This is a genomic window from Rugamonas brunnea (genome assembly GCF_014042345.1).
GTDB lineage: Bacteria > Pseudomonadota > Gammaproteobacteria > Burkholderiales > Burkholderiaceae_D > Rugamonas > Rugamonas brunnea.
The window spans coordinates 224,014-281,684 of the sequence record NZ_JACEZT010000004.1; the positions used below are offsets into that span (position 1 = coordinate 224,014).

Here is a 57,671-nt window from a genome sequence, read left to right on the forward strand (position 1 = left end):
CCGCCCATGTCGGCGCAGGCCGCGAGGGTCAGCGCCAGGGTGGCGGCGGCGGCGAGACGGAACGGTTTCATGATGGCGTGCAAGTGTGGGAGGATCGCGGCGATTACTTGGCGTAGTGCTTGCGGGTCTGGGCCACGTCGAAATCGGCTTCCGTTTCAGGAATGGTGCCGTTCTTGCGGGCTTCCAGCAGTTCGGCGATCACCTGGGCGCGGGTCAGGCCGGTGGCGGCGGGGCGGGCGGTGGTGACGGCGGCAGCGGCGGCGGTGTTCGCTTGCGCGGCCGGTGCGGCGGCGACGGCAGCGGCAGCGGTCACTTGCTTGGCGGTGGACGATTCGGCCTGGGCGTAGGCGCCGGTGGCGGCGAAGGCGGCGGCGATGGTAAGGGCGGCAGTGATACGTTGCTTGGCGTTCATGGTAGTTCTCCTGGGTGAGGCAAGCGTCGGCGGCGCCGGCGGGCTTGCGATATGTGGCGGTACTGACATGCAGGCCGGATGCCACTGACCGGTCGTCGAAGCATTACAAGCGGCAGCGGTTTTGCTTTGCTTCGTGTATTTGCTTCATTGAGGTAAATTATAGTCGTGAATATTACATTTGTAAATTAAATGTTCCTATCGATCTCATAGGTATTGCTGATGGGGTAAAAGCGGGGGCGGGTGGGAGGGAGACGCGCGGGCCGGCCGCTCATTGCCGCGATTGTGCAATCTGTCGCCGCTATCGGCGTTTTGTCGCAATCGCGGGGTGCGCCGTAGCCTGCTTTGCCATGATTGCCTTCCTGTTAATGGCGATCAGGCTATGTTCAAACTCTCTCTTTACATGACCCTGCGGGACTGGCGCGCCGGCGAACTGCGCTTCCTGCTGCTGGCGTTGGCGCTGTCGGTGGCGGCGCTGTCGAGCGTGAATTTCTTTGTGGAGCGCATGCGCGTTGGCCTGGCGCGTGACGCGCACCAGATGCTGGCCGCCGACCTGGTACTGGAATCGGACCAGCCACTGGATGGCGCCTGGCTGGCCGAAGCCCAGCGGCGCGGCTTGCGCAGCGCCGACACCGTGTCGCTGTTCACGATGGCCGTGGCGGGCGAAGGCGGGCAAGCCGCGTCCACGCTGGTGGCGCTCAAAAGCGTGAGCGAGGCCTATCCCTTGCGCGGCCGCCTGCGCGTGCAGCTGCAGGACGGCGACGCGGTCAGCGAGACGCCACCCGCGCCGGGTACGGTGTGGGTGGATGCCACGCTGCAGGCGAGCCTGCGCCTGCACATCGGTTCGACGCTGCGCATCGGTGAGCGCAGCCTGACCGTGGCCCAGGTGCTGACGGCTGAACCGGATGCCCGCCCCGCCTTCCTGGCGCTGGCGCCGCGCGTGCTGATGGCCAGCGCCGACCTGGGCGCCACCGGACTGCTGCAAGCGCACGCCATCGCCACCCACCACTTGCTGCTTGCGGGACCGGCGGAGCAAGTGAGCGCCTACGAACGCTGGGCCAGGGACCGCATGGCCGCCGCACCGGTCACGAAAGTTGCGCTGAACAGCTACGCGTCGAAGCGCGGCGACGCCGGCGAGATGCTCGAGCAAACGCAGCAGTTCTTGTCGCTGGCCAGCCTGCTCACGGCACTGCTGGCGGCGCTGGCCGTGGCGCTGGCTGCGCGCCGCTTCGTGCGCCGTCACCTGGACGCCTGCGCCATGTTGCGCTGCCTCGGGCTGACCCAGTCCCGCCTGACGCAGCTGTTTCTGCTGGAATTCCTGCTGGTCGGGTTGGTGGCCGGTATGGCAGGCGTGGCGCTCGGCTACGCCGGCCATTTCGCGCTGGTGGACTGGCTGGGACAACTGGCCCCGGCCGGCTTGCCGGCCCCAGGTTGGGCGCCCGCGCTGCAAGGCATGGCGGCCAGCCTGATCCTGCTGCTGGGCTTTGCGCTGCCGCCCGTGCTCCAGTTGCGCAACGTGCCGCAATTGCGGCTGCTGCGGCGCGAGGCGGCGCCACCCCAGCCCCGCGCGCTGGTTGGCTACGTGCTGGGGCTGGCCATGTTCGGTGGCCTGCTCGCCTGGCAGACCGGCGATCCGATGCTGGGTGCGCTGGTGGGCGGGGCGTTCCTCGTGGGCGGTGCCGCGTTTGGCTTGCTGGCCTGGCTGGGACTGGCTTTGCTTAAGCGCTCGCGCGGCGTGTTCGACCATGCGGCGTGGCGCCTGGCCGTCACCGACATGCTGCGCCAGCCCGGCGCCAGCGCGCTGCAAGTGGTGGCGCTGGCACTGGGCCTGACGGCGCTGCTGCTGTTGACGGTGGTGCGCGCCGACCTGCTGGCGGCGTGGACGAGGGCCACGCCGGCCGGCGCGCCCAACCAGTTCGTCATCAATATCCAGCCCGACCAGCGCGACGCGATCGACGCGCGCCTGCGTGGCTACGGCGCGCCGCAACAGCAGGCGCTCACCCGCGCGCGTCTGCTCAGCATCAATGGACGCGATGCGCTGGAGGTGGTCAGCAATGATGGCAAGGGCAGCCCAGCGCGCGATGTGCGCGAGTTGCTGGAACGCGAACTCGACATTGGCCACGCGGCCACGCTGCCGTCGTCCGACACGCTCACGACCGGCGATTGGTATGGCACCGTCGAGGCGCAAGGCATGCCCGCCATTTCCGTCGAAGAGAAATTCGCCGCCGATCTCAAGCTCAAGCCGGGCGACACCCTGCAGTTCGACGTGGCCGGCCAGCCGCTGCAAGCGCGCGTGGCCAACCTGCGCAAGGTGGACTGGCGCGCGCATCAGATCGGGAACCTGCTGCTGATGCATCCAGCGGCCATGCGCGGCCTGCCCGCCACCTGGGCCGTGGCCGTCCACGTGCCAGCCGACGACCTGATGTTCGGCACCCGCCTCGCGCGTGATTTTCCCAACCTGACCGTGATCGACCTGCGCGCCATCCTCCGCCAGGTGCAGCGCATGCTGGCGCAGGCCGTGGCGGCGGTGCAGTTCCTGTTCGCCTTCACGCTGGCCGCCGGCGTGCTGGTGCTGTACGCCGCGCTGGCCGGCTCGCACGACTTGCGCGCGCGCCAGGCGGCTTTGCTGCGCGCGCTGGGCGCCACGCGTGGGCGGCTGGCCCAGGCGCAGTGGATAGAACATGCGCTCACCGGGGCGCTGGCCGGCCTGCTGGCCGCCGCCGGCGCCACGTTGGCCAGTTGGGTGCTGGCGCGCTACAGCTTCCACCTGGACTGGCACTGGTCGCCCTTGCTGCTGGCCGTGGGCATGGTGGCCGGCGCGGCCTGCGCGATGGCGGGCGGCTGGCTGGGCTTGCGCCACGTATTGAACCAGCCGCCGTTGCTGGGACTTCGGTCAAATTAATTCACAGGAGAGAGTGACGATGACAACCATGGAATTTGCCCGCGCCGCCGCCGCACAGGCGCTGCATCCAGCCATCGCCGTGCGGGGACTGGGCAAGACGGTGACGGATGCGGGCGGCGCGCTCACCATCCTGCACGCGATCGACTTCACCGTGCTGCCGGGCGAAACGGTCGCCATCGTGGGCGCCTCCGGCTCCGGCAAGTCCACCTTGCTGGGATTGCTGGCGGGGCTGGACCTGCCCTCGGAAGGCACGGTCGAACTGCAGCAGACCGACATCTTCGCGCTCGACGAGGATGGCCGCGCCCAGTTCCGCCAGCGGCAGGTGGGTTTCGTGTTCCAGTCCTTCCAGTTGCTGGCCCACCTGACGGCGCTGGAAAATGTGATGCTGCCGCTGGAGTTGCGCGGCGACCGCCAGGCCCGTGCCAAGGCCGAACGCATGCTGGAGCGGGTGGGCTTGGCCGCGCGGCTGGGCCACTATCCGCGCTACCTGTCCGGCGGTGAGCAGCAGCGCGTGGCGCTGGCGCGTGCCTTCGTGTGCGAACCGCCGCTGCTGCTGGCCGACGAGCCGACCGGCAGTCTCGATGCGGCCAGTGGCGAAGCGGTGATGGCGCTGATGTTCGAATTGAACCGCGAGCACGGCTCCACGCTGGTGCTGGTTACGCACGATATGACGATTGCGGCCCGCTGCGGCCGCACCCTGCACATGCGCGCCGGCCGGTTGGCTGGCGCTGCCCAACCATGAAAGGAGCAACGATGCGGTTGATGATGACGGTGCTGGCCGCCGCGCTGGCGCAAGCCTTGTGCTGCCAGGCGGCGCGGGCCGATGGCCTGGCCGACCTGAAGTCGGCCTTGACGCGCCTGCAGGAACAGGCGCCACTAAAGGCCACGCTCGACACGAAGACCTGGCGCCGCCTGGGGGAGGGCAACGATGCGGAGGAAACCCATGGCCAGGCCAGCGTGGCCATCGAGGACGGCGCGCGCGGCATGCATCTGGCCTACGGCAAGGATATCCTGGCGCGCATGGACGCGGAATCGCTGGCGCAGGCGCGCAACCCCAACGCCCGCACGCCGACCCTGAACGCGGCGCGCGAATTCAGTCCGAACGATTTGCGGCCCATGATTTCGGCCGCCAGCAGCCTGTCGCGCGTGCTGGAGAAGGCGGCGTGGAAGGCCGAGCAGGCCGACACATGCCAGGGCAAGCCGGCGCGCCTGCTGACGTTCGATGTGGCGATCGACACGCTGAGCGACCGTGACCGGAAATACGTGAAAGAGTACGAGGGCCACCTGTACGTGTGGATCGCGGACGATGGCACGCCGCTGGCCAGCCGCATGATCCAGAACGAGTCGGGCCGCGCCTTCATTGTGATCCGCTTCGAGGCGCGGCAGGAGGAGCAGCATGTGTATGGCGTGGTGGGCGACCGCCTCGTCACCGTGCGCAAGGAAAGCTACAACCGCGCCTCTGGCGCCGGCGAGCGTGATGAGAGCCGGGTGGTCAAGACCCTGCAACTGCAGTCCTGAAAACAACAAGGGCCGCGTTCCGGAGAACGCGGCCCTTGCTTGCAGTGGGCGGCCGCCCGTGGCGGCCGTCCGCCGCCGTCGCGATTAAGCGAAGTTGGCGGCTGCGAAGTCCCAGTTGGCCAGGGCGAAGAACGTTTCCACGTATTTCGCGCGCAGGTTACGGTAGTCGATGTAGTAGGCGTGTTCCCACAGGTCGCAGGTCAGCAGTGGCTTGTCGGCGGTGGTCAGCGGGGTGGCGGCGTTGGAGGTGTTGACGATGTCGACCGAACCGTCGGCCTTCTTCACCAGCCAGGTCCAGCTCGAACCGAAGTTGCCCACGCAGGACTTGGTGAATTCTTCCTTGAACTTGTCGAACGAGCCCCACTTGGCGTTGATGGCATCGGCCAGCGCGCCGCTCGGTGCGCCTTTGCCGGCCGGGGTCAGGCCGTTCCAGTAGAAGGTGTGGTTCCACACCTGGGCTGCGTTGTTGAACACGCCGCCGGACGATTTCTTGATGATCTCTTCGAGCGACAGGTTTTCGAACTCGGTGCCCTTGATCAGGTTGTTCAGGTTGGTGACATACGCTTGATGGTGCTTACCATAGTGGTATTCCAGCGTTTCTTTGGAAATATGGGGAGCCAGGGCGTCCATAGCATATGGCAGTGCGGGCAGGGTATGTTCCATGTTTTTTATTCCTTGGTGAATTGAGACGGAGGTGATTTTTGCTGAAACGTCCATCATTGTAAAGCGGATGCGCCATCGCTGCAGGACTGCGTGCGATTGCTGCGGCCCAAGATAAACACTACAAAGAGTATGGTTATTCAGGCTGGCGCGGCCCGGAGCATATAATCGCACGTGCCGTGGCGGCCGGATGGCGGGGCGGCGGCGATTTGGAAGGAACCACATGCAACCGGAAGTTTTTTCGCACTTTAGCAACGGTCCACGGCTGCTGGCCGACATCGGCGGCACCAGCGCCAGTTTCGCGCTGGAGACGGCGCCGCGCCGGATCGAGGCCGTGTGGGAGGCGCAGTGCGCCGATTTCCCCACGCTCGGTGCGGCCATCGTGCGCTTCCTGGCGCAGCCGGCCACGGTGGCGGCGGGCGGCTACCAGGCGCGCTACGCCGGCATCGCCATCGCCAACCCGATCGACGGCGACTGGGTCACCATGACCAACCACCACTGGTCGTTCTCGGTGGAGGCGGTCAGTTCCCAGTTTGGTTTGAAATCGCTGGTGGTGGTGAACGACTTCACGGCCCTGGCCAGCGCCTTGCCTTATCTGGCGCCGGACCACAAGCGCCAGATTGGCGGCGGCGTGGCGCGGGCCGGCGCCACCATCGGCCTGGTGGGGCCGGATGCGGGACTGGGCGTCTCTGGCCTGGTGCCCGCGGGCGAGCGCTGGATCGCCATCGACAGTGAAGGCGGCCACGGTACGTTCGCCCCCATGAACGAGCGAGAAATCGACATCCTGCGCTACGCGATGCGCCACCATCATCACGTGTCGAGCGAACGGCTGGTGTCCGGCATCGGCATCGCACTGGCCTATCGCGCCCTGGCCGAGCGGGCCGGCGTGGTGGCCGACGATATCGGCACGGCCGAGATCATGGCGCGCGGCCTGCGCGGCAGCTGCCCCGTATGTGTGGCGACGCTGGAAGCGTTCTGCGAGATGCTGGGCACGGTCGCCGGCAACGTGGCGCTCACGCTGGGCGCCAAAGGCGGTATTTATATAGGCGGGCGTATCGTGCCGCAGATGCGCGCGTTCTTCGAACAATCGGGCTTCCGCGCCCGCTTCGAGGATAAGGGGCGCTTCTCGGACTACCTGTCCCACATCCCCACCTTCATCCTGACGGAAAAGAACCCGGCGCTGATCGGCATGTCGGCCATGTTGTCGGCTGCCTGAGCCGGGGCAGCGCCTTATTCCAGCGTTGGCTGCACCGACGCGATGCCCACCTGCGCGCTGCCCTCGGCCAGCCGCACCGTCACCGTGGCGCGCGGCTGCAGTTGTGCCGGCGAACGCAGCACGGCGCCCTTGGCATCGGCCACGATCGCATAGCCGCGCTCCAGCGTGCGCTGGGGATTGAGCAATTCCAGCTGCGCTGCCAGCGCGCCCAGCGCGTCGCGCCGTTGGCCAAGCTGGGTGGCGATGCCGAGCGCGGCCCGGTGCCGCAGGCTTTCCACTTGCGCGCGCGCGCCCGACACGTCCGGCTTGCGGGCCGCCAGCCGGCCGCCGAGGCGCTCCAGGTTGAAGCGCGCCTGCATCACCGGCGCTCGGGTGGCGTGCGTCATGGCCGTGGACAGGGCCAGCAGCTTCAGGCGCTGCTGGCGGATCTGGGCGGCGGGGCTGAGCAGGCGGCGCGCCTGCTGGTCCAGCGTCTGGGCCGCGTCGCCCAGCGTGCGGCGCATGGCGCGCCGCAAATCGATGGCGTCCGAGCGCAGCGAGGCGATCCAGTCCGCGCGCGGCGTGGCAGCCAGTTCGGCCGCCGCCGTCGGCGTGGCCGCGCGCACGTCGGCGGCGAAGTCGCAGATCGTGAAATCGGTCTCGTGGCCCACGCCGGAAATCACCGGCACGGCGCAATTGGCCACCGCGTAGGCCACCGCTTCCTCGTTGAACGACCACAAATCCTCGATGCTGCCGCCGCCCCGGCACACGATCAGTACATCGCATTCGGCCCGCTGCGAGGCGGTGGCGATGGCGGCGGCGATGCGGTCGCCGGCGCCCTGGCCCTGCACGGGCGTGGGGTAGATCACCACCCGCACGTGGGGCGCGCGGCGGCGCAGGGCGGTAAGCACGTCGCGCAGCGCGGCCGCCTGCGGACTGGTGACGATGCCGATGGTGCGCGCGAACATGGGCACGGCGCGCTTGCGGTCCTGGTCGAACAGACCGGCCGAGGCCAGCTTTTCCTTCAGCCGCAGGAAGGCTTCGAACAGCGAGCCGACGCCGGCGCGCCGGATCGCCTCCACGTTGATCTGGTAATCGCCGCGCGCGCCGTACAGCGTGACGAGGGCGCGCACTTCCACCTTGTCGCCCTCGCGCGGGATGAAGCCGGCGTATTGGGCGCGGCCACGGAACATCACGGCGCGCACCTGGGCCGCGTCGTCCTTGAGCGTGAAATACCAGTGGCCGGAACTGGCGCGCGTGAAATTCGATACTTCGCCGCCTATCCAGGTGAGCGGGAATGACCGTTCCAGCAGGCGCGCGACGGCCTGGTTGAGGGCGGTCACCGTCATCACGGGCTGGGCGGGGGCGTTGGCTGTGCTGTCCTGGGGATTCATGGGGAGTGAGAAAATGAAAACTGTCCACATTGCTGCGCGGAGGTCATGCTTATGTCATATATCACGGTAAACGGCAAGTGTTTTATCTAAATATATGATTTTAAAAGAGAAAGAATACTGCTCCATTTGCGTGCAGGAGGGAAAAAGCCTTATGGATCAAGCACTTTGCCCTTTGCCTGGGTGGTTACGCACAAAGTTATCCACAGAAGATGTGCGGAACTTTGTGTGAGCGATAGTTATTTTCGAATTGCTGATTTTGTAATGCCTAAATTTTGCGCAGCGAGCGTATATTGTGACAAAACAATGACTTAGTATGGAATCCCGGCCTTTGCGCACATTTTTATCCACAGAAGATGTGCAGAACTTGGCGCTGTCCGCCATCGCATCCCGCTGCCTGAATAACTGGCAGCAGCTGGCTGGCCCCGTGACGCCGGTGGAAAACCGCGTGCTCGATTTTTGCGCATGGAAATAAATCTTATATAAATCAAACACTTCTTGCCGCACCCCTGGCCTTGCGCACAATCTTATCCACACAAAATGTGCAGAACTGCGGCATAGCTGGTGATAGCCTGCCAATATCGCCATCACATGCGATGGTGGCGGTGGATAAAGCGGCTTGGGATGGCAAAAGTCGCCAGATTGCCGGCTGTGCCATCTTTTTGAGCACGCGAAAAAACTCCTTGTAAATCAACGACATTTCCCACAGTCACATTCCTTGCTCACAATCTTATCCACATTAAATGTGTAGAAGTGCACAGGCTGCCTGGGGGAGGATGGGGGTAAGTAAAGTACTTATGCACCGGCGATGTCATGCGTGTTTTTTGCGCAGGATAAAAATATCGTTATGAATCAAAGACTTGGGTAATTGGCATGGCCCTTGCTAACAATCTTATCCACAATTTGTGTGCAGAACTGGCGAAAGCGCTGTGATTAACGCTGAAAATTGTCAAAAAATCATATCCCAAGCCCCATAAGCCCACCGTTGCCGGGCAGATGCTCGTTTTTTGCTCAGGGAAATATTGTTCTTTCAAATCAAGGACTTTGCAACGCATGGCCTGCCTTGCGCACAATCTTATCAACAGAATATGTGTAGAAGTCGGCACAAACTTTGCAGGTGTTTGTTTGAATTTATCGGCCTGGGGTAATCGATAGCTGCGACATTTTTGAGCTTGAAAAATAAATGTTTAAAAATCAAATACTTAGATTATATCGCTGGCCATTGCTCACACTTTTGTCCACAGAATTTGTGCAGAACTCCCCGGTTTTGGGTGAGCTGCGCCCACTTGCCGAGCGCGGCCCAACAAGATACATTGCGCCTTCGGGCGGTCATGGGGCCATGGACGCCCGCCACATTCATCGGTTGTCAGGTTTTCTACAGGAGTTCGTTTTGCTCGCCATCTTACAAGCTGCAGGTTGGCCTATCTGGCTGTTGTTGGTCGCTTCCATCGTGGCCATGGCCCTGATCGTCGAGCGCTTGCTGTACCTGCGCCGCGCCCGCATCCTGCCGCGCCAGTTGCTCGACGAGGTGGTGCGGGTCTACCGCAGCGGCAACGTCACGCCCGACATCATCGACAAGCTGGAGAACAATTCGCCGTTGGGCGTGGTGCTGGCCGCCGCGCTGCGCAATATCGAGGCGCCGCGCGAGGTGATGAAGGAGTCCATCGAGGAGGCCGGCAGCGGCGTGGCCCACACGCTGGAACGCTTCCTGACCACGCTGGGCACCATCGCCAGCCTCGCTCCGCTGATGGGCCTGTTCGGCACGGTGGTCGGCATGATCGAGATTTTCGGCTCGCAAACGAGCAGCGGCGCCAATCCGGCCCAGCTGGCGCACGGCATTTCCGTGGCCCTGTATAACACCGGCTTCGGCCTGGCCATCGCCATGCCCACGCTGGTGTTTTACCGCCACTTCCGCGCGCTGGTGGACAGCTTCGTGATCGAGATGGAGCAGCAGGCCGTCAAGTTCGTCGACGTCGTGCACAGCAAGCGCAAGTAAGCGGAGCCTCGCATGAATTTTCGTAAAGGGCGCGGGCGCGACGATCCCGAAATCAACCTGATCCCGTTCATCGACGTGCTGCTGGTGATCCTGATCTTCCTGATGGTGACCACCACCTACAGTAAGTTCACGGAACTGCAGATCACGCTGCCGACGGCGGATGCGGAAAAGCAGCTGGAGCGGCCGTTCGAACTCAATATCACGGTCGACGCCAAGGGCAACTACACGATCAACAAGCAGCCGGTGTCGTTCCATGACGTGGCCGGTTTCGCCGCCGCCATGAAGTCGGCCGCCGCCGAAGGGCAGGGCGCGCAGGCCGGCAAGACCCCCGTGGTCATCATCAACGCCGACCAGTTCGCGATGCACCAGATGGTGGTCAACGTGATGGAGGCGGCCCGCATCGCCGGCTATGACAAGCTGACCTTCGCCGCGCAGACCGGTGGCGCCAAATAAACCGGGCGCCGCGCCCATGACGCACAAGGGCGGCGCGACCCCGGTCCGGCCCCCGGCGCAACCATCCACGCTGGAGGCTACCCTGACGCGCGCCTGGCAGCGGCGCGGTGCGCTGGCCTGCGCATTGTGGCCGCTGTCGCTGGTGTTCCGCGCGCTCAGTGCATTGCGCCGCCTGCTGTTCCGGGCCGGCTGGCTGGCTTCGCACCGGCTGCCCGTGCCGGTGGTGGTGGTGGGGAACATCTTCATCGGCGGCACTGGCAAGACCCCGCTCACCATCTGGCTGGTGCAGGCCTTGCAGCAGGCGGGCATGCGGCCCGGCGTGATCTCGCGCGGCCATGGCGGCGATGGCGCCACCGTGCGCGCCGTCACGGCTGCCTCGACCGCCGAGCAGGTGGGCGACGAGCCGCTGCTGATCGCCCAGCGCACCAGCTGCCCCGTGGTGGTGGGCCGCGACCGCGCCGCCGCCGGCCGCGCGCTGCTGGCCGCCCATCCCGACACCGACATCCTGCTCACCGACGACGGCTTGCAGCATTACGCCCTGCAGCGCGACGTGGAAATCATCCTGTTCGATGGCCGTGGCGCCGGCAACGGCTGGCTGTTGCCGGCCGGGCCGCTGCGCGAGCCGCGTTCGCGCCGGCGCGACGTCACCGTCGTCAACGCGCCGGAACTGACGCCGGCGCTGGCGCGCGCCGTGGGCGACCCTTCGCCGTTCCAGATGCGCCTTGCCGGCGACATGGCCGAACAACTGTGCGACCGCGCCCGCAAGGTGCCGCTGGCGTCGCTGGCCCAGCCCGGCATGCGGCTGGCGGCGGCGGCCGGCATCGGCAATCCGTCGCGCTTTTTCGGCATGTTGCGCGCCGCCGGCCTGGACTGCGCCGAGCTGCCTTTGCCCGACCATCACGACTTCCGCGACCGCCCGTTTGATGGTCTGGACGCCGACGTGATCTTGATGACGGAGAAGGATGCAGTAAAATGTGCGCAAATTGACGAACTCAAAGACGACCCGCGCCTGTGGGTGGTCCCGGTTGCGGCGCGCATCGATGCCGCGCTGGCCGGACTCATTGTGGAGAAATGCCGTGGACGCAAGACTGCTTGATATCCTGGTTTGCCCTGTATGCAAAGGGCCGCTGGTGTACGATAAAAAAGCCCAGGAAATGATATGCAAGGGCGACCGCCTGGCATTCCCCATCCGTGACGGCATCCCCATCATGTGGGCCGACCAGGCCCGCACGCTGCAGGATACGGCGGAATAAGGTGGCGTTCACCGTCATCATTCCCGCGCGGCTGGCCTCGACCCGGCTGCCCAACAAACCGCTGGCCGACCTGGGCGGCAAGCCCATGGTGGTGCGCGTAGCCGAGCGCGCGCGCGAGGCCGGCGCAGAACGCATCATCGTCGCCACCGACCACGAGGACATCCGCGCTGCCTGCGCCGCCCATGGCGTGGAAGCGTGCATGACGCGCGCCGACCATCCCTCCGGCACCGACCGCATCGCCGAAGTGGCGCGCATGATGCAACTGCCGCCGCAAGCGGTGGTGGTCAACCTGCAGGGCGATGAACCGCTGATCGATCCCGCGCTGTTGGCCGCCGCCGCCGCCCGCATCTCGGCCGACGTGCCCATGTCCACCTGCGCCCATCCGCTGCACGACGCGGCCGACGCCTTCAACCCCAACGTGGTCAAGGTGGTGCTGGACAAGGCCGGCCGTGCGCTGTACTTCTCGCGCGCCACCATCCCGTGGCACCGCGACGCGTTCGCCCAGGACCGCGTCACGCTGCCGGCCGGCTATGTGCCGCTGCGCCATATCGGCCTGTACGCCTACCGCAACGATTTCCTGCAAGCCTATCCGGCGCTGGAACAGTCGCCGCTGGAGCAGATCGAGGCGCTGGAACAGTTGCGCGTGCTGTGGCACGGTTATCCGATCGCCGTCCATGTGACGGACTCGGCCCCGGCCGCCGGCGTGGACACGCCCGAGGACCTGGAGCGCGTGCGCCAGCACTACCGTTAATTGCTTGCTTGCGTGCGCCGCGTAAGGTGTCCGTAAATAATCCCCGCTATAAACAATGGGTAAAGTGCGGTATTCATACGGAAAAGCGTGTTTCGGGCTGGGGGACATCAATTAAGGAACGCAAAACGTTGGCACAGTGGCGTAGCGGCGAAGTTTTGTGGTAAGTTTCGTACAAACATAGCCAGACTAGCCGCAAGCACAATAATTATTACGATTACCATTTCAATTCTGTCTTAGGAAACTTCATGCGTCTCATTCTGTTAGGAGCACCCGGTGCCGGCAAGGGCACCCAAGCCAATTTCATCAAAGAGAAGTACAACATCCCGCAAATCTCGACCGGCGACATGCTGCGTGCGGCCATCAAGGCTGGCACGGAGATGGGCCTGGCGGCCAAGAAGGTGATGGACGCCGGCGGCCTGGTGTCGGATGACATCATCATCGGCCTGGTCAAGGATCGCCTGAAAGAGTCCGACTGCGCCAACGGCTACCTGTTCGACGGCTTCCCGCGCACCATCGCGCAGGCCGACGCCATGAAGGAAGCCGGCGTAGCCGTGGACTACGTGCTGGAAATCGACGTGCCGGACGACATGATCGTCGAGCGCATGTCCGGCCGCCGCAGCCACCCTGGCTCGGGCCGCGTGTACCACGTGAAATTCAATCCGCCCAAGGTGGAAGGCAAGGACGACGTCACCGGCGAAGACCTGGTGCAGCGCGACGACGACAAGGTCGAAACCGTGCAGAAGCGTCTGGACGTGTACCACAACCAGACCGAAGTCCTGCTGGGCTACTACAACAACTGGGCGCAGAGCGGCCAGCCAGGTGCGCCGAAATATCGCCGCATCTCGGGCGTGGGACCAGTCGAGGAAATCCGCGACGCCGCGTTCAAGGCACTGTCGGAATAAGCAGTAACGAAGCGGACTACGGTCCGCTTTTTTGCGGGCGTCGCGCCCGCAGGAACGCCCGCGCGTTCCGCGTCCAGCGATGGATGCCATCCCGTTTTATAAAAAAGTGCAGTACGCAGGTTAGTTGGCTGCGCATGCTTACAAGGCATGGTCGGCGGTTATCTGAGTGTGGTGACGAGCTTGATTAACAAGAACAAGGGGAAACTATGGCAGCAAGTCTTTGGTTTGCAGTGGCGTGCGGCGTGTTCGCCGTTCTTTACGGTTTGTGGTCCCGCAGCTGGATCTTGCGCCAGGATGCGGGCAACGCGCGCATGCAGGAAATCGCGCTGGCGATCCAGCAGGGCGCAGCCGCCTACCTGGCGCGCCAGTACCGCACCATCGGCATCGTCGGCGCTGTGCTGCTGGTGCTGATCTTCGCGCTGCTGGGCACCCACACGGCGCTGGGATTTTTGCTCGGCGCGGTGCTGTCGGGGGCCTGCGGCTTCATCGGCATGAACGTCTCGGTGCGCGCCAACGTGCGCACGGCGCAGGCGGCCACCAAGGGCATGAACGAAGCGCTCGACGTCGCCTTCAAGGGCGGCGCCATCACCGGCATGCTGGTGGTGGGCCTGGGCCTGCTGGGCGTGACCCTGTTCTACATGATGCTGGTGTCGGGCGCGCGCGCCACGGCCGTCAGCGAACATGATGTGATCCAGCCGCTGATCGGCCTGGCCTTCGGCGCTTCCCTGATCTCCATCTTCGCCCGTCTGGGCGGGGGCATCTTCACCAAGGGCGCCGACGTGGGCGCCGACCTGGTCGGCAAGGTGGAAGCGGGCATCCCTGAGGACGATCCGCGCAACCCGGCCGTGATCGCCGACAACGTGGGCGACAACGTGGGCGATTGCGCCGGCATGGCGGCCGACCTGTTCGAGACCTATGTGGTGACGCTGATCGCCACCATGCTGCTGGGCGCACTGGCCATCACGGCCGCACCCACCACGGCCATCGTCTATCCGCTGCTGCTGGGCGCCGTGTCCATCATCGCCTCCATCATCGGCTGCTCGATGGTCAAGGCCAAGCCGGGCAAGAAGATCATGTCGGCCCTGTACACGGGCTTGTGGTGGGCGGCCGGGCTGTCGCTGATCGGCTTCGCCGTCGTCACCTGGCAGCTTTGGGGCGACGACATGCGCATGAAGATGATGGGCTGCGCGCTGGTGGGCATCGTGCTGACCGGGCTGATGGTCTACATCACCGAATACTACACGGGCACGGATTTCCATCCGGTGCGCCACATCGCTGAAGCATCCACCACGGGCCACGGCACCAACATCATCGCCGGCCTGGGCGTATCGATGAAGTCCACCGCCTTCCCGGTGCTGGCCGTGTGCGCCGCCATCCTGATCGCTTACCAGCTGGGGCAGTTGTATGGCATCGCCATCGCCGCCACCTCCATGCTGTCGATGGCCGGCATCGTCGTCGCGCTCGATGCCTACGGTCCCATCACGGACAACGCGGGCGGTATCGCGGAAATGTCGGGCATGCCCGAATCCGTGCGCGCCATCACCGATCCGCTGGACGCGGTGGGCAACACCACCAAGGCCGTCACCAAGGGTTATGCGATCGGTTCGGCCGGCCTGGCCGCGCTGGTGCTGTTCGCCGACTACACGCACGCGCTCGAATCGTCGGGCAAGACCATCAGTTTCGACCTGTCCAATCCGATGGTGATCGTGGGCCTGATCGTCGGCGGCCTGGTGCCCTACCTGTTCGGTGCGATGGCGATGGAGGCCGTGGGCCGCGCGGCCGGCGCCGTGGTGGTGGAGGTGCGGCGCCAGTTCCGCGACATCAAAGGCATCATGGACGGCAGTGGCAAGCCGCAGTACGACAAGGCGGTGGACATGCTGACCGCGTCGGCCATCAAGGAAATGATCATGCCGTCGCTGCTGCCGGTGGTGGTGCCCATCGTGGTGGGCATGCTGCTGGGATCGGCCGCGCTGGGCGGCATGCTGATGGGGACCATCATCACCGGCCTGTTCGTTGCCATCTCGATGACCACGGGCGGCGGCGCCTGGGACAACGCCAAGAAATACATCGAGGACGGCAACTTCGGCGGCAAGGGTTCGGACGCCCACAAGGCGGCCGTGACCGGTGACACCGTGGGCGACCCGTACAAGGACACGGCCGGCCCGGCCGTCAACCCGCTGATCAAGATCATCAACATCGTGGCCCTGCTGCTGGTGCCGCTGCTGCCGGCCTCGGGCTGGCTGGCCGTGAGCGCGCCGGTGGCGGCCCACGTGGCCATGCCGGCCGCCACGGCGCCAGCCATGCCGGTGGTGCAGTCGCCGCCGGAGCAGCCTGCGCCGCAGCAGCAGGAGGCGGGCAAGACGCAATAAGGCCGGGCTGGATGATGGCGCCGGGTGCGGCGCTCCGCAGTGGCGGGGCGGCGACCCCGGCGCCATCAATTTCTGTTGGTTTTCCTGCGTGTCGAATTGTATCCGCCTCTGGCAAGGCCGCCCCGATCAGCCGATAATGGCTGCATGGCGTAGCACTTTGCGAGGTGATGCGATGAAGACTTTCAAGCCGGCGATCATGTTGGCGCTGTTGGCGGCGGCGCTGGCCTGCGCCCCGGTCCAGGCCCAGACCCGGTCGCACCGTGGTGGCGGCCATCCCGGCGGCCACGTTGGTGGCTATTCCCACAGCCGCACCCATGTCGGCGTGGTGATCGGCGCACCGCTGTTCTGGCCCGCGCCGTGGTACGCGGACCCGTTCTATGATCCGTTCTACCGGCGCTACTACTATTACGATCCCGTGTATCCGGCGCCGGCCCCGCCGCCCGTGTACATCGAGCAGGGCGCGCCGCCCATGCCGCCCGCCCAGTTCTGGTACTACTGCAACAATCCGCCCGGCTATTACCCGTACGTCAAGGAGTGCCGTAGCTCCTGGCGCGCCGTATCGCCGGAAGAAGTCAAACCAAAACCGGAGCCTGCGCAATGAAGCGTTACCCGTCCAAAACTCTTTTGCCCGCCATCCTGCTGCCCGCGTTGCTGGCGGGCTGCGTGTCCATGCCGACCGGCCCCAGCGCATTGGTGCTGCCGGGCACGGGCAAGACCTTTGATCAATTCCGCGCCGACGATTTCAGTTGCCGTGGCTACGCGCAATCGCAGGTGGGCGGAACGGCCGAGCAGGCCGCCGCCGACAGCACGGTGCGCAGCGCCGCCCTGGGCACGCTGGTCGGCGCGGCGCTGGGCGCGGCCGTCGATGGCGGCCGCGGCGCCGGTTCGGGCGCGGGCGTGGGCCTGGCCATGGGCACCATGGCGGGTGCCGACGCGGGCAACTATTCGGGCAACAATCTGCAGCGGCGCTACGATTACGCCTACCAGCAGTGCATGTATGCGCAGGGCCACCGGGTGCCGGTGGGCGGCCGCATGATGTCCGAGTCCCAGCAAGCGCCCGGCAGCTACCCGCCGCCTAATACGCCACCGCCGCGCTAAGGTCCGCCATGTCCGCCCGCCCGCTCCGCTGCTGTGTGTTGTTGCTGGGGGCGGGTGTGTGGATGGCCAGCGCGCCCGCCGCGCAGACGGCGCCGCCCGCGCGGCATGATATTGCCATCCCCGCCGACGCCAGCCAGCTGCCGCTGGACCAGTACGCGCGCCTGCCCGTGTGCACGCTGAGCGCGGACGGCAAGCATCTGGCCGTCGAACCCTGCCGCACGGCGCCAACGCGCCAGCCCAAGGCGCGCCGCGCCGTGACGGCCATCCTCCCCGCCATGCCAGCCCGCCCCGTGCCGCGCACGGCAGTGGCGCCGCCGCTGCCGCCATCGCCGCCCTTGCACGAAACTCCGCGCCCCACGCCCGTCACCACGTGTGACGCGGGCGGCTGCTACGACGCGGCCGGCGTGCGCCACACTGGCGCCGGCGGCAACACCACGATCTCCCCCACCGGCCAGTTGTGCCTGCGCGACGGCGTCTGGCTGCAATGCCAGTAACCGTGTTTTGCGGCGCTGCAACAAAAAAGCACGGTTTTTCGCGCACCACGGCCAAAGTTCGCTAAAATTGACGTTTACGTTAACGTTAATGGCCGGTCACCGGCCGCGTGCACGATTTTCCCAACTGATAGAGGACGGACATGCAGATTCAAGACAATGTATTCATCATCACCGGCGGCGCATCGGGCCTGGGCGCGGCCACGGCCCGCATGATTGTGGCGGCGGGCGGCAAGGTGGTGCTGGCTGACGTGCAGGTGGAAGCAGGCCAGGCGTTGGCCGCTGAACTGAAGGGCACCTTCGTCAAGTGCGACGTGACCTCGGAAGCGGACGGCCTGGCCGTGGTGGCCGCCGCCCAGGCGCTGGGCACGCTGCGTGGCCTGGTCAACTGCGCCGGCGTGGCGCCGGCCGTCAAGACCGTGGGCAAGGATGGCCCGCACCCGCTGGACGTGTTCCAGCGCACCATCAACATCAACCTGGTGGGCACCTTCAACATGGCCCGCCTGGCGGCTGACGCCATGGGCAAGACGGCGGCCACCGAGCAGGGCGAGCGCGGCATCATCATCAACACGGCCTCCGTGGCCGCGTTCGACGGCCAGATCGGCCAGGCGGCTTACGCTTCGTCCAAGGCGGCCGTGGCCGGCATGACGCTGCCGATGGCGCGCGACCTGTCGCGCAGCGGCATCCGCGTGATGACCATCGCTCCCGGCATCTTCGAAACCCCGATGTTGCTGGGCATGCCGGCCGAAGTGCAGCAGGCGCTGGGCGCGATGGTGCCGTTCCCACCGCGCCTGGGCAAGCCAGCCGAGTACGCGCACCTGGCCAAGACCATCATCGAAAATGTCATGTTGAACGGCGAAACGATTCGTCTGGACGGCGCGATCCGCATGCAGCCGAAATAAGGCTTTTCGTGTAGGATGGCTGAATCAACGGGCGCGCGGCCCTGGTCGCGCGCCTTTTCATTTGGAGCCTCCATGATTCGTTTGAACTCCGGTTTGAAGTCCGTGGCGCCGGCGCTGGCGCTGCTAGGCCTGTTCTCCTTCCCGCCGGCGCCGGCCGTGGCGCAGGACGCCACCCCGGCGCCGGAAATCGCCACCGGCTACGCGGCCAAGCAGGGCGTGGTCGCCCGCAAGTACATGATGGCGGCCGCCAATCCGCTGGCCACCGAGGCCGGCTACCGCATGCTGCGCCAGGGCGGCAGCGCGATCGACGCGGCCATCGCCAGCCAGATGGTGCTGAACCTGGTGGAGCCGCAATCGTCGGGCATCGGCGGCGGTGCCTTCCTCATGTATTTCGACGGCAAACGCGTGCAATCGTACGACGGCCGCGAGACGGCGCCGGCGGCGGCCGACGAGCACCTGTTCCAGGATAAGGACGGCAAGCCGCTGTCGCGCGCGGCCGCTATCATCGGCGGGCGTTCCGTGGGCGCGCCGGGCGTGCTGCGCATGCTGGAACTGGCGCACCGCGAACACGGCAAGCTGCCCTGGGCCAGCCTGTTCGCGCCGGCCATCAAGCTGGCCGACGAAGGCTTCGCCGTCAGTCCGCGCCTGCACGCCTTGCTGGACCATGAGCGCTACCTGGCGCAAGATCCGGTGGCGGCGGCCTACTTCTACGACGCCAAGGGCCAGCCCTGGCCCGTGGGCCACGTGCTGAAAAATCCGGAACTGGCGCGCAGCCTGCGCGAGATCGCCGCCGGCGGCGCCGACGCCTTCTACAAGGGCCGCATCGCGCGCGACATCGCGGCCAAGGTGGCGGCCCATCCCACCAATCCCGGCAAGCTGACGGCGGCCGACATCGCCGGCTACCGCGCCCGGGAGCGCGCGCCCGTGTGCATCGACTATAAGGCCTGGACCGTGTGCGGCGCGCCGCCTCCATCGTCGGGCGGCATCGCCATCGCGCAGATGCTGGGCATCCTGTCGAACAAGGACATCAGCCCCTACAAGCCGGTCAACGGCATGCTGAACGCGGACGCCATCCACCTGTTCAGCGAGGCGGGCCGGCTGGCCTACGCCGACCGCAACCACTACGTGGCCGACACGGACTTCGTGCCGCTGCCGGGACGCGGCGTGGCGGCCATGATAGACCCGGCTTACCTGGCCCGCCGCGCGGCGCTGATCGGCCCGCGCTCGATGGGCAGCGCGCCGTTCGGCACCCCCGATGGCATGCAGGTGGCGTGGGGCACGGACACGGCGCTCGACAAGCCGTCCACTTCGCACCTGGTGGCCGTGGACGGCGCCGGCAATGGCCTGTCCATGACAACCTCCGTGGAAGACGCCTTCGGTTCGCGCCAGATGGTGGACGGCTTCCTGCTCAACAACCAGCTCACCGACTTCTCGTTCGACGCCGTCGATGCCGACGGCCCCGTGGCCAACCGGGTGCAGGCCGGCAAGCGCCCGCGCAGCGCCATGTCGCCCACGCTGGTGTTCGAGCGCGCCACGGGCCGGCTGGTGCTGGCCACCGGCTCGCCGGGCGGCTCGTCCATCATCAACTACGTGGCCAAGGTGCTGGTGGGGACGCTGGACTGGGGCCTGGACGTGCAGCAGGCCATCAGCCTGCCCAACTTCGGCAGCCGCAACGGCCCCACGGAGCTGGAGGCGGGGCGGGTGGCGCCCGAGGTGGTGGCGCAGCTGATCGCGCGCGGCCATGTGGTGCGCCAGTTCGACCAGAACTCCGGCCTGCAGGGCATCCAGCGGCGCACGGTGGACGGCCAGCCGGTGTGGTTCGGCGGCGCCGATCCGCGCCGCGAGGGCGTGGCGCTGGGCGACTAGGGCAGGGAAGCGGCCAGTGTGGCTATCAGGCGCTATCGTGACGCGAAAGTGGTGCCATGCCTTCCCCAACGGCGCCATACCCTGCTACTCTTGACCGCATGGGCATACAAAAGAAAACAGGCTTGATCCTGACCGGAGGCGGCGCCCGTGCCGCCTACCAGATCGGCGTGCTGCAGGCCATCTCGGAGATACTGTGGGAAGCGGGCTGGCCGCCGGCGCGCAACCCGTTCGACATCATCTGCGGCACGTCGGCCGGCGCCATCAACGCCACCGCGCTGGCCTGCCGCGCCGACAATTTCAGCGAAGGCGTGCAGCGCCTGCTCGACGTGTGGCAGCACATCAAGGTGGAGCAGGTGTACCGGGCCGACTCGCTGGGCGTGATCCGTTCCGGCGCGCGCTGGCTGTCGCTGCTGTCGTTCGGCTGGCTGCTGCGCAAGTGGCGCGCCACGCCGCCCCAGTCGCTGCTCGATAACACGCCGCTGGTGTCGCTGCTGCACCGCATGCTCGATCTGCCGCGGCTCGACACGGTGCTGTCCGAAGGCTTGCTGCACGCGCTGGCCGTCACCGCCTCGTCCTACAGCGGCGGCGAGCACATCACGTTCTACCAGACGGCGGCCGAGATCGCGCCCTGGGTGCGCATGCAGCGGGTGGCGCTGCAGGACCAGATCGGCATCGAGCACTTGCTGGCCTCGTCGGCCATTCCCTTCATCTTCCCCGCCACGCCGCTGTACCTGGGCGGCCACCGCGAATACTGCGGCGACGGCACCATGCGCCAGATCGCGCCGATCTCGCCGGCCATCCACCTCGGTGCGAGCAAGGTGCTGGTGGTGGGCGCGGGGCGGCTGTCGGAGCCGCCGCGCAGCGCCGCCGACGGCGCCGCCCGCTACCCCAGCCTGGCGCAGATCGCCGGCCACGCCATGTCGTCCATCTTCCTCGACAGCCTGGCGGTGGACATCGAGCGCCTGGAGCGGGTCAACAAGACCTTGTCGCTGCTGCCCGAGGAGCACCTGGAGAAGACGCCGCTCAAGCCGGTCAAGCTGCTGGTGATCGCGCCGTCGGAGCGGCTGGACGACATCGCCGGCCGCCACATCGCCAGTTTGCCGGTGCCGATCCGCACCATGCTGGGCGGCATAGGGGCCACGGAAACACGCGGCGCCGCCCTCGCTTCCTACCTGTTGTTCGAATCGACGTATACTGGCGAGTTGATTCGCCTTGGCCAGCGCGACACCCAGCTGCGCAAGGACGACGTGCTGGCCTTTTTCGACAGTTGAACCCCTGGGGATGGAATCCGTGTGCCGTTGTTGATCCGACGTCTCTGTAGTCTATTGCTGTTGCCGGCCGCCCTGCTGTGGGCCGCCGGCATGCACGCGGCCAGCGCCGGCGCACCGCCGCGCACCCTGCGCTTCGAGCAGCTGACGGTGGAGCACGGGCTGGCGCAGGAATCGGTGCTGGCCATCGCCCAGGACAAGCAAGGCTTCATCTGGCTCGGCACCCAGGCCGGCCTGACCCGTTTCGACGGCTACCGCACCGTCACCTACAAGAGCATGGTGTCCGACCCGCGCAGCCTGGGCGACAACTGGGTGCGCGTGCTGCACCTCGACAGCGCCGGCCAGCTGTGGGTGGGTACCGACGGTGGCCTGGACCGTTACGACCCCCGCACGCGCGGCTTCGACCACTTCCTGCCGCACGAATCGGCCAAGCGCGGCAACGGCAACCGCCACGTGCGCGCCATCGTCGACGACGGCCTGGGCGGCCTGTGGCTGGCCACCGGCGACGGCCTGCACCACTTCGATCCGTCCAGCGCCCGCTTCACCAGCTGGCACCACGACGACGCCGACGCGGCCAGCCTGGCCGACGACCAGGTCAATGCGCTGGTGCGCGACTGGTCAGGCCGGCTGTGGGTGGGCACGGCCACCGGGCTGGACATGCTGGCGCCGGGCGCCACCCGCTTCCAGCACCTCCAGCTCGACACGGCGCCCGACGCCAAGGCCAATTTCGTGGCGGCCCTGCAGCTGGACCAGGACGGCGCGCTGTGGGTGGGTACGCTGGCCGGGCTGGAACGGTGGCAGTTGAGCGAAGGTGCGCCCCAGCGCCACCGCCTGGGCGCGCGCGAAGGCCTCAAGGGCGGCAACATCACAGCCATCTACCTGGACGCGGAACACAACCTGTGGATAGGCAGCGGCGCCGATGGCCTGTACCGCTGGCTGCCGCAGGAGCACCGGCTGGCCCAGTACCGCCACCAGCTCGGCGACAGCCACAGCGTGGCCGACGACCAGATCTCGGCCCTGTTCCGCGACCGCGTGGGCACGTTCTGGGTCGGCACCTGGAACGACGGCGTGAGCCGGGTCGACATGGGCAGCGGCGGCTTCGCGCGGCTGGTGCGCCAGGCGGACCAGCCGCAGGCCCTGTCGGACAACAAGGTGCGCGCCATCGTGTCCGACGGCCATGGCCAGCTGTGGCTGGGCACCAGCGCCGGCCTCAATCTGTACGACCCGGCCACCGGCCACGCGCGCACCTGGCACCACGCGCCCGGCGGCTTGAGCGACGACCTGGTGACGGCCCTGTGGCGCGACGCCGGCGGCAACCTGTGGATAGGCGGGCGGGCCGGCATCAACCGCATGGACGCGGCCAGCGGCGCCATGCAGGCCTGGTCGTTCTCGCATGGCGATCCGGCCGGCGACACCATCCGCACCATCGTGGGCGACCGCGCCGGCCTGCTGTGGATCGCCTCGCGCGGCGGCCTGCACCGCTTCGATCCGCGCACTGGGTCCAGCCACACCTACCGCCACGATCCGGCCGACAGCGCCAGCCTGGCCGACAACGTGGTGCGCCCGATCCTCGAGGACAAGCGCGGCAACCTGTGGGTGGGCACCTTCAACGGCCTCGATCTGCTGGACCGCAAGAGCGGCCAGTTCCGCCACTTCCGGCGCGACCCGGCCGACCCCGCCAGCCTCAGTCACGACGAGGTGCACTACCTGTACGAGGACGAGCAGGGCACGATCTGGGTCGGCACGGCGGCGGGCCTGAACCGCATGGTGCAGGGCGCCGACGGCAGCGTGAAATTCCAGCGCTACCTGCGCCGCGACGGCATCGGCGACGACGCCATCGCCTCCATCCTGCCCGACGGCGCCGGCCACCTTTGGCTGAGCACCAACACCGGCCTGTCGCGCCTGAACATGCGCACCGGCCTGGTACGCAACTACTCGGGCGCCGACGGCACCATCGAGGGCGCCTATTTCGACGGCTCGGCCCTGCGCGCGGCCGACGGCACGCTGTACTTCGGCGGCTTCAACGGCATCACCGCGTTCGCGCCGGCCGAAGTGCGCGAAAACAGCGTGGCGCCCACCGTCGCCATCACGGACTTCCAGGTGTTCAACAAGTCGCTGCGGCCGGGGCAGGGCGCGCATGGCAAGGTGCTGAGCGGCGCCATCGAGCACACCAGCGCGCTCACGCTGGACCAGGCCGATTCCGTGTTCTCGCTCGAATTCACGGCGCTGCACTACGCGGCCCCGCAGCGCAACCGCTTCGCCTACCAGTTGCAGGGCTTCGACAAGGACTGGGTGGTGACCGATTCGACCAAGCGCTTCGCCACCTACACCAACCTCGATCCGGGCCAGTACATCTTCCGCGTCAAGGCCGCCAACAAGGACGGTATCTGGAACGACAATGCGGCCTCGCTGGTCATCACCATCCGGCCGCCGTTCTGGAAGACGTGGTGGTTCCGCACCCTGGCCGCCGTGGCGCTGGTGACGGCCGGCTACGCGGCCTACCAGGCCCGCATGCGCGGCCTGCGGCGCCAGAAGACGGTGCTGGAGCAGCAGGTCAGCCTGCGCACGGTGGAGGTGGAGCAGAAGAACCTGCTGTTGCGCCAGCAGACCCAGGAACTGGAGCAGCGCCGGTTGGAAGCGGAGGCCCAGCGCGCCGAGGCCGAGCAGCGTCGCATCGACACCGAACGCCAGAAGCAGGAAGTGGAGCGCCAGAAGGAGAACGTGGAGCAGGCCCACCGCAACATCTCCGTGCTGAGCGAACTGGGACGCGAGATGAGCGCCACGCTGGACATGGAAACGGCCATGCGCACGCTGTACCGCCACGTGCACCACCTGATGGACGCGCAGATGTTCGGCATCGGCTTCGTGCAGGAGGAGCGCGGCATCATCGAGTTCCCGTTCGCGATCGAGAGCGGTGTGCGCACGCTGCCCTACACGCGCCGGCTCGACAACCCCAACCAGCTGGCCGTGTGGTGCGTGACCCACCGCAGCGAAGTGTTCATCAACGATATCGACGCCGAGTACCAGCGCTACGTGGACGATGCGGGCGCCAGCCAGAACGTGCCGTGCATGCGCGAGGACGGTGTGCCGCCGGCGCTGGCGCGCTCGATGATCTACGTGCCGCTGGTGGTCAACGACAAGGTGGTGGGCCTGCTGTGCGTGCAGAGCGAAGGCAAGCACGCCTACCAGCAGGTGCACCTGGACATGCTGCAGACGCTGGCCGCCCACGCGGCCGTGGGCCTGGAGAACGCGCGCGCCTACCAGCAGCTGGAGGAAGCCTTGCAGGCGCTGCGTCTGACGCAGGAGCAGTTGCTGCTGCAGGAGCGCCAGGTGCGGCTGCACACGGACGAGCTGGCGCTGGCCAACCGCGCGCTGCAGGAGAACGACGAGCGGCTGCGCCTGGCCAAGCAGAAGGCGGAAGACGCCACGCGCCAGAAGTCGGAATTTTTGGCCAACATGAGCCACGAGATGCGCACCCCGCTGGCCGGCGTGATCGGCATGCTGAGCTTCGCGCTGCGCGACAGCCAGCTGCAGGAGAGCACGCGCGAGCAGATCCTGCGCGGCCAGGTCAATGCCCAGTCGCTGCTGTCGATCATCAACGACCTGCTGGACTTCTCCAAGATCGAAGCGGGCAAGCTGACCATCGAGAACATCGACTTCGCGCTGGCGGCGGCGGTGGAGAACGTGGTCAGCCTGTTCGAGGAGCAGGCTGCCGCCCACAGCGTGGGCTTCAGCCTGGAGTTCGGCGATGGCCTGCCGCAGTTCGTGGTGGGCGACCCAACCCGTTTGCGCCAGGTGCTGGTCAACCTGGTCGGCAACGCCTTCAAGTTCACCCAGCGTGGCTCGGTGCGCATGCGGGTCGAGCGGGTGGCACCGGGCCAGTCGCAGGGCGGGGTGGACGCGCCGCCGGGCGTGAACCTGATCCGCTTCACGGTGGCCGATTCGGGCATCGGCATCCCGGCCGACGCCATGTCGCGCCTGTTCCAGAAGTTCGAGCAGGCCGACGCCACCACCACCCGGCGCTACGGCGGCACGGGGCTGGGATTGGCCATCTGCCGCCAGCTGGTCGAGCTGATGGGCGGCGAGATCCGCGTGGCCAGCACGCCGGGCGTGGGCAGCACCTTCTCGTTCGAACTGCCGATGGCCAACGGCGTGGCGCCGCCGCTGGTGCCGCACGTGCCGCGCGAGCCGCACAGCCACCAGCTCAAGGTGCTGTGCGCGGAGGACTTCCCCACCAACCAGATCATCATCCGCATGATGCTGGAGGACCTGGGCCACAAGGTCGACATCGCGGCCAACGGCCTGCTGGCCGTCAAGGCCTGCTCCATGACGCGCTACGACCTGATCCTGATGGACGGGCGCATGCCGGAAATGGATGGCGCCAGCGCCACCCGCCTGATCCGCTCCGGCGGCACGCCGGACGCGCCGGTGCGCGACCAGGAACTGATGATCATCGCGCTCACGGCCAACGCCAGCGAGGAGGACCGCAGCCGCTACCTTGCCTCGGGCATGGACGATTTCCTGACCAAGCCGATCGACGAGGCGGCGCTGCACATGCAGCTCAGCCGCGCCATCGAACGCCAGCTGCAGCGCGGCGTGGCCTTGCCGCGCATGGAGCCGCGGCGGGCGCCGGCGGCCGCCACGGCGGACCTGGACGCCATGTTCGGGGTGGCGCCTGCCGGCCCGGAATCGGCCCGCGCGGCCCAGCACAGCGGCAAGGGCGATCTGCGCGCGCGCCTGCGCGGCGCCTTCCTGCAGGACGTGCCGGGCCGCCTGGCGGAGCTGGACCGCGCCCTGGCCAGCCGCGACAGCGAGGCCGCCGGCCGCCTGCTGCACGGCATCAAGGGCAGCGCCGGCTACCTGGAGGAGCAGGAACTGCAGGCCCTGTGCGGCGAACTGGAACTGGCGGCCGACCATGGTTACTGGGCGCAGATCGAGGCCGGTCTGCCGCGCCTGCGCCAACTGCTCGAACAGACGGCAGCCGCTGCCCCGCTGTGATCTTTTCGCCGCCGCGCCCTGTCTGAAACCACCTGTGATCGGGTAAGATGACGGCGGTGCCTTTCGCGCACAGGCACTGGAGAGCATGATGAAAGTATTGGTGGTGGATGACGATGTCGTGTCGCGCATGGTGTTGATGCACCTGATCGATGGCTGCGGCACGTTCGAGATCGTGGAAGCGGAGGATGGCGCCGACGCGTGGCAGCAACTGGAAGCGGGACTGCGGCCAGCCATCTGTTTTTGCGATTTGCGCATGCCGCGCATGTCGGGCATCGAATTGCTGCAGCGGGTCAAGCGCGATCCGGCGCTGCAAGCCATGCCGTTCGTGCTGGTCACTTCCGCCACCGATGGCGACACGGTGCAATCGGCCACCGATTCGGGCGCGGCCGGCTACGTGGTCAAGCCATTCCAGGCCGACCAGGTGCGGGTCCACCTGGCGCCGTTGCTGGCGCCGGTGTTGACACCATCCTCGGCACCCGACGAAGGCGAGCACGCGGCCGAGACGCCGGCCGCCACCCAGCTGCGGCTGGGCATCAACGCGGAACGGTTGCTGGTCTACCTCGGCGGGTTCCAGAGCCAGCTGGCTGCCGCCGGCGGGGAGTTGCAGCAGTTGCTGGCGCGCGGCGACCAGCAGGAAGCGCGCTTGCGGCTGGAACGCCTGCACACGGGGTGCGTCACGCTGGGCTTGCATGGCGCGGCCGCCGGCTTGCAGGCCGTGCTGGCGGGGCAGTTGTCCGGCGTGGCCGTGCAGGCCGTGGTGGCGGGCGTGCAGCGCGCCGTGGCGCGCCAGACCGACCTGACCCGGCAGGCCATGGGTTGAACGCCAGGCGGGCCCCCACCATTGCTCCCGCCTTCCTCCGCCAGCTCCACGTCGCACTTGAAGTTGAGATAGTTTAGGTTTAAAGTATCTGCCACAGGCTGTGAGGATACGACGACCAACTTCAGGGCGACCATGACCAGACCGACTGCCAGCAGTGCCGGCGCAAGCCATGCCAGCATGGGCGCCAGCGCCCACACCGACCCATTCACGCGCCAGCACCTGCCGCCGCCCGAGCAGTGGCCGGTGCTGCGCTTCGATTTGCCGGAGCTGCGCTATCCGGCCCGCCTCAATTGCGTGGCCGAACTGCTGGACCGGGCCGTGGCGGCCGGCGCCGGCGAACGCATCGCCATCCGCAGCGCCGGCGAACAATGGACCTATGCCCGCCTGCTGGAGCAGGTGGACCGCATCGCCCACGTGCTGCGCGGCCAGTTGGGACTGGAGACGGGCAACCGCGTGCTGCTGCGCGGCGCCAACACGCCGATGATGGCGGCCGCCATCCTGGCCGTGTTCAAGGCCGGCCTCGTGGCCGTGCCCACCATGCCGCTGCTGCGCGCGCGCGAGCTGGGCGTGATCCTGGCCAAGGCCCGCGTGAACGCCGTGCTGTGCGCGGCCAGCCTGCGCGAGGAAATGGAGGCGGCGCCCGGCGTACCGCAGCGCGTGCTCTACTTCGGCGACCCGGCCGCCACGACGGGGCTGGAAGCGCGCATGGCGCGCCAGCCGGCCAGCTACGCGCCGGTGGACACGGCGGCCGACGACGTGTGCCTGATCAGCTTCACCTCCGGCACCACGGGCGTGCCCAAGGGGACCATGCACTTCCAGCGCGACATCCTGGCCATCTGCGACTGCTTCCCCCGCTCCGTGCTCGGTTCGCGCCCGGACGATGTGTTCATCGGCACCCCGCCGCTGGCTTTCACGTTCGGGCTGGGAGGGCTGCTGCTGTTCCCGCTGCGGGTGGGCGCCAGCGCCGTGCTGCTGGAAAAACTGACGCCGGAAACGCTGCTGGCCGCGATACAGCAATACCGGGCCACCATCAGCTTCACGGCGCCCACCTTCTACCGCCAGATGGCGCCGCTGGCGGCGCGCTACGACATCGCCAGCCTGCGCCAGAGCGTGTCGGCCGGCGAGGCGCTGCCGCTGGCCACGCGCGACGCGTGGCGCCAGGCGACAGGGCTGGAAATGATCGACGGCATAGGCGCGACGGAACTGCTGCATATCTTCATCTCGGCCGCCGGCGCACAGGTGCGGCCCGGCGCCACTGGCAAGCCCGTGCCCGGCTACCGGGCCTGCATCCTCGGCCCGGACGGCAAGCCGGTGGGGCCGGGTGTGATCGGGCGGCTGGCCGTGCAGGGGCCGACCGGCTGCCGCTACCTGGACGACGAACGCCAGCGCGAATACGTGGTGGACGGCTGGAACCTGACGGGTGACGCCTATGAGATGGACGAGGAAGGCTATTTCCACTACCGTTCGCGCACCGACGACATGATCATCTCGGCCGGCTACAACATCGCCGGGCCGGAAGTGGAGGAAGCCTTGCTGCGCCATCCGGCCGTGGCCGAATGCGGCGTGGTGGGGCGGGCCGACGACGAACGGGGCCAGATCGTGGAAGCCCACGTGGTGCTCAAGCCGGGGCACGCGGCCTGCGACGCGCTGGCGGCCGAGCTGCAGGAATTCGTCAAGCAGCAGATCGCGCCGTACAAATATCCGCGCGCCGTGCGCTTCCGCGCTGCGCTGCCGCGCACGGAAACGGGTAAGCTGCAGCGCTTCAAGCTGCGCGCCGAGGGCGAACACCAAGATTGAGAGAGTGGCATCCATGAATATCGTATGCATAGGCGGTGGTCCGGCCGGGCTGTATTTCGGCCTGCTGATGAAGAAGCAGGACCCTGCCCACGTCATCACCATCATCGAGCGCAACCGGCCGTACGACACCTTCGGCTGGGGCGTGGTGTTTTCCGACCAGACGCTGGGCAACCTGGCGGCGGCCGACGAACCGACTGCGCGCGCCATCCTGCAATCGTTCAACCACTGGGACGACATCGACATCCACTTCAAGGGCCAGAAGGTCAGCTCCGGCGGCCACGGTTTCTGCGGCATCGGCCGCAAGCGCCTGCTCAACATCCTGCAGCAGCGCTGCGAGGAACTGGGTGTGCGGCTGGTGTTCGAGACGGAAGTCACCGACGACCAGGAGATCGCCGCCCGCTATGGCGCCGACCTGGTGATCGCCTCCGATGGCCTCAACTCCCGCATCCGCAGCCGCTACGCCGCCAGCTACGCGCCGCAGATCGAAACGCGCCAGTGCCGCTTCGTGTGGCTGGGCACGAAGAAGAAGTTCGACGCCTTCACCTTCGCCTTCAAGCAGACGCCCTACGGCTGGTTCCAGGCCCACATTTACCAGTACGACGGCGATACCTCGACCTTCATCGTGGAGACGCCGGAAACCGTGTGGCGCGCGGCCGGGCTGGAGGAGATGAGCCAGGAACAGAGCATCGCGTGGTGCGAGCAATTGTTCGCCGAGCAGCTCGATGGCCACGCGCTGATGTCGAACGCGGCCCACCTGCGCGGCTCCAGCGTGTGGATCAAATTCCCCCGCATCGTTTGCGCGCAGTGGGTGCACTGGAACGATACCCCGGCCGGTCGGGTGCCCGTGGTGCTGATGGGCGACGCGGCCCACTCGGCCCACTATTCGATCGGCTCGGGCACCAAGCTGGCGCTGGAGGACGCGATCGAACTGGCGCGCTGCTTCGGCGCGCACGGGGACACGGCGGCCGCGCTGGCCGCCTACCAGCAGGTGCGGGCGGTGGAGGTACTCAAGATCCAGAGCGCGGCCCGCAATTCGATGGAATGGTTCGAGAACGTGGAACGCTACAGCGCCATGGAGGCGCAGCAGTTCGCCTATTCCATGCTGACCCGCAGCCAGCGCCTGTCGCACGAAAACCTGCGCCTGCGCGACGCGGCCTATGTGGCCCGCTTCGAGGCGTGGTTCGCGCGGCGCGCGTTCGCGCAGGCGGAGCTGCCGCCACCGGCCAGCCTGGCCATCCCGCCCATGTTCACGCCGTTCAAGGTGCGCGGGCTCACGCTCAGGAACCGCATCGTGGTCTCGCCGATGGCGCAGTACAGCGCCGTCGATGGCACGGTGGGCGACTACCACCTGGCCCACCTGGGCGCGCGCGCGCTGGGCGGGGCCGCGCTGGTGTGCGCGGAGATGACCTGCGTGTCGGCCGACGCCCGCATTACCCCGTTCTGCCCCGGGATGTACGCGCCCGAGCACACGGCGGCATGGAAGCGCATCGTCGATTTCGTCCACGCCAATAGCGATGCCAGGATCGCGCTGCAACTGGGCCACGCCGGCGCCAAGGGCTCCACCCGCGCCATGTGGGACGGCATCGACCTGCCGCTCGAGCGGGACAACTGGCCGCTGGTGTCGGCCTCGCCGCAGCAGTACCTGGCCGGCGTGTCGCAGACCGCGCGCGCCGTCACGACGGCCGACATGGCGCGCATCGAGGCCGATTTCGTGCGCGCCGCGCTGGCGGCGGAGGAAGCCGGTTTCGACTGGCTGGAGCTGCACTGCGCGCACGGCTATCTGCTGTCGTCGTTCATCTCGCCGCTCACCAACGAACGCGGCGACGAATACGGCGGCAGCCTGGAAAACCGCTGCCGCTTCCCGCTGCGCGTGTTCGCCGCCATCCGCACCGTGTGGCCCCAGCATAAGCCGATGAGCGTGCGCATCTCGGCCCACGACTGGGTCGAAGGCGGCATCACGCCGGACGACGCGGTGCGCATCGCGCGCCTGTTCAAGCAGGCCGGGGCCGACCTGATCGACTGTTCGTCGGGCCAGGTCAGCAAGCTGGAACGGCCCCAGTACGGGCGCATGTACCAGACGCCGTTCGCGGACCGGGTGCGCAACGAGGCGGATATCGCCACCATCGCCGTCGGTTCCATCTTCGAGGCCGACCACGCCAACGGCATCATCGCCGCCGGCCGCGCCGACCTGTGCGCCGTGGGCCGGCCGCACCTGGCCAACCCGGCCTGGACATTGGCCGAAGCCGCCCGGATCGGCTACGCTGGCGCTGGTGTGGCTTGGCCGAAACAGTACCTGGCCGGCAAGCAGCAACTGGAACGCAACCTGGAGCGCGAGCGCCAGCTGGCCGCCGCCAGCGCCGGCCTCACGCCGCAACAACTGGCCGCGCGCCTGCTGGAGGGCTGAATGATGAATCCCATCGCCGCCTCGCTGGAAGGACGGCACGCGCTGGTCACGGGCGGCGCGCGCGGCATCGGCGCGGCCTGCGCGCGGGCGCTGCTGCTGCGCGGCGCCACCGTCACGCTGGCCGGGCGCGACGGCGCCGCGCTGGCGCAAGCGGCTGCGCAACTGGACACGCTGGGCAGGGTGGAAACGGAGATCCTCGACGTGACGGACCAGGCCAGCGTGCTGGCCGGCTTCGCGCGCGCGGCGCGGCGCGCGGGGCGGATCGACATCCTCGTCAACAACGCCGGCCAGGCGGCTTCCGCGCCGTTCGGCAAGACCGACGCGGCGCTGTGGCAGCGCATGCTGGACGTGAACCTGACGGGCACTTTCCACTGCACCCAGGCCGCGCTGCCGGCCATGCTGGAGGCGGGCTGGGGCCGCGTCGTCAACGTGGCCTCGACGGCGGGGCTGGCCGGCTACCGCTACGTGGCGGCCTACGTGGCGGCCAAGCACGGCGTGGTGGGCCTGACGCGCGCACTGGCGCTGGAAGTGGCCGCGCGCGGCGTGACCGTCAACGCCGTCTGTCCCGGCTACACCGAGACGGACATGGTGCGCGAGGCCATCGCCAACATCGTGGCCAAAACGGGCCGCGACGAACAGCAGGCGCGCGCCGGGCTGGCGGCCGGCAACCCCCAGCAACGGCTGGTGCAGCCGGAGGAGGTGGCCAATGCCGTGGCCTGGCTATGCTTGCCCGAATCGGCCGCCATGACGGGGCAGGCCATCGCCGTCGCCGGCGGCGAAGTGATGTAAGCGCCGCGTCGCATGTCAACGCCGCATCTGATTAACAATGGAACCCAATACGATGTCACGCTCAGAGAACCAAGATCTTCCGGCCATGCCGGAGCATGATGAAACCGCGCCGGTGCTGGACCTGGCCAGCCGACTCACGGACGACCACCACCAGTCGCTCAAGCTGTGGCTGCGCATGCTCTCCTGCACGATGCGTATCGAAAGCGAGATCCGCGGCCGGCTGCGCACCACCTTCGGCATCACCTTGCCGCGCTTTGACCTGATGGCGCAGCTGGAGCGTTTTCCGGAAGGCCTGCGCATGGGCGAGCTGTCCAAGCGCATGATGGTCACGGGGGGCAATGTCACCGGCATCACCGACCAGCTGGAGCAGGAAAAGCTGGTGGTGCGCGTGCCCGACCCCAAGGATGGCCGCGCCTACAGCGTCAAGCTGACGGCCGCCGGCCGCCGCACCTTCGCCACCATCGCGGTGGTGCACGAACAATGGATCGCCGAATTGCTGCAGGACATGTCCAGCGCCGACAAGGCCCAGTTGATCGACCTGTTGTCGCAGATGAAGCGCCACCTGAATGCCTCCGTCCCGAAATAGGGACATTAATAAGGACAACCTATGCGATACCTCCCCGGCGAAGCGCAGCACCTGCCCGGCAACGTCAGCGCGCTGGCTAGCTACCAGGCCAGCCATTTCCTGTTCACCGTGGCCGATGGCGTGGCCACCGTCACCCTGAACCGGCCCGAGCGCAAGAACCCGCTCACCTTCGATTCCTACGCCGAATTGCGCGACCTGTTCCGCGCGCTGGCCTACGCCCAGGACGTCAAAGCCATCGTCGTGACGGGCGCCGGCGAGAACTTCTGCTCCGGCGGCGACGTGCACGACATCATCGGCCCGCTGACCAAGCTGGACATGCCTGGCCTGCTGGCGTTCACGCGCATGACGGGCGACCTGGTGAAGGCCATGCGCGCCTGCCCGCAGCCGGTGGTGGCGGCCGTGGACGGCATCTGCGCCGGCGCCGGCGCCATCCTGGCGCTGGCCTCGGACCTGCGCCTGGGCACGGCGCGCAGCAAGACGGCGTTCCTGTTCACGCGCGTGGGCCTGGCCGGCTGCGACATGGGCGCGTGCGCGCTGCTGCCGCGCGTGATTGGCCAGGGCCGCGCGGCCGAACTGCTGTACACGGGCCGTTCCATGTCCGGCACGGAAGGGGAGCGCTGGGGCTTCTTCAACAGCCTGCACGAGCCGGACGCGCTGGCCGGCGCCGCGCAGGCGCTGGCGCACAGCCTGGCCGATGGCCCGACTTTTGCCCACGGCATGACCAAGAAGATGCTGCAGCAGGAGTGGAACATGGGCGTGGACGAGGCGATCGAGGCGGAAGCCCAGGCCCAGGCCATCTGCATGGCCACCAACGATTTCCACCGCGCCTACCACGCCTTCGTGGCCAGGCAAAAACCGGCGTTCGAGGGGGATTGAGCATGGCCGACAAGAGTTACCTGGACTGGCCCTTCCTGGCGCCGCACCATGCGGAACTGGCGCGGTCGCTGGACGCCTGGGCCGCCGCCAACATCGTCGATGGCCACCATGGCGATGTGGATGCGGCCTGCCGCCACCTCGTCGCGCAACTGGGCGCGGCTGGCTGGCTGCGGCACGCCGTGGGCGGCAAGGAGTGGGGCGGGCATGGCGACGCGCTCGATACGCGCGCCTTGTGCCTGATCCGCGAAACGCTGGCGCGCCACAGCGGCCTGGCCGATTTCGCGTTCGCCATGCAGGGCCTTGGTTCGGGCGCCATTTCCCTGTTTGGCAGCGCCGACCAGCGCGCCGCCTATCTGCCGCGCGTGGCCAGCGGCACGGCCATCGCCGCCTTCGCGCTATCGGAGCCGCAGGCCGGCTCCGACGTGGCCTCCCTCGCGTGCGCGGCCGTGCGCGATGGCGATTATTATGTGCTCGACGGCGAAAAGACCTGGATCTCGAATGGCGGCATCGCTGACTTTTACGTGGTGTTCGCGCGCACGGGCGAGCAGCCGGGCGCGCGCGGCATCAGCGCCTTCATCGTCGACGCCGGCTTGCCCGGTTTCGCGATCGCGGAGCGCATCAACGTGATCGCGCCCCATCCGCTGGCGCGCTTGACCTTCACGGGCTGCCGGGTGCCGGCCAGCCAGCGCATCGGCGCAGCGGGGCAGGGCTTCAAGGTGGCCATGGCCACGCTGGACGTGTTCCGCACCTCGGTGGCGGCGGCTGCGCTGGGCTTCGCGCGGCGCGCGCTGGACGAGGCGCTGGTGCGCGCCACGGGACGCCAGATGTTCGGCCAGGTGCTGGCGGACTTCCAGCTCACGCAGGCGCGGCTGGCGCAGATGGCGACCGGCATCGACGCGGCGGCGCTGCTGACCTACCGGGCTGCGTGGCAGCGCGACCAGGGCCGCAATGTGACCAAGGAGGCGGCCATGGCCAAGCTGACGGCCACCGAGACGGCGCAGCAGGTCATCGACGGCGCCGTGCAGTTGTTCGGCGGCCTGGGCGTGGTCAGCGAGCAGCCGGTCGAGCGCTTGTACCGCGAAATCCGCGCGTTGCGCATCTACGAGGGCGCGACGGAAGTGCAGCAACTGATCATCGCACGCGAACTGCTGCGGGCCGCGCCGCCCGTCCATCCGCCCGAGCGTGGTGCTGCAACGTGAATCAAGCCACATGAATCAAGCACAATGAATCAAGCAACATGAGGAAACAACATGAGTGAACAGATGAAAATCCTGCAGCCGCCGGGCTGGGTGCGCCCGCGTGGCTATGCCAACGGGGTGGCCGCGCGCGGCACCACGGTGTACGTGAGCGGCATGATAGGGTGGGACAGCCAGGGCGTGTTCCACACCGACGATTTCGCCGGCCAGACCCGGCAGGCCTTGCACAATATCGTGGAAGTGCTGGCCGAAGCCGGCGCGCGGCCCGAGCACATCGTGCGCATGACCTGGTATGTGCTGGACAAACGCGAGTACGTGGCGGCCTGGCCTGCCATCGGCGCGGCGTACCGCGAGATCATGGGCGCGCACTATCCGGCCATGACGGCCGTGCAGGTGGCGGGCTTGGTCGAGGACCGGGCCAGGGTCGAGATCGAGGTGACGGCGGTGCTGCCCTGAGTGGCACTACTATCATTTCCCCATGAAACGTTAGTTTTTGATAGGTAATATAAAAAGATAAACTCTCAACGACAATATGTTATATTTGTCTTTCAAAAGAGACATTGTTGTATTGGCCATCTGCGTTGAGGGAATCATGGGAACAAATCTGAATAAGGGTGCTGCCGCCTTGCTGGCAGCGTTGTTGTGCGGTTTGAGTGTTTCCGCATCCGCCGCGACGACCCTGCTCGGCCCGGCCGAGCAGCATCAGTTGGCCGCGTGGCTGGGCGAGGGATCGTTGGCTTTCACCAACGTCTATACCAAGGCGGCCGGCGACACGTCACTCAACTTCCACCACGCTGCCGACGGCAAGGGCCGCACCTTCTCCATCATGCAGGCCACCAACGAGAAGGGGCAGACCTGGGTGATCGGCGGCTATAACCCGCAGAGCTGGAATTCGAGCGGCAGTTACAACATGACTACGGAGAACGCGCAACGCACGGCTTTCCTGTTCAACCTGACCAATGGCACCATCTTCCGCCAGACGCCCAAGAGCTACGCGATGGATACCATCGGCGCCTACCAGACCTACAACAAGGCTGGCTACGGTCCCACCTTCGGCACCGGCTACGACCTGTACGTGCCGGGCAACCTGACCACGGGCGGCTATTCCAGCCTGTACTCCTACATCGACCCGGCGACCAGCAACTTCAACGCCAGCGTGCTGGACGGTTCGGCGTTCGTCCGTCCCAACATCACCTTCGGCGCCATCGAGGTGTACACCATTTCGCCCGTGCCGGAGCCGCGCGCCTATCTGCTGGTGCTGCTGGGCCTGGCCACCATGGCCTTGCTGCGCGCGCGCGGACAGCGCACGCCACGGCGCGACTGAGGCGGGTGCCGGACGCGGGGCGGCAGGCACAAGGCCGCACCCGCATGACTGTTGCGTTTAAAGAAGAATATAGGTTAAAAAGCAAGAAAAATTACCTTTAGGCTAACGATGGTTGTAGAATGCAAGTTTGCGGCTCGCAGTACGGGCTGTGTTGCTGCCAGTCCGTTTTCCAGGGTGAGATTTCAGCGTGTTATTCAACACCTATTCGTTTTTTGCGCTCTTTCTGCCGCTGGCCTTGCTGGCCTATTTCCTGTGCTCCCGTTTCTCGCTGCGCGCTTCCATCGTGGCCCTGTTCCTGGCCTCGGTCGCGTTTTACTGTTACTGGGATGTGTCGTTCTTTCCCGTGCTGGCGCTGTCGGTCTGCTGCAACTACGCGCTGGGCAAGCTGATTTCTGGCCGGCATGCACATGATCCGCGGGCGGCCAAACGGTGGCTGCTGTGTGGCCTGGCGTTCAACCTGTCGCTGCTGGTGTTCTTCAAGTATGCCGACTTCCTGCTGTCCAACCTGAGCCTGCTGACGGGCACCGCCCATGCGCCGCTGGGCATCCGGCTGCCGATCGGCATCTCGTTTTTCACGTTCACCCAGATCGCCTACCTGGTCGATTGCCACGCCGGCAAGGTGCGTGAATACAAGCCCGAGAACTACGGCCTGTTCGTCACCTATTTTCCGCACCTGATCGCCGGTCCCATCATTCACCACCGGGACATGATGCCGCAGTTCGACCAGCCCGAGTCGCACCGCTTCTCGCGCGGCCGGCTGGCGCTGGGCTTGCTGATCTTCACGGTCGGCCTGTTCAAGAAAGTGATCCTGGCCGATGGCGTGGCGCGCTATGTGGGGCCGGTGTTCGACGCCGGCTATGCCCAGTTGACGGTGCTGGAAGCCTGGTCCGGCGCGCTGGCGTACACCTTCCAGCTGTACTTCGATTTTTCCGCCTATTCCGACATGGCCTACGGCCTGTCGTACATGTTCGGCATCATCCTGCCGATCAATTTCAATTCGCCGTACCGGGCCTTGTCCATCATCGATTTCTGGCGCCGCTGGCACATCACGCTGTCCAGCTTCCTGCGCGATTACCTCTACATTCCGCTGGGCGGCAACCGCCATGGCGGCGTCAAGCGCTACGTCAACCTGCTGCTCACCATGCTGCTGGGCGGGCTGTGGCATGGCGCCAACTGGACCTTTGTGGTGTGGGGCGCGCTGCATGGCAGCTACCTGATCGTCAACCACGGCTTGCGCCACATGCTGGGCGAGCGCGGCGGCCTGCCGTTGCGTTGCCTGGGCTGGCTGGCCACCTTCCTGGCCGTGGTGGTGGGGTGGGTGTTCTTCCGCGCCCCGACCGTCGCCGCCGCCTGGTCCATCGTGCACGCCATGTTCGCCGGCGCCGGGCTGGCGCAGGTGCCGGGCGCGCTGCTGGGGGTGAACCGCATCATGAACGTGCACGCCTGCCTGGGCTGGCTGCTGGCGTGCGGCGCCATCGCCTTCGGCCTGCCCAATGTGTACCAGGTGCTGGGGCGCGGCCTGCTGACCCGCCAGGAGGCGCGCCTGAACGGCATGGCCGGTGGCGCGCTGCTGGGCGGCTTGCTGCTGCTGTGCCTGTTGTTGCTGGCCGTGAGCGAAACGCGCGGCGTGTCCGAATTCCTGTATTTTAATTTCTGATGAAGATACTACGCATCTTGGGCGGGATGGGGCTGGGCGTGCTGGCGGTGGCGCTGGCGCTCGAATTGCTGTGCCGCTGCCTGCCGGTGGTGTCGGGCTTGCGGGTCGAGTCCACGGGTGGCGAGCAGCGCTTCAGCCGCTATCTGCCGCGCTTGCCCTACACGTATTCGTTCGGCTGGGCGCTCGACAACGCCCGCCAGGGCCGCACCAACGCCCAGGGCTTCAACAATTCGGCCGATTTCCAGGACCACGCCAAGGTGCTGGTGATCGGCGACAGCTTCATCGAAAGCCTGATGCTGGACTACCCGCAGACCGTGCAGGGCAACCTCGACCGCATGCTGGGCGGCGGCGTGTTCGCCGCTTCCGCGTCCGGCAACGGCCTGGCCGATTCGCTGGAACTGGCGCGCTACTATGTGCCACGCATCCATCCGGCCAACGTGGTGCTGTTCGTCGAGGAGACGGACGTGGGCGGCCTGCTCGATGCGCCCGGCCGCGGCCACAGCGGCTTCGTGCTGACGCCGGCCGGTCCCGTCATGGAGCACCATCCCTACCGCGAGGCCCAGGCCAAGCAACTGGCGCTGCGCTCGGCGCTGGTGCGCTACGTCTATTACAACCTGAAGCTGCGCGACTGGGTGCAGGGCCAGTGGGCCGCGCCGGCGCCAGTACCTGCGGCCGCGACCGCGTCCGCCGGCGCCGGGGAGGGCGGCAAGGACGGCGGCCTGGGCGCCCGCGCCGTGGCGTTGCAGTACTACCTGGACCAGTTGCACCAGCTCGGCGACCGGGCCGGCGTGCGTTTCATCTTCCTCGTCGATGGCAACCGCAAGGCCATGTATGCGGGCCGCGCCGGCGCCCACCTGTGGCCGGGGCAGGACCGCGAATTGTTCATCGCCGCGGCGCGCCGCAGCGGCTTCGCCGTCGTCGATACCCAGCCCGTATTCAGCCAGCACTGGGCCGAGGTGCACGAGCGCGTCGATTTCCTGCCGATGGACGGCCACTGGAACGCCGTGGCGCACCACCTGGCCGCGCAGCAGCTGCTGCCGTTGCTGGCGCCACCGGCGCCGGCCGCCCGGGCGGCGTCTTCCTTTGTGGGCGCAAACGCGCTATGATGCGGCGTCGCGCGCGACGTGTGTCACCATAGTTCAACGGATAGAATGGGGTCCTCCTAAGACTCTGATACAGGTTCGATTCCTGTTGGTGACACCAGATGGGGGCGGCCCGCAATCACCCTGGCATCGGCCAGGATTCAGCCCGCCGCGCGCAACTATCGGTACAATGCGTGCTTCTTTCATCCATCCCGCGGCCTGCCGCCCCTGACGGGCGCCGTCCCGGACACCTCCTCATTCATTATGGCAGTCATCTCCTTATCCTCGGCGCAACTGGCGTTCGGCCACGTCGCGCTACTCGATCACGCGGAATTTTCCCTGGAAACGGGCGAGCGCGTGGGCCTGATCGGGCGCAACGGCACCGGCAAATCGTCGCTGTTGAAAATCATTTCGGGCCGCTTCAAGCTCGATGATGGCTTGCTGGTGATGCAGCAGGGCCTGAAGGTCGCCTACGTCGAGCAGGAACCGGTGTTCGATCCGGAGATGACGGTGTCCGAGGCGGTGGCGGCCGGCATGGGCGACCTGCAGGACCTGCTCAAGGAATACGACGCGCTCACCGGCCAGTTCGGCCAGGGCGACGACGAGGCGCTGATGGAGCGCATGCATGACATCCAGGTCAAGCTCGACGCGGCCGACGCGTGGAGCCTGCCGACCAAGGTGGCCACCACGCTGGGCAAGCTCAACCTGCCGGGCGAGATGCTGATGAAGACGCTCTCGGGCGGCATGCAGAAGCGGGTGGCGCTGGCGCGCGCGCTGGTGTCGGCGCCGGACGTGCTGCTGCTCGACGAGCCGACCAACCACCTGGACTTCACCTCCATCCTGTGGCTGGAAGGCTTGCTGCGCGACTTCAAGGGCAGCGTGCTGTTCATCACCCACGACCGCTCCTTCCTCGACAACGTGGCGACCCGCATCATCGAACTCGACCGGGGCCGGCTGCTGTCCTACCCGGGCAACTTCAGCGCCTACCAGGTGCGCAAGGCCGAGCAGCTGGAGATCGAGGAAGTGGAGAACGCCAAGTTCGACAAGTTCCTGGCCCAGGAGGAAGTGTGGATACGCAAGGGCGTCAAGGCGCGCCGCGTGCGCGACGAGGGCCGCGTGCGCCGTCTCGAGGCGCTGCGCTTGCAACGGGCCGCGCGCCGCGAACAGCAGGGCCAGGTGCGGCTGGACGTGTCGGCCGGCGAGCGCTCGGGCAAGATCGTCGCCGAGCTGGAGAACATTTCCAAGACCTATGGCGAGAAGGTGGTGATCAAGGACTTCAGCGCCACCATCCTGCGCGGCGACAAGGTGGGCCTGATCGGCCCCAACGGCGCCGGCAAGACCACGCTGCTCAAGATCATCCTGGGCGAGGAGGCGGCCGACGCCGGCACCGTGCGCCTGGGCACCAAGCTGCAGGTGGCGTACTTCGACCAGATGCGGGCCCAGCTCAACGAGGAAGCCAGCCTGATGGACACCATCGCGCCCGGCAGCGACTGGGTCGAGATCAACGGCCAGCGCAAGCACGTGATGAGCTACCTGGGCGACTTCCTGTTCGCGCCCGAGCGCGCCCGTTCGCCCGTCAAGTCGCTGTCCGGCGGCGAGCGCAACCGCCTGCTGCTGGCGCGCCTGTTCGCCAAGCCGGCCAACTGCCTGGTGCTGGACGAACCGACCAACGACCTCGACATCGACACCCTGGAGCTGCTGGAGGAGTTGCTGGAAGATTACACGGGCACCGTGTTCCTCGTCAGCCACGACCGCACCTTCCTCGACAACGTGGTGACCCAGGTCGTCGTGGCCGAAGGGGAGGGCCGCTGGCGCGAATTCGTGGGCGGCTATACGGACTGGGAACGGGTACGCACGCCGGCCCCGGCCCCGGCGCCGGCCAAGGGCGCAGCCAAGGCCGACAGCAAGGCCGACAGCAAGGCCGACAGCAAGGCCGAGCCGGCCGCGCCGGCCGCCCCGGCTGCCGCCCCGGCCGCCAAGCCGCGCAAGCTCAGCTTCAAGGAGCAGCGCGAACTGGAGGAATTGCCCAAGCTGATCGCCAGCCTGGAGGACGAGCAGACGGCGCTGGCGCTGCAACTGTCGGACCCCGATTTCTACAAGAAGAACGCGGCCGAGGCCAAGCGCGTCAACGGCCGCATGGAGCAGATCGAGGAAGAGTTGCTGGCCGCGCTGGAGCGCTGGGAAGCGATCGAAGCCGTCACGCGTGGCTGAGATCGTCACTTGCTGGCTCGTCAGGCCATGCAAAATGTTGTAACATAGGCATGTTGTGGCCGCCCGCCGGCGGCCGTTTTTTCCCAGTCAGGAAAACGCATGCCCACCCCCCTTACTTGCCCGCCGCCCGCCGGCGCCCTGCGCCGCCGGGGCCGCCATGTTTGAGCGCCAGACCTGGCCCCGGGTACTGCCCTTTGTCACCTACCTCGCCTTCATTGCCATCGCCGACGGGCTGACCCGCCTGGGCGTGGACGCGGCGCCGCTGCGCTGGCTCTATCCGGTCAAGATCGCCGTCGTGCTGGCCCTGCTGCTGGCCTGCTGGTCCCGCTACGAGGAATTGCGGCCGGTCCGGCTCGACTGGCGCGCCGCCCTCACGGCCGTGCTGGCAGGAGTGGTGGTACTGGTGTTGTGGATTAACCTCAATGCCGGCTGGATGACGCTGGGTGAGGGCGCGGGATTTGATCCCGTGACCAACGGCAAGATAGACTGGCTGCTGGTGGCGGTGCGCATCGCGGGCGCGGCACTGGTGGTGCCCGTGATGGAAGAATTGTTCTGGCGCTCGTACCTGATGCGCTGGATCGTCGCCCCCCAATTCCTGCGGGTCGCCCCCGCACAATTGGGATTGCGGTCATTTGTTGTCACAGTGGTATTATTCGGCTTCGAACATAATCTGTGGCTGGCCGGCATGGTTGCCGGCGCCGTGTACGGCTTGCTGTACTTGCGCAGCGGCAGCTTGTGGTCGCCCATCCTCGCCCATGGCGTGACCAACGGCTTGCTGGGTGGCTGGATTATTTCTACGGGCCACTGGACTTACTGGTAATATTGATAAATAGCAGTTTGATATTTCACAAAAGAAGAAGACGCCCATGCCTAGTTCATCGCCCCTCTCCCGCACCCGTTCCCCCCTCGTCGTCGCGCCGCTCGCCGCCCTGATCGGCGCCGCGCTGGCGGGGCAGGCTCAGGCAGCCCTGAGCGACACCATCCATCCGTTCGTCTCCGTGCTCTACAGCTACGAGGACAACCTGCTGCGCTTGCCCGATGGCGTGCCCGGCCCGGCCGGCAGCCGTTCCGATTCGCTGACCCAGTTGCAGGCCGGCCTGCTGTTCGAGCGTCCCGTCGGCCGCCAGCGCTTCACGGGCCAGGCCAAGGTGTCGCGCGTGACGTTCGACCATTACGACCAGCTCAACTACAACGGCAAGGATTTCCAGGCCGAGTGGGAATGGTACCTGGCGCGTGACTTCTCCGGCCACATCGGCGCCAGCTATGGCCAGGTGCTGACCCCGTTTACCGACTACCACAGCGGCGACCGCAACCTGCGCACCACGCGCCGCGAATACGCCGACGGCAACTGGCGTTTCCACCCGAGCTGGCAGGTGCACGCCGGCGTGTCCACCACGCGCTATTCGTATGACCTGGCCAGCCAGCGCTACATCGACCGCACCGAGGATTCCAGCGAGCTGGGCGTGGACTACCTGGCGTCGAGCGGCAGCCGCTTCGGCGTGCTGGGGCGCCACCTGCGCGGCAGCTACCCGAACAAGCCGCTGCTGATCGACGGCAGCGTGCTCGACTATGGCTACAAGCAGGATGAACTGAAGGCCAACATCTTCTGGGTCGCCAGCGGCGTGACCCAGGTGCAGGTGCTGGCCGGCTGGGCCCGCCGTGAGCACGCCTTCTTCACCGACCACAATTCCAGCGGCCTGAACGGCCGGATCACGGCCTACTGGCTGCCGCTGGGCAAGCTCAAGTTCAACGCCAGCGTGTGGCGCGAGTACGCGGCCGTGGAAAGCACGCTCGTCAGCAGCAGCCTGAACAAGGGTGTCAGCGTGGGCGCGGGCTGGGACATCAGCGCCAAGCTCAAGGCCGACGCCACCGTGCGCCACGAGAAGCGCGATTTCAGCACCGTCAGCCCGGTCGTGTTGCTCGGCTCGCCGACCGACACCGGCAATTTCGCCTCCATGGGCCTGACCTATACCCCGCTGAACTATGTGCAACTGAATACCAGCGTGTTCCGTGACCAGCGCACTGGCAGCGCCTACATCGGCACCGGCAGCTACACCGCCAAGGGGATCTCGTTCGGTGCGACGGGGCAGTTCTGAAGCAAGCCATGACCGTAAACGATATACCCTTAATTTCCTTTTTTCAGCGCATCCTCGATCCACTCATCATCATGGGTACCCTGTACCTGTTCTCGATGATTTATGCGGAGCCCTTCACCGGGTATTCGCTGGTGCTGATGGTGTTGGCGTTTTTTGTCTCCTCGTCCGTGTACCAGCATGTGGACCCGTACCGCACCTGGCGCAGCGGACGCATGCTGGCCTATTCGCGCGACATCGTGGTGGGCTGGGTGGTCACGGCCCTGATCCTGGTGTTCCTCGGCTCGATCAGCGGCCTGGCCTACCATTATGACCAGACCGTGGTGTTGTCTTGGTTCGTGGCCACGCCGTTCGTGCTGCTGACCAGCCACCTGGCCGCGCGCGTGCTCGGCTCGGACCCGGCCAAGGCCAGCGAGGTGCGCTCGGTGATCATCGTCGGCGCCAACGACGTGGGCCTGAAGTTCGCCCGCACCATCGAGCGCCATCCCAACCTGTTCATGCGGGTGCACGGCTTTTTCGACGACCGCACCGAGGACCGCTGGCCGCACGAGATGCAGCACCCGATGCTGGGCCGCATGGCCGACATCGCGGCCTACGTGCGCGCCAACCATGTGAAGATGATCTTCATCAGCCAGCCGATCTCGGCCCAGCCGCGCATCCGCAAGCTGCTCGACGAACTGCAGGACACCACGGCCTCGGTCTACTTCCTGCCCGATATCTATGTGTTCGACCTGATGCAGGCCCGCTTCGACAACGTGGGCGGCATGCCTGTGATCGCCATCTGCGAGACGCCGTTCACCGGCTTTAACAGCATGATCAAGCGCGCCAGCGACATCGTGCTGGGCACGCTGATCCAGATCGCGCTGCTGCCGCTGATGCTGGTGATCGCGCTGGCCGTCAAGTGCACCTCGCCCGGCCCGGTGATCTTCCGCCAGCGCCGCTACGGCCTGTATGGCGAGGAGATCATCGTCTACAAGTTCCGTTCCATGACGGTGGCCGAGGATGGCGCCAACGTGGTGCAGGCCACCAAGAACGACCAGCGGGTGACCAAGGTGGGTGCGTTCCTGCGCAAGAGTTCGCTCGACGAGCTGCCCCAGTTCATCAACGTACTGCAGGGGCGCATGAGCATCGTCGGGCCGCGCCCGCACGCGGTGGCCCACAACGAGCAATACCGCAAGCTGATCAAGGGCTACATGCTGCGCCACAAGGCCAAGCCCGGCATCACGGGCTGGGCCCAGGTCAACGGCTTCCGGGGCGAGACCGAGACGCTGGACAAGATGGAGGCGCGGATCCGCTACGACCTCGACTACCTGCGCAACTGGTCGCTGTGGCTGGACATCTGGATCATCCTGCGCACGGTGAAAGTGGTGCTCAAACGCGACAACGCGTTCTGAGCGGCGCCGCCGCGGACGTTTCCTTATGGAAATAATAGCTGCGGCTGGTATAGTATTCACGATAACTTGTTTGCTTTATTGACAAGCGCGTGGACAGGTCCCATACTGCCCACGCAAAAAAACCTGGGGCAGGCCTGCGCTCCAGTTACCGTAGACAGGGTAGGATTGAACAATTGGTAGTCGCGTGCGGTGGGCCGGTGCCGTGTGTCAGCCCGGCCGCTTGAAAAAATGTATCCAAAGAGGAAAAAATCTTGAACTATTCTGATCTTGCAGGCTCGAGCGAGAGCAAACGGGGCAACGCGCGCCAGCGCTTGCTGCAGCTGGGCGTGGCGCTGGCCGTCGCGGCCAGCCTGTCCGCCTGTGGCAACAAGGAAGAGAAAAAGACGGGGCAGGCCCTGGCCAGCGTCAACGGCGAGGAAATCACGCTGTTGCAGCTGAACGAGGAAATGCAGCGCTCGGGGGTGCAGCCGGCCCAGCAGGACAAGGCCCGCAAGCAATTGCTGGAAGCGCTGATCGACCGCCAGCTGCTGCAGAATGAGGCCGTCAAGGACAAGACCGACCGTGATCCCAAGGTGGTGCAGGCGATCGAGCGGGCCAAGGCCCTGATCGTGGCCCAGGCCTACATGCAAAAGCGCATCGGCACCCCGGCCCGTCCCACCAAGCAGGAAGTGGCCGACTACTTCGAGAAAAATCCCATCTTCTTCAGCAACCGCAAGGTGCTGGTCATGAACGAGCTGGTGGTGCCGGCCACCGACATGAACCAGGACCTGAAGAACGTGATGGACAGCGCCAAGACGCTGGAGGACGTGGGCGGCTGGCTTGACAGCCACAAGGTCAAGTTCACCCGCAGCCAGGTGGCGCGCGCCACCTCCGACCTGCCGGCCGAACTGGCGACCAAGCTGCTGTCCATGCCCAAGGGCCAGCTGTTCATCATCAACGAGGGCGACCACGCGCTGCTGGTGACGATCGCCGAAGTGCGCGACGCACCCGTGACGCTGGACGTGGCCTCGCCCCAGATCGAGCAATTCCTGTTCAACAAGAAGAACAAGGATGCGGCCGACGCCGAACTGGCCCGCCTGCGCGCGGCGGCCAAGATCGAATACCTGAACGGCGCCGAGAAGCCGGCCCCGGCCGCAGCAGCGGCAGCGCCGGTCAAGACGGACGCGGCCACCGAACGCGGCGTGGCCGGCCTGAAGTAAGCACGGTGCGTCCCGGCCCGTGGCGCGGCGCACCGCCGCGCCACTAGCCGGGGCGCAGCCGAATGAGCCGGGCCTGGCCCGCAACCGCAACTCTGTATGGAATTTGGCAACTATGATGAAACGATGGACCACTTGGATGATGGCGGCGCTGTGCGCCTTGTTGATGACGACGGCCGGCGCGGCCGAGGTGCTGCTGGGCGCCGGTGACGTGATCAAGGTTTCCGTGTACGGCAACCCCGACCTGGGGCTGGAGACGCGCGTGAGCGAGGAGGGCAACATCACCTTCCCGCTGGTGGGCACGGTGCCCGTGGGCGGCCTGTCGGTGTCGGGCGCCGAGAAGAAGCTGTCCTCGCTGCTGGAAGGCGGCGGTTTCCTGAAAAAGGCCCAGGTCAACATCATCGTCACCTCGCTGCAAAGCCAGCTGATCTCGGTGCTGGGCCAGGTGAACCGCCCGGGCCGCTACCCGCTGGAAGGCAAGCGCACCGTGGTTGACCTGCTGGCCCAGGCCGGCGGCATCGCCCCTGACGGCGGCGACACGATCAGCCTGATCCGCCGCCGCGACGGCAAGACCATCAAGGAGACGCTGGACCTGGACGCCATGGTGCGCGCGGCCGACTTCTCCAAGGACCTGGACCTGGTCGGCAACGACATCATCTACGTGGAACGGGCGCCGCGCTTCTACATCTACGGCGAAGTCCAGCGTCCCGGCACGTTCCGCCTGGAGCGCTCCACCACGGTGCTGCAGGCGCTGTCGATGGGCGGCGGCCTGACGGCCCGCGGCACCGAGCGCGGCATGCGCATCAAGCGCCGCGACGCCAACGGCAAGCTGCAGATCATCGACGCCAAGCAAGACGACATCGTGCAGGTGGACGACGTGGTGTATGTGAAGGAAGCCCTGTTCTAAGCCGCCGCGCGCCGGCGGCCCTCCCCGACGATATGAAAGTTTCGATATGAATGCCTCATTGTTTCTGCTGATCCTGCGTGCGCGCATGCGCATCATCCTGGTCACGTTCTTCGTGACGGTGGTGGCCACCGTGCTGGTGAGCCTGTTCCTGCCCAAGACCTACACCGCCACCAGCACCGTGGTGATGAACACCAAGGGCACCGACCCGCTGACGGGCATGACCTTGCCCGGCCAGCTGCTGCCCGGCTACATGGCCACCCAGGTCGACATCATCAGCAGCAAGAACGTGGCGCTGCGCGTGGTCGACCAGCTCAAGCTGGCCCAGAGTCCGGCCGTGCTGGAGGAGTTCAACCGCGCCACCGAAGGCAAGGGCAGCGTGCGCGACTGGCTGGCCGACCTGCTGCTGCGCAAGCTGGACGTGGCGCCGGCCCGCGAAAGCAGCGTGGTCGACATCATCTTCAAGGGCGCCGACCCGCAGTTCGTGGCGGCCGTGGCCAATGCCTTCGCCGAGGAATACCAGCGCGTGAGCATCCAGCTCAAGGTCGATCCGCTGAAGAAGGCGTCCAGCTATTTCGACGAGCAGATGAAGACCCTGCGCGACAACCTGGAAACGGCCCAGAGCCGCCTGTCCAAGTACCAGCAGGAGCATGGCATCGTCAGCGTCGACAACCGGCTCGACGTCGAGACCAACCGCCTGAACGACCTGTCGGCCCAGCTGGTGGCGGCCCAGGGCCAGGTGATGGAGGCGCAGTCGCGCCAGCGCATGGCCCACAGCGACGGCGCCGAATCGCCCGACGTGGCCTCCAACGCCCTGATCCAGAACCTCAAGATCAACCTGGGCAACGCGGAAGCGAAGCTGGCCGAAGTGGCCCAGCGCCTGGACCGCAACCACCCGCAATACCAGAGCGCCAAGGCGGAAGTGGAAAAGCTGCAGCGCGATCTGAACACCCAGCTGGCGCTGACCTCGCAAAGCGTGGGCAATAATGCCCGCATCCTGCAGCAGCGTGAGGCCGCCATTCGCGAAGCGTTCACCGAACAGCGCGCCAAGCTGCTGGAACTGAACCGCGGGCGCGACGAGCTGAACGTGCTGTCCAAGGATGTCGAGAGCGCCCAGCGCGCCTACGACGTGACTGCCCAGCGCTTCGCCCAGACCAAGATCGAATCGTCGTCCGAAACCTCGGACGTGATGATCCTGAACCCGGCCGTGCCGCCGGTGGACGCGTCCAGCCCCAAGATCGCGCTCAACATCGCGCTGTCGGTGGTGCTGGGCGGCTTGCTGGGCGTGGCGTTCGCCATCCTGGCCGAGATGCTGGACCGCCGCGTGCGCACCGATGCCGACCTGGCCTCGCTGGACTTGCCCCTGCTGGGCGAAATCGACTGGAAGGCGTCGCAACGCCCGCGCAAGGGCTGGCTGCGTTCGTCCATGCCCAGCCGCCTGCGCTTAAACTAAGAGAGCAACCATCATGAGTGTACCTATGCATACCCTGAGCCCGGCCCCCACCGGCGCCGAGCGCGCCAGCGCCAGCGGCGAACATGCGAGCATCGGCAGCGTGCTGCTGGAAATGGGCAAGATCACCCCGGAGAACGCCGAGCGCGTGCTGCGCATGCAAAAGGAGCTGGGCATCCGCTTCGGCGAGGCCGCCATCAAGCTGGGCCTGATCACGGACGCCGACATCCAGCAAGTGCTGGCGCGTCAGTTCGACTACCCGTATCTGCTGGAAGGGGAGAGCAAGTTCTCGCCCAAGTTGGTGGCCGCCTACCAGCCGTTCACGCCGCAAGTGGAAGCGCTGCGCGCCGTGCGCAGCCAGCTCATGCTGCGCTGGTTCACCCAGGGCCGCAAGGCGCTGGCCGTGGTCAGCCTCGATGAAGAAGACGGCGGCAGCATCTTCGCCGCCAACCTGGCCGTGGTGTTCTCGCAGCTGGGCGAACAGACCCTGCTGGTGGACGGCAACCTGCGCGCGCCCAGCCAGCAGCAGATTTTCGACCTGGGCAACGGCCTGGGCCTGTCGGACATCCTGGCCGGCCGCGCCGGCCAGGAAGCCGTGTCGCGCATCGATTCGTTCGTGGCGCTGTCGGTGCTGCCCTCGGGCACGCTGCCGCCCAACCCGCAGGAACTGCTGGGCCGCGACACCTTCCGCAACCTGAGCGCCGACCTTGAACAGCGCTACGACGTGGTGCTGTACGACGCGCCGCCGTTCGCCACCGGTGCCGACGCCTTGCCGCTGGTGGCCCGCGCCGGCGGCGTGATCATCGTGGTGCGCAAGAACCGTTCGCGCTACAACGACATCGCCGCCCTCAGCGACCGCATCGCCCAGAGCGGCGCGCAGATCGTCGGCACCGTGCTGGTTGACCACTGATGGACCGTTCGACCGTGCCGCTGTCGGCGCCGCCCGTGCAGGGCTGGCGCGCCGCCTTGCCGGACCTGTGGCCGATCGCCATCGGCTTCGCGGTGCTCTACGTGCCCACCTTCTACGGCCTGATCACGGGCATGTGGGCCACCGAGGAGCAGGCGCACGGCCCCATCATCCTGGCGCTGTCGCTGTGGCTGGCCGCGCGCCTGTGGCCGGCGGCCGCGGCCGCCCCGCGCGGCGGCCGGCTGGCCCCGTACGCGGGCTGGGCGCTGGCCCTGTTCTCGCTGCTGCTGTACGTGGTGGGGCGCTCGCAGGACATCACCTCGTTTGAACTGCTGTCGTTCATCACCATGCTGGCCGCCATCCTGCTGCTCAAGCGCGGCGCGCGCGCGCTGGCCATCCTGTGGTTCCCGTTCTTCTTCATGCTGTTCCTGGTGCCGTTGCCGGGGCCGTTCGTGAGCATGGTCACCATGCCGATGAAGATGGCGGTGTCGTACGTGACCGAACACTTGCTGTACCTGGCCGGCTATCCGATCGCCCGCAGCGGCGTGATCCTGCAGATCGGCCAGTACCAGCTGCTGGTGGCCGACGCCTGCGCCGGCCTGCAGACCCTGCTCACGCTGGAAGCGCTGGGCCTGTTCTACCTGAACCTGGTGCGCCACCCGTCGGCGTTCCGCAACATCACGCTGGCCTTCCTGATCATCCCGATCTCGTTTACGGCCAACGTGACGCGGGTGATGGTGCTGTGCCTGATTACCTATTACTTCGGCGACGCCGTCGGCCAGGGCTTCCTGCACGGTTTCGCCGGCATGGTGCTGTTCATGACGGCGCTGGTGCTGATCCTGAGCCTCGATACCCTGATCCAGTGGCTCGACAAGCGGCGCCGGCGGCCGGCCGTGACGGCCGTGGGAGGAAAACCATGAACAAGTCCTTCGCCGCCAGCGTCGTGCTGGGTGCGCTGATGATCTCGTCGGCCGGGCTGACCAAGGTGGTCACGCCCACCGTCAAGCTGGCCGATTCGGAAGCCAAGTTCAACCTTGAGACGGCCATCCCGGTCGCGTTCGGCGACTGGCAGGTGGACCGCCAGATCGTGCCGCTCAAGGTCGACCCCGAGCTCGAGCGCAAGCTCAACAAGCTGTACAACCAGACCCTGGCGCGCACCTACGTCAACAGCGACGGCCAGCGCATCATGCTGTCGATCGCCTATGGCGGCGACCAGAGCGAAGGGCTGGGCTTGCACAAGCCGGAAGTGTGCTACGTGGCCCAGGGCTTCCAGATCCAGGCCGACGCCACGGCCCGCGTCGACAGTGGTTACGGCCAGTTGTTCGTCAAGCGCCTGATGGCCGTGGCCGGCGAGCGCAATGAACCGATCACCTACTGGATCACCATCGGCGACAAGGTCATCAAGCCCGGCATCGACCAGAAGCTGACCCAGTTGCGCTATGGCCTGACCGGCGTCATCCCCGACGGCATGCTGGTGCGCGTGTCGACGCTGGACACCGACACGGCGGCCGCCTACCGGCTGCAGGACGCCTTCGTCCGCGCGATGCTGCAATCGGTCGATGCGCGCGTGCGCGCGCGCCTGATCGGCACCATCGATGCCTGAGCGAGGAGTGTCGATGTTCGCCCGTTTCAAACGCAAGACCCGCGCCGCGGAAGGCTATTTCGAGCGCACGCGTGCGCCGCGCGCCATCACCTGGGTGCTGCTGGCGGCCATGATGCTGCTGGCGCTGTTGCTGGGGGCCGTGATCGGCCTCAGCTCGCCCGTGCTGCTCACCATACTGGGCGGCAGCATCTTCGTGCTGCTGTTCTTCATCCTGCTCGATTCCTACCAGATGCTGCAAGCCATGCTGGTGCTCACCTTCGTGATCCAGGGCATGGCCGTGTACTTCCTGCGCAACCGCCAGGCGCCGTGGGTGGTGGTGGGCCTGGCCGTGATCTTCCTGATGCGCGCCATGATGGACATGACCTTCAGCCGGCGCGACCAGGCCAAGCCCGTGATCGGGCGCGCCGACAGCGGCGCGCTGGTGGCGCTGCTGCTGTTCGTCGTGTGCTTCTTCGTCAGCGCGCTGCTGAACCGCGCCAAGCTGGCCCAGCTCGTGGTGGCCATCAAGTCCACCCTGCCCATGTTCGGGGTGTTGCTGGCGCTGGCCTGGATGTACTGGCAACCGCAGCGGCTGCAGCGCATCTGGACCATCATGGTCGGCGTGATGCTGGTGCAGCTGCCGGTGGTGTTCTACCAGCACTTCTTCGTCTCCACCCGGCGCACCCAGGCCTCGCACGATGCCGTGGTCGGCACCTTTGGCGGCAACCCCGACGGCGGCGGCAACAGCGCCATCATGGTGATGTTCGTGATCGGCATCATGGCCTACGCCATGGCGCGCTGGGACAAGGGCCTGATGGGCCGCAAGATGATGGCCTTCATCTGCGCCATCGGCCTGGCCATCATCCTGCTCGGCGAGGTGAAGGCGGCCTTCATCTGGCTGCCGCTGGCTTCGTGCTTCGTGCTGCGCCAGCGCGTGATGAAGAACGTGATGTCGTTCGTCGTCTATTCCATCCTCGGCGCCGCCCTGTGCACCACCATCTACCTGACGTATGACGCGCTGTACTGGGGCAAGCTGATCGACAAGCACAAGGGCGTGAGCGCCAAGCTGGAGGCGGGCGGCGGCTACTTCTTCGATCCGCGCAGCGTCAATTACGAGACCGGTGAAGTGGGGCGGGGCGCCTCGCTGGCGATCTGGGCCGGCGACCGGCTGGCCAGCATCCCGACCCGCCTGATCGGTTATGGCCCCGGCGCCATCAAGTCCAGCTCCGGGCTGGGCATGGGACCGCTGTACAAGCGCTTCGCCCCGCTGCACGTGGACGTCACCACGATGGCCGTGCTGCTGTGGGACGTGGGCCTGATCGGCACGTTCGCCTACCTGGCCATCCTGCTGTTCGGCTTGCGGGCCGGCTGGCGCCTGCTGGTCTCGGGGCGCGGCGACCCGGCCCAGCAAGCGATGCTCGAAGCGAGCGTGGCCAGCCTGATCATGTTCCTCAGCCTGACCATCTACAACCGTACCCTGATGGACGACCCCGGTGCGGAACTGTTCTTCGTGCTGTGCCTGGGCTGCGTGATCCAGCTCAGCCGCTACAGCCCGGCCGCGGTCGCCGCGCCGGCCCGCACGGCGCCGGTGGCCGGCCGGCCGGCCCTGCGCGGCGCCCGGCCGGCGGTGGTACGTTTGGCGCGACCCGTCCATGGATGACAATCCCTACCAGGCGGCACGTGTAGTCCGGCAGGCAAAATGGTTCGCGGTGGCAAGGATACTGAGCGCCGCCGTGGCCCTCATCTTCCAGTTCCTGCTGGTGCGCCACCTGTCCGTGGCCGACTACGTGTCCTACACCATCCTCACGGCCGCCAACGGCATTCTGGTGCTGGCCACCCAGTTCGGCATGGACCGCACCGTGTACCGCTTCGTGCCGCCGCTGCGCGAGCGCGGCCAGTGGCGCGAGCTGCTGACCTTCATGCTGGGCCTGCTGGTGACGCGCCAGGCCGCCATCCTGCTGCTGGTGGCCCTGTTCGGCGCGTTCGGCGCCCTGGTGCTGCCGGCCCAGATCGACGCCGAAGTGCGGCGCCTGCCGTGGCATTACCTGTGGTACGCGGTGGCCGTCGGCTGCACCGATTCGCTGGCCATCTTCTGCAACAGCGTCGGCCTGCAGGGCCGCCAGGCGCTGATGCTGACGGCCATGACCACCGGCCGCATGGTGCTGTGCGTGGCCTTGCTGTGGTGGTCGGGCGCGCTCACGGCCGTGGCCGTGGGCACGGTGCTGGTGGCCACCGAGCTGGCGCTGGCGGCGGCCATGCTGGCGCTGCTGCTGGGCGAATACCGGCGCCGGCGCCAGGGGGCCACGCTGGCGCACGGCCGGCCGTGGGCGTTCGGCTTCACCTGGCGCGAACTGCTGGTCGACAGCCTGAGCACGCAACTGACCTACATGCTGAGCCTGCCATTCCGCGGCGGCGTGCTCAAGCTGATCGTGGGCGCCATCGCCACGCCCGTCGTGACGGCCTCGTTCGGCTTCTTCCAGACCATCGCCGACCGCGCCTACCAGTTCATGCCCATCTTCATGATGAAGGGCATGCTGGAGCCGGCCCTGGCCAGCGATTACGCGCTGCGGCGTGACATCGGCCGGGTGCAGCTGACCGTGTCGATGCTGATGCGGCTGAACTTCGTGATCCTGGCGTTCGCGCTGGCCGTGCTGCTGGGCTGCGGCGAACCGCTGATCGACTGGGTCACCAACGGCCGCTACGGCCGCGAAGGCCTGGTGGCCGGCCTGCTGCTGGTGCAGCTGGGCGCCATGACGGTGGGCGAGGCGCTGTGGGTGGGGCTGAACCCGCTGGGCCGCATCGCCCACCACAACAAGATTTGGGTGTGGGCGGCCGCCATCTGCTACGGCGCCATCGGCCTGGCCGCCGCCGGGCGCAACACGCCGGCCCTGATCGTGGTCAGCGCGTTGCCCTATGTGCTGGTGTATGGCTGGCTGCGCTGGGTCAGCGCCGAGCCCATGCTCGAACACGACCTGGGCCTGCGCTCGTTCTGGCGCCTGGCGCTGCCCATGGGCGCGGCCTTGCTGATGGCGCGCCTGGTGCTGGCCGGCGGCGACGGCCACGTGGGCGTGACGCTGTCCCTGGCCGCCGCCAGCGTGGCCTTCCTGGCCGCGCTGCGCCAGGCGCGCCTGTTCCGCCGCGCCGAGCTGCTGGAGATCGAGCAGATCTCGCCGCGCCTGGCGCGCCTGTTCAAATACGTGGCCCCCGTCTGAAGGGGCCGGTTCCCGGCCACTTGCCGTCTTTGGAGAGACCATGCGTATCGCTTACCTGATCCTCGCGCACGACCAGCCGGCCCTGTTCGGCCGCCTGCTGCACGCCGTCGCCGGCCCCGACGCGGCCTGTTTCGCCCATATCGACGCCAAGCACGACCCGGCGCCGTTCCGCGCCGCGGCCGGCGACGTCCCGGTGCGCTGGGTGGCCGCGCCCGTCAAGGTCAACTGGGGCGGCTATTCGCAAGTGCAGGCCATGCTGTCGCTGATCGCGCTGGCCCATGCGCACGGCCCCTTCGATTACTACCTGTTCCTGAGCGGGCGCGACTATCCGATCCGGCCCGACGCCGAGTTGCGGGCCTTCCTGGCGGCCGGCGCCGGCACCAGCTACATGAATTTCTACCCGCTGGTCGACGGCACCGATTTCGTGCACAAGGTGCGCACTTACTGCTACTACGACTGGTATGCGCGCCTGCCCACGCGTTTCCTGCGGCGCGCCGCCAACCGCGCGGTGCGCACCATCAGCGGCTGGCTGCCCGCGCGCCGCTTCGTCGACGGCATGACGCCGTACCGCGGCTCGACCTCGTGGTGCCTGGCCGGCCCCGTGATCGACCATGTGCAAGCCTTCCTGGCCGGCCCGCAGGCGCGCGCCTACACGGCCTTCTTCAAGTCGGTCAACTGCTGCGACGAGATCTTCTTCCAGACCATCGTGCTCAATTCGCCGCTGCGCCACACGCTGCGCTACTACGAGCGCGACATCGCGAGCCGCCGTCCGGGCGAGATGAAGAACGAGAACAAGGCCTCGCTGCACTACATCGACTGGAACCCGGCGCGCGAGGACCCGGCCATCCTGGGGGCCGACGACTTCGCGCCCATGCAGGCATCGGGCAAATTCTTCGCCCGCAAATTCGATGAACGCCGCTCGGCCAGCGTGCTCGACCAGATCGATGCGCTGCGTGATGCACCGGCCGTGCCGGCTGTGCCGGCTGTGCCGCGCGGCAGCGTGGCCTGAGCCACGCCCCCAAGGACAGCGCTATGTTGCCAAAACGTTTTGAATTTCTGGATGGCATACGCGGCATCGCCGCCATCTTCGTGCTGATGCGGCACACCAGCACGCTGTGGAATTTCCCCGTCTACCGCAGCTACCTGGCGGTCGACATCTTCTTCATCCTGAGCGGCTTCGTGATCGCCCACGCCTACGATCGGCGCCTGGCCACGGGCGCGCTGGCCTGGCGCCGTTTCGTGCTGATCCGGCTGATCCGCCTGTATCCGGTGTTCCTGCTGTCGCTCTTGCTGTGCGGCGCGCTGTGGGCCGTCAAGATCGTGCACCAGGACGTGCCCGACTATGGCTTGCTGGCGCAACTGGCCGTGGCCATGCTGCTGCACGCGCTGTTCCTGCCGGCCCACATGGGCGCCAGCACGGCCCTGTTCCCCGTCAACGGCCCGTACTGGTCGCTGTTCTTCGAGCTGGCGGCCAACTTCCTGTACGGCGCCGTGCGGCCCCTGATGTCGCGGCGCGGCAACATCGTCATGTTGATTTGCAGCAGCATCGTGGTGGCCGGCGTCGGCTATCGTCAAGGCAATCTTGATTTTGGTTACGACTGGGGCCTGTGGTCCATGGCCGGTGGACTGGCGCGCGCCTTGTTCGGCTTCTTCTTCGGTTTGTTGCTATATCAATCACATGAGGCGTTTTTGCAACGGCTGCGCGGACGGCTGTCGCCCTGGGTGGCGATCGTGGCCGTGGCCGCCGTGCTCGCTTCGCCGGGCGCCGGCGCGCTCGACCCGTGGCTGGACATGGCGGCCATCGTGCTGGTGTTCCCACTGTGCGTGCTGGTGGGGGCGCAGCGTCCGGCCACCACGGGCGGGCTGACGCAGGCCCTGATGGTGTTGGGCGCGGCCAGTTATCCGCTGTACGTGATGCACCGCCCGGTGGCGCAATTACTGCACGGGGTGCTGGGCCGCCTGCCGGCCCCGCTGGGCGGACTGGTGCTGACGGCGCTGGTGGTGATGTTGTCGGTATGGATAGAAAAGCGCCTCGACATCCCGCTGCGGCGCGCGCTGACGGCCAGGCTGGTGCAGGGCGGTGGCGCGGTGGCCGAGGGGCGGGCCGCCGGCAGCCAGCGCTGACTGATGCCTGTTCGGCTATAGGGAAAAATGATCGGCCCACCATTGATGCTTGATTATAGCTAAATTGACTATTATTAATGCCATGTGGTAATAAATTTGATCTCGAAGCCTTATTTTCGAACTGCAACTGTGTATAATGATCTGTGCGTTTATGGTCTGTTCATGGCCATCATGCACCCGTAATCCGCAGAACCGAATTTGTTGCAAATGCCGGGTGGGCTCACGCTCCCAAAGTCCATTCTCTGTTGCCTTGGAGGCTAATGATGAATCTCAATAAACATGTACTCTGGACCGCGGCGGCCGCCCTGATGGCGACCCTGTGCGGCCAGGCGCGGGCGGACTGGGCGCAGGCGGCCACACCGCTGGAAATCAAGACGCTGCCGGCCAACCTGGCGGCGCAGCCACAGAATCCGCCCACCTTCTCGTGGTCGCGCTACTCGACCAGCCCGCCGTCGTACACGATCGAAGTGTATTCGAACGGCGCACTGGTGACGACCTACACCTCGTATCGTAACTGGTACATGCCGTCGCGCGCGCTGCCGGCCGGCACCTACAGCTGGCGCGTCACGCCGACCACGGTGACCGACTGGTCGACCATGCGCAGCTTCACCATCAATGCCTCGTCGCAGACTTATGAGGTGCCGGAGAATGCCGACCTGCGGGCCCGCATCCTGCAGCGCGCCCGTCCGCGCGCCCTGCAGACCTTGCCGCTGTACTCGACCTGGAGCGGCGGCCTGCTGACCGAACGCGGTCCGGCCGTCACGGCGCTGACCAAGGAAGTGCAGTACCAGATCACCTACCTGCCCATCATCTCGGACACCCAGTGGACGCTCGATACGAGCACGGTGACGACGACGGCCCAGGCGGCCCAGATCGCCGACATCCGTAACCAGCTGGGCAAGCAGGGCCGCCAGCTCGAGGCCTCGGCCTTGCTGTACAAGCTCACCGGTTCGCAACAGTTCCTGACCGAGGCCCTGCGCCGCGGCGACGAACTGGCCGCCTTCAACCCGCTGGGCCCGACCAACTATTACCAGCAGGACCAGGCACCGTTCGCCATCGCGTCGGCCCTGATCCGCGCCTACGATTGCGTGTCGAACGTCATCGACCCGACCCGCAAGGCTGCCTGGCTGGCCTCGGTGGCCGCCTACACCAACCAGATCTACGGCGACCTGTCGCAATACAACGGCCGCATCGACCAGTATCCGTTCGACTCGCACGCGATCAGCAACACGGCTGGCGTGGCCCTGATCTCGACGCTGGCCGTCGGTGACATTCCGGACGCCACGGCGTGGTTCGATTTCGCCTTCCGCTCCTATGTCAGCTCGCTGAGCGTGTGGAGCGGCCCCGAGGGTGGCTTCGCCAACGGCACGGCCTACGGTGAGTTCGCCGTCGACCTGTACATGCAGGTATGGCAGCCGGCCCTGCAGGCCATGGGCCTGGACCTGTACGGCAAGCCGTGGTCGCGTGGTTTCCTGAACTTCTTCATGTACTTCGTGCCGCCGGGCCAGACGTCGCACGTGTTCGGCGACGGCCATGAAGTCAAGCCGACCTCGCAGGTGATGAAGGCCTACGCCAGCAATTTCGCCACCCCGGCCGCGGCTTGGTACGTGAACAACCAGCCTGGTACCTACGACAACCTGACGCT

Annotated in this window: 48 protein-coding genes and 1 tRNA gene (2 of these 49 only partly in view); 45 read left to right on the forward strand and 4 right to left on the reverse strand. The window is 66.8% G+C overall.

Translation table 11 applies throughout. The annotated features are described in order from the left end of the window. Positions 1-71, reverse strand: partial view of an efflux transporter outer membrane subunit gene (locus tag H3H37_RS08485; protein WP_182161380.1) — the 5' end (the start) only. It extends 1,372 nt beyond the left edge of the window; 71 of the gene's 1,443 nt are visible here — the first part of the coding sequence; the start codon lies at positions 69-71; its stop codon lies beyond the left edge, outside the window. Between the two features lie 32 nt (positions 72-103). Beyond that, the gene (locus H3H37_RS08490) at positions 104-412 is read right to left on the reverse strand and encodes a DUF4148 domain-containing protein (RefSeq protein WP_182161382.1); all 309 of its coding nucleotides are present in this window, start codon (positions 410-412) and stop codon (positions 104-106) included. Between the two features lie 379 nt (positions 413-791). Between H3H37_RS08490 and H3H37_RS08495 the strand changes: the two genes are divergently transcribed. From H3H37_RS08495 to H3H37_RS08505, 3 genes are read left to right on the forward strand one after another with little or no spacing between them, the layout of a single operon-like run. Continuing rightward, positions 792-3,311: an ABC transporter permease gene (locus H3H37_RS08495; protein WP_182161384.1), complete on the forward strand. Its 2,520-nt coding sequence runs from the start codon at positions 792-794 to the stop codon at positions 3,309-3,311. 28 nt (positions 3,312-3,339) lie between these two features. After that, positions 3,340-4,053: an ABC transporter ATP-binding protein gene (locus tag H3H37_RS08500; RefSeq protein WP_375539994.1), complete on the forward strand. Its 714-nt coding sequence runs from the start codon at positions 3,340-3,342 to the stop codon at positions 4,051-4,053. An 11-nt stretch (positions 4,054-4,064) separates the two neighbouring features. Beyond that, on the forward strand, positions 4,065-4,829 hold the full coding sequence (locus H3H37_RS08505; RefSeq protein WP_229218735.1) for a hypothetical protein: 765 nt from the start codon (positions 4,065-4,067) through the stop codon (positions 4,827-4,829). Positions 4,830-4,913: 84 nt separating this feature from the next. On the opposite strand, the gene sodB is transcribed toward H3H37_RS08505, so the two are convergent. Then, on the reverse strand, positions 4,914-5,492 hold the full coding sequence (gene sodB / locus H3H37_RS08510; RefSeq protein ID WP_182161388.1) for a superoxide dismutase [Fe]: 579 nt from the start codon (positions 5,490-5,492) through the stop codon (positions 4,914-4,916). A 220-nt stretch (positions 5,493-5,712) separates the two neighbouring features. Between sodB and H3H37_RS08515 the strand changes: the two genes are divergently transcribed. Continuing rightward, positions 5,713-6,705, forward strand: coding sequence for a glucokinase (locus tag H3H37_RS08515; RefSeq protein ID WP_182161390.1), 993 nt, complete (start codon positions 5,713-5,715; stop codon positions 6,703-6,705). Positions 6,706-6,719: 14 nt separating this feature from the next. On the opposite strand, the gene xseA is transcribed toward H3H37_RS08515, so the two are convergent. Then, positions 6,720-8,078 carry an exodeoxyribonuclease VII large subunit gene (gene xseA / locus H3H37_RS08520; RefSeq protein ID WP_182161392.1) on the reverse strand — a complete coding sequence of 453 codons (1,359 nt, stop codon included), beginning with the start codon at positions 8,076-8,078 and terminating at the stop codon, positions 6,720-6,722. A 1,387-nt stretch (positions 8,079-9,465) separates the two neighbouring features. Here xseA and H3H37_RS08525 point away from each other — a divergent pair. From H3H37_RS08525 to H3H37_RS08725, 41 genes are all read left to right on the forward strand, one after another. After that, a complete protein-coding gene (locus H3H37_RS08525; RefSeq protein WP_182161394.1) occupies positions 9,466-10,071 on the forward strand; it encodes a MotA/TolQ/ExbB proton channel family protein in 606 nt (201 codons plus the stop codon). 12 nt (positions 10,072-10,083) lie between these two features. Continuing rightward, positions 10,084-10,524: an ExbD/TolR family protein gene (locus H3H37_RS08530; protein WP_182161396.1), complete on the forward strand. Its 441-nt coding sequence runs from the start codon at positions 10,084-10,086 to the stop codon at positions 10,522-10,524. Positions 10,525-10,540: 16 nt separating this feature from the next. Then, positions 10,541-11,620: a tetraacyldisaccharide 4'-kinase gene (lpxK, locus tag H3H37_RS08535; RefSeq protein WP_182161398.1), complete on the forward strand. Its 1,080-nt coding sequence runs from the start codon at positions 10,541-10,543 to the stop codon at positions 11,618-11,620. Beyond that, on the forward strand, positions 11,601-11,777 hold the full coding sequence (locus H3H37_RS08540; protein ID WP_182156851.1) for a Trm112 family protein: 177 nt from the start codon (positions 11,601-11,603) through the stop codon (positions 11,775-11,777). The genes lpxK and H3H37_RS08540 overlap by 20 nt, the downstream gene beginning before the upstream one ends. Before the next feature lies 1 nt (position 11,778). Further along, the gene (gene kdsB / locus H3H37_RS08545; RefSeq protein WP_182161400.1) at positions 11,779-12,528 is read left to right on the forward strand and encodes a 3-deoxy-manno-octulosonate cytidylyltransferase; all 750 of its coding nucleotides are present in this window, start codon (positions 11,779-11,781) and stop codon (positions 12,526-12,528) included. Positions 12,529-12,773: 245 nt separating this feature from the next. Next, the gene (adk, locus tag H3H37_RS08550) at positions 12,774-13,430 is read left to right on the forward strand and encodes an adenylate kinase (protein ID WP_182161401.1); all 657 of its coding nucleotides are present in this window, start codon (positions 12,774-12,776) and stop codon (positions 13,428-13,430) included. 206 nt (positions 13,431-13,636) lie between these two features. After that, entirely contained in the window at positions 13,637-15,799 is a 2,163-nt protein-coding gene (locus H3H37_RS08555; protein ID WP_182161402.1) for a sodium-translocating pyrophosphatase, read from the forward strand. A 172-nt stretch (positions 15,800-15,971) separates the two neighbouring features. Further along, a complete protein-coding gene (locus H3H37_RS25755) occupies positions 15,972-16,400 on the forward strand; it encodes a hypothetical protein (protein WP_182161403.1) in 429 nt (142 codons plus the stop codon). Next, on the forward strand, positions 16,397-16,897 hold the full coding sequence (locus H3H37_RS08565) for a YMGG-like glycine zipper-containing protein (RefSeq protein WP_220456375.1): 501 nt from the start codon (positions 16,397-16,399) through the stop codon (positions 16,895-16,897). Before H3H37_RS25755 ends, H3H37_RS08565 begins: the two co-directional genes overlap by 4 nt. A 62-nt stretch (positions 16,898-16,959) precedes the next feature. Further along, entirely contained in the window at positions 16,960-17,391 is a 432-nt protein-coding gene (locus tag H3H37_RS08570) for a hypothetical protein (protein WP_182161404.1), read from the forward strand. A gap of 140 nt (positions 17,392-17,531) precedes the next feature. Continuing rightward, positions 17,532-18,290: a 3-hydroxyacyl-CoA dehydrogenase gene (locus H3H37_RS08575; protein ID WP_182161405.1), complete on the forward strand. Its 759-nt coding sequence runs from the start codon at positions 17,532-17,534 to the stop codon at positions 18,288-18,290. A 72-nt stretch (positions 18,291-18,362) separates the two neighbouring features. Then, entirely contained in the window at positions 18,363-20,156 is a 1,794-nt protein-coding gene (ggt, locus tag H3H37_RS08580) for a gamma-glutamyltransferase (RefSeq protein WP_182161406.1), read from the forward strand. Positions 20,157-20,254: 98 nt separating this feature from the next. Further along, a complete protein-coding gene (locus H3H37_RS08585) occupies positions 20,255-21,427 on the forward strand; it encodes a patatin-like phospholipase family protein (RefSeq protein WP_182161407.1) in 1,173 nt (390 codons plus the stop codon). 54 nt (positions 21,428-21,481) lie between these two features. After that, a complete protein-coding gene (locus H3H37_RS08590; RefSeq protein WP_311197428.1) occupies positions 21,482-26,422 on the forward strand; it encodes a two-component regulator propeller domain-containing protein in 4,941 nt (1,646 codons plus the stop codon). An 85-nt stretch (positions 26,423-26,507) separates the two neighbouring features. Next, on the forward strand, positions 26,508-27,242 hold the full coding sequence (locus H3H37_RS08595; protein ID WP_311197429.1) for a response regulator: 735 nt from the start codon (positions 26,508-26,510) through the stop codon (positions 27,240-27,242). 132 nt (positions 27,243-27,374) lie between these two features. After that, entirely contained in the window at positions 27,375-29,039 is a 1,665-nt protein-coding gene (locus H3H37_RS08600) for an AMP-binding protein (protein ID WP_182161408.1), read from the forward strand. Between the two features lie 13 nt (positions 29,040-29,052). Then, on the forward strand, positions 29,053-31,443 hold the full coding sequence (locus tag H3H37_RS08605) for a bifunctional salicylyl-CoA 5-hydroxylase/oxidoreductase (RefSeq protein ID WP_182161410.1): 2,391 nt from the start codon (positions 29,053-29,055) through the stop codon (positions 31,441-31,443). Positions 31,444-31,446: 3 nt separating this feature from the next. Beyond that, the gene (locus H3H37_RS08610; protein WP_182161640.1) at positions 31,447-32,232 is read left to right on the forward strand and encodes an SDR family NAD(P)-dependent oxidoreductase; all 786 of its coding nucleotides are present in this window, start codon (positions 31,447-31,449) and stop codon (positions 32,230-32,232) included. 85 nt (positions 32,233-32,317) lie between these two features. Continuing rightward, positions 32,318-32,818: a MarR family winged helix-turn-helix transcriptional regulator gene (locus tag H3H37_RS08615; protein ID WP_229218736.1), complete on the forward strand. Its 501-nt coding sequence runs from the start codon at positions 32,318-32,320 to the stop codon at positions 32,816-32,818. A gap of 21 nt (positions 32,819-32,839) precedes the next feature. After that, entirely contained in the window at positions 32,840-33,694 is an 855-nt protein-coding gene (locus H3H37_RS08620; protein ID WP_182161414.1) for an enoyl-CoA hydratase family protein, read from the forward strand. Positions 33,695-33,696: 2 nt separating this feature from the next. Beyond that, on the forward strand, positions 33,697-34,893 hold the full coding sequence (locus H3H37_RS08625; RefSeq protein ID WP_182161416.1) for an acyl-CoA dehydrogenase family protein: 1,197 nt from the start codon (positions 33,697-33,699) through the stop codon (positions 34,891-34,893). Positions 34,894-34,956: 63 nt separating this feature from the next. Next, positions 34,957-35,346, forward strand: a complete 390-nt coding sequence (locus H3H37_RS08630) for a RidA family protein (RefSeq protein WP_182161642.1) — start codon at positions 34,957-34,959, stop codon at positions 35,344-35,346. Positions 35,347-35,482: 136 nt separating this feature from the next. Continuing rightward, the gene (locus H3H37_RS08635; protein WP_182161418.1) at positions 35,483-36,214 is read left to right on the forward strand and encodes a PEP_CTERM-anchored TLD domain-containing protein; all 732 of its coding nucleotides are present in this window, start codon (positions 35,483-35,485) and stop codon (positions 36,212-36,214) included. A 187-nt stretch (positions 36,215-36,401) separates the two neighbouring features. Beyond that, positions 36,402-37,871 (forward strand): MBOAT family O-acyltransferase, encoded by a 1,470-nt coding sequence (locus H3H37_RS08640; RefSeq protein WP_182161420.1) that lies wholly within the window; start codon positions 36,402-36,404, stop codon positions 37,869-37,871. Further along, entirely contained in the window at positions 37,871-38,977 is a 1,107-nt protein-coding gene (locus H3H37_RS08645; RefSeq protein WP_182161422.1) for a hypothetical protein, read from the forward strand. The genes H3H37_RS08640 and H3H37_RS08645 overlap by 1 nt, the downstream gene beginning before the upstream one ends. A gap of 22 nt (positions 38,978-38,999) precedes the next feature. Continuing rightward, positions 39,000-39,074: transfer RNA gene (locus H3H37_RS08650), tRNA-Arg, on the forward strand. A 143-nt stretch (positions 39,075-39,217) separates the two neighbouring features. Next, positions 39,218-41,164 carry an ATP-binding cassette domain-containing protein gene (locus tag H3H37_RS08655; protein WP_182161424.1) on the forward strand — a complete coding sequence of 649 codons (1,947 nt, stop codon included), beginning with the start codon at positions 39,218-39,220 and terminating at the stop codon, positions 41,162-41,164. A 157-nt stretch (positions 41,165-41,321) separates the two neighbouring features. Then, positions 41,322-41,984, forward strand: coding sequence for a CAAX prenyl protease-related protein (locus H3H37_RS08660; RefSeq protein ID WP_182161426.1), 663 nt, complete (start codon positions 41,322-41,324; stop codon positions 41,982-41,984). Positions 41,985-42,030: 46 nt separating this feature from the next. Beyond that, the gene (gene epsL, locus H3H37_RS08665; RefSeq protein ID WP_182161428.1) at positions 42,031-43,260 is read left to right on the forward strand and encodes an XrtB/PEP-CTERM-associated polysaccharide biosynthesis outer membrane protein EpsL; all 1,230 of its coding nucleotides are present in this window, start codon (positions 42,031-42,033) and stop codon (positions 43,258-43,260) included. Between the two features lie 8 nt (positions 43,261-43,268). Beyond that, a complete protein-coding gene (locus tag H3H37_RS08670) occupies positions 43,269-44,651 on the forward strand; it encodes an undecaprenyl-phosphate glucose phosphotransferase (RefSeq protein WP_182161430.1) in 1,383 nt (460 codons plus the stop codon). 251 nt (positions 44,652-44,902) lie between these two features. Continuing rightward, positions 44,903-45,850, forward strand: coding sequence for an EpsD family peptidyl-prolyl cis-trans isomerase (locus H3H37_RS08675; RefSeq protein ID WP_182161432.1), 948 nt, complete (start codon positions 44,903-44,905; stop codon positions 45,848-45,850). A gap of 115 nt (positions 45,851-45,965) precedes the next feature. Next, on the forward strand, positions 45,966-46,754 hold the full coding sequence (epsE, locus tag H3H37_RS08680; protein ID WP_182161644.1) for a polysaccharide export protein EpsE: 789 nt from the start codon (positions 45,966-45,968) through the stop codon (positions 46,752-46,754). Between the two features lie 46 nt (positions 46,755-46,800). Continuing rightward, positions 46,801-48,204: a chain length determinant protein EpsF gene (gene epsF, locus H3H37_RS08685; protein WP_182161434.1), complete on the forward strand. Its 1,404-nt coding sequence runs from the start codon at positions 46,801-46,803 to the stop codon at positions 48,202-48,204. A gap of 25 nt (positions 48,205-48,229) precedes the next feature. After that, positions 48,230-49,111, forward strand: a complete 882-nt coding sequence (epsG, locus tag H3H37_RS08690; RefSeq protein WP_229218737.1) for a chain length determinant protein tyrosine kinase EpsG — start codon at positions 48,230-48,232, stop codon at positions 49,109-49,111. Then, complete coding sequence (xrtB, locus tag H3H37_RS08695; protein ID WP_182161438.1) at positions 49,111-50,028, forward strand: exosortase B; 918 nt, start codon at positions 49,111-49,113, stop codon at positions 50,026-50,028. The genes epsG and xrtB overlap by 1 nt, the downstream gene beginning before the upstream one ends. Further along, positions 50,025-50,711, forward strand: coding sequence for an exosortase-associated protein EpsI, B-type (epsI, locus tag H3H37_RS08700; RefSeq protein ID WP_182161440.1), 687 nt, complete (start codon positions 50,025-50,027; stop codon positions 50,709-50,711). Before xrtB ends, epsI begins: the two co-directional genes overlap by 4 nt. 13 nt (positions 50,712-50,724) lie before the next feature. Further along, the gene (locus H3H37_RS08705) at positions 50,725-52,350 is read left to right on the forward strand and encodes a hypothetical protein (protein ID WP_182161442.1); all 1,626 of its coding nucleotides are present in this window, start codon (positions 50,725-50,727) and stop codon (positions 52,348-52,350) included. Beyond that, entirely contained in the window at positions 52,343-53,902 is a 1,560-nt protein-coding gene (locus H3H37_RS08710; RefSeq protein ID WP_182161444.1) for a lipopolysaccharide biosynthesis protein, read from the forward strand. The genes H3H37_RS08705 and H3H37_RS08710 overlap by 8 nt, the downstream gene beginning before the upstream one ends. A gap of 40 nt (positions 53,903-53,942) precedes the next feature. Continuing rightward, positions 53,943-54,911 (forward strand): beta-1,6-N-acetylglucosaminyltransferase, encoded by a 969-nt coding sequence (locus tag H3H37_RS08715; protein ID WP_182161446.1) that lies wholly within the window; start codon positions 53,943-53,945, stop codon positions 54,909-54,911. 23 nt (positions 54,912-54,934) lie between these two features. Further along, positions 54,935-56,026 carry an acyltransferase family protein gene (locus H3H37_RS08720; protein ID WP_182161448.1) on the forward strand — a complete coding sequence of 364 codons (1,092 nt, stop codon included), beginning with the start codon at positions 54,935-54,937 and terminating at the stop codon, positions 56,024-56,026. A gap of 263 nt (positions 56,027-56,289) precedes the next feature. Beyond that, on the forward strand, positions 56,290-57,671 hold the 5' portion of the coding sequence (locus H3H37_RS08725; RefSeq protein WP_229218738.1) for a DUF4962 domain-containing protein. 856 nt of this gene lie beyond the right edge of the window; only the first 1,382 of its 2,238 coding nucleotides appear in the window; it begins with the start codon at positions 56,290-56,292; its stop codon lies off the right edge, out of view.

Excerpts from the sequence above, each read along its gene's own strand:
- xseA (WP_182161392.1), bottom strand. The coding sequence starts at position 8,078 with ATGAATCCCCAGGACAGCACAGCCAACGCCCCCGCCCAGCCCGTGATG.
- H3H37_RS08635 (WP_182161418.1), top strand. The coding sequence starts at position 35,483 with ATGGGAACAAATCTGAATAAGGGTGCTGCCGCCTTGCTGGCAGCGTTG.
- epsG (WP_229218737.1), top strand. The coding sequence starts at position 48,230 with ATGCATACCCTGAGCCCGGCCCCCACCGGCGCCGAGCGCGCCAGCGCC.
- sodB (WP_182161388.1), bottom strand. The coding sequence starts at position 5,492 with ATGGAACATACCCTGCCCGCACTGCCATATGCTATGGACGCCCTGGCT.
- H3H37_RS08490 (WP_182161382.1), bottom strand. The coding sequence starts at position 412 with ATGAACGCCAAGCAACGTATCACTGCCGCCCTTACCATCGCCGCCGCC.
- H3H37_RS08565 (WP_220456375.1), top strand. The coding sequence starts at position 16,397 with ATGAAGCGTTACCCGTCCAAAACTCTTTTGCCCGCCATCCTGCTGCCC.
- H3H37_RS08615 (WP_229218736.1), top strand. The coding sequence starts at position 32,318 with ATGCCGGAGCATGATGAAACCGCGCCGGTGCTGGACCTGGCCAGCCGA.
- H3H37_RS08515 (WP_182161390.1), top strand. The coding sequence starts at position 5,713 with ATGCAACCGGAAGTTTTTTCGCACTTTAGCAACGGTCCACGGCTGCTG.
- adk (WP_182161401.1), top strand. The coding sequence starts at position 12,774 with ATGCGTCTCATTCTGTTAGGAGCACCCGGTGCCGGCAAGGGCACCCAA.
- H3H37_RS08600 (WP_182161408.1), top strand. The coding sequence starts at position 27,375 with ATGACCAGACCGACTGCCAGCAGTGCCGGCGCAAGCCATGCCAGCATG.
- H3H37_RS08620 (WP_182161414.1), top strand. The coding sequence starts at position 32,840 with ATGCGATACCTCCCCGGCGAAGCGCAGCACCTGCCCGGCAACGTCAGC.
- H3H37_RS08705 (WP_182161442.1), top strand. The coding sequence starts at position 50,725 with ATGTTCGCCCGTTTCAAACGCAAGACCCGCGCCGCGGAAGGCTATTTC.
- H3H37_RS08630 (WP_182161642.1), top strand. The coding sequence starts at position 34,957 with ATGAAAATCCTGCAGCCGCCGGGCTGGGTGCGCCCGCGTGGCTATGCC.
- H3H37_RS08670 (WP_182161430.1), top strand. The coding sequence starts at position 43,269 with ATGACCGTAAACGATATACCCTTAATTTCCTTTTTTCAGCGCATCCTC.
- ggt (WP_182161406.1), top strand. The coding sequence starts at position 18,363 with ATGATTCGTTTGAACTCCGGTTTGAAGTCCGTGGCGCCGGCGCTGGCG.
- epsI (WP_182161440.1), top strand. The coding sequence starts at position 50,025 with ATGAACAAGTCCTTCGCCGCCAGCGTCGTGCTGGGTGCGCTGATGATC.
- H3H37_RS08660 (WP_182161426.1), top strand. The coding sequence starts at position 41,322 with ATGTTTGAGCGCCAGACCTGGCCCCGGGTACTGCCCTTTGTCACCTAC.
- H3H37_RS08605 (WP_182161410.1), top strand. The coding sequence starts at position 29,053 with ATGAATATCGTATGCATAGGCGGTGGTCCGGCCGGGCTGTATTTCGGC.
- H3H37_RS08505 (WP_229218735.1), top strand. The coding sequence starts at position 4,065 with ATGCGGTTGATGATGACGGTGCTGGCCGCCGCGCTGGCGCAAGCCTTG.
- H3H37_RS08610 (WP_182161640.1), top strand. The coding sequence starts at position 31,447 with ATGAATCCCATCGCCGCCTCGCTGGAAGGACGGCACGCGCTGGTCACG.
- epsL (WP_182161428.1), top strand. The coding sequence starts at position 42,031 with ATGCCTAGTTCATCGCCCCTCTCCCGCACCCGTTCCCCCCTCGTCGTC.
- H3H37_RS08530 (WP_182161396.1), top strand. The coding sequence starts at position 10,084 with ATGAATTTTCGTAAAGGGCGCGGGCGCGACGATCCCGAAATCAACCTG.
- H3H37_RS08715 (WP_182161446.1), top strand. The coding sequence starts at position 53,943 with ATGCGTATCGCTTACCTGATCCTCGCGCACGACCAGCCGGCCCTGTTC.
- H3H37_RS08555 (WP_182161402.1), top strand. The coding sequence starts at position 13,637 with ATGGCAGCAAGTCTTTGGTTTGCAGTGGCGTGCGGCGTGTTCGCCGTT.
- H3H37_RS08585 (WP_182161407.1), top strand. The coding sequence starts at position 20,255 with ATGGGCATACAAAAGAAAACAGGCTTGATCCTGACCGGAGGCGGCGCC.
- epsE (WP_182161644.1), top strand. The coding sequence starts at position 45,966 with ATGAAACGATGGACCACTTGGATGATGGCGGCGCTGTGCGCCTTGTTG.
- H3H37_RS08645 (WP_182161422.1), top strand. The coding sequence starts at position 37,871 with ATGAAGATACTACGCATCTTGGGCGGGATGGGGCTGGGCGTGCTGGCG.
- H3H37_RS08720 (WP_182161448.1), top strand. The coding sequence starts at position 54,935 with ATGTTGCCAAAACGTTTTGAATTTCTGGATGGCATACGCGGCATCGCC.
- H3H37_RS08625 (WP_182161416.1), top strand. The coding sequence starts at position 33,697 with ATGGCCGACAAGAGTTACCTGGACTGGCCCTTCCTGGCGCCGCACCAT.
- H3H37_RS25755 (WP_182161403.1), top strand. The coding sequence starts at position 15,972 with ATGAAGACTTTCAAGCCGGCGATCATGTTGGCGCTGTTGGCGGCGGCG.
- H3H37_RS08495 (WP_182161384.1), top strand. The coding sequence starts at position 792 with ATGTTCAAACTCTCTCTTTACATGACCCTGCGGGACTGGCGCGCCGGC.
- lpxK (WP_182161398.1), top strand. The coding sequence starts at position 10,541 with ATGACGCACAAGGGCGGCGCGACCCCGGTCCGGCCCCCGGCGCAACCA.
- H3H37_RS08570 (WP_182161404.1), top strand. The coding sequence starts at position 16,960 with ATGGCCAGCGCGCCCGCCGCGCAGACGGCGCCGCCCGCGCGGCATGAT.
- H3H37_RS08655 (WP_182161424.1), top strand. The coding sequence starts at position 39,218 with ATGGCAGTCATCTCCTTATCCTCGGCGCAACTGGCGTTCGGCCACGTC.
- epsF (WP_182161434.1), top strand. The coding sequence starts at position 46,801 with ATGAATGCCTCATTGTTTCTGCTGATCCTGCGTGCGCGCATGCGCATC.
- xrtB (WP_182161438.1), top strand. The coding sequence starts at position 49,111 with ATGGACCGTTCGACCGTGCCGCTGTCGGCGCCGCCCGTGCAGGGCTGG.
- H3H37_RS08595 (WP_311197429.1), top strand. The coding sequence starts at position 26,508 with ATGATGAAAGTATTGGTGGTGGATGACGATGTCGTGTCGCGCATGGTG.
- H3H37_RS08710 (WP_182161444.1), top strand. The coding sequence starts at position 52,343 with ATGGATGACAATCCCTACCAGGCGGCACGTGTAGTCCGGCAGGCAAAA.
- H3H37_RS08500 (WP_375539994.1), top strand. The coding sequence starts at position 3,340 with ATGGAATTTGCCCGCGCCGCCGCCGCACAGGCGCTGCATCCAGCCATC.
- H3H37_RS08575 (WP_182161405.1), top strand. The coding sequence starts at position 17,532 with ATGCAGATTCAAGACAATGTATTCATCATCACCGGCGGCGCATCGGGC.